Origin of the sequence: Streptomyces sp. DH10, from assembly GCF_029813805.1 — a bacterium.
Classification (GTDB): domain Bacteria; phylum Actinomycetota; class Actinomycetes; order Streptomycetales; family Streptomycetaceae; genus Streptomyces; species Streptomyces coeruleofuscus.
On record NZ_JARVKU010000027.1, the window covers coordinates 1 to 54,784 of the forward strand.

At 71.3% G+C, this 54,784-nt stretch carries 57 protein-coding genes; 28 read left to right on the plus strand and 29 right to left on the minus strand.

The annotated features are described in order from the left end of the window. Nucleotides 1–390: 390 nt before the first annotated feature. Nucleotides 391–1,041 (minus strand): DNA-3-methyladenine glycosylase, encoded by a 651-nt coding sequence (locus tag QC385_RS37600; RefSeq protein ID WP_279545891.1) that lies wholly within the window; start codon nucleotides 1,039–1,041, stop codon nucleotides 391–393. Nucleotides 1,042–1,186: 145 nt separating this feature from the next. On the opposite strand from QC385_RS37600, the gene QC385_RS37605 reads away from it, so the two are divergent. The 3 genes from QC385_RS37605 (at nucleotide 1,187) to QC385_RS37615 (ending at nucleotide 3,456) form a co-directional block, all read left to right on the plus strand. Next, nucleotides 1,187–1,969, plus strand: coding sequence for a sporulation protein (locus QC385_RS37605; protein WP_279545892.1), 783 nt, complete (start codon nucleotides 1,187–1,189; stop codon nucleotides 1,967–1,969). Nucleotides 1,970–2,199: 230 nt separating this feature from the next. After that, the gene (locus tag QC385_RS37610; protein ID WP_279545893.1) at nucleotides 2,200–2,739 is read left to right on the plus strand and encodes a YbhB/YbcL family Raf kinase inhibitor-like protein; all 540 of its coding nucleotides are present in this window, start codon (nucleotides 2,200–2,202) and stop codon (nucleotides 2,737–2,739) included. Nucleotides 2,740–2,949: 210 nt separating this feature from the next. Next, nucleotides 2,950–3,456 (plus strand): HNH endonuclease, encoded by a 507-nt coding sequence (locus QC385_RS37615; protein WP_279545894.1) that lies wholly within the window; start codon nucleotides 2,950–2,952, stop codon nucleotides 3,454–3,456. Between the two features lie 70 nt (nucleotides 3,457–3,526). Here the strand turns inward: QC385_RS37615 and QC385_RS37620 are convergent, their stop codons facing one another. The 3 genes from QC385_RS37620 to QC385_RS37630 form a co-directional block, all read right to left on the minus strand. Then, entirely contained in the window at nucleotides 3,527–4,486 is a 960-nt protein-coding gene (locus tag QC385_RS37620; RefSeq protein WP_086604733.1) for an SPFH domain-containing protein, read from the minus strand. A gap of 132 nt (nucleotides 4,487–4,618) precedes the next feature. After that, the gene (locus QC385_RS37625; RefSeq protein WP_086847490.1) at nucleotides 4,619–5,050 is read right to left on the minus strand and encodes an NfeD family protein; all 432 of its coding nucleotides are present in this window, start codon (nucleotides 5,048–5,050) and stop codon (nucleotides 4,619–4,621) included. Nucleotides 5,051–5,145: 95 nt separating this feature from the next. Then, a complete protein-coding gene (locus QC385_RS37630) occupies nucleotides 5,146–5,943 on the minus strand; it encodes an ABC transporter ATP-binding protein (protein ID WP_086847492.1) in 798 nt (265 codons plus the stop codon). Between the two features lie 161 nt (nucleotides 5,944–6,104). Here QC385_RS37630 and QC385_RS37635 point away from each other — a divergent pair, with 161 nt between their 5' ends. Continuing rightward, the gene (locus tag QC385_RS37635) at nucleotides 6,105–6,890 is read left to right on the plus strand and encodes a hypothetical protein (RefSeq protein ID WP_279545895.1); all 786 of its coding nucleotides are present in this window, start codon (nucleotides 6,105–6,107) and stop codon (nucleotides 6,888–6,890) included. Between the two features lie 242 nt (nucleotides 6,891–7,132). On the opposite strand, the gene QC385_RS37640 is transcribed toward QC385_RS37635, so the two are convergent. From QC385_RS37640 to QC385_RS37650, 3 genes are all read right to left on the minus strand, one after another. Beyond that, a complete protein-coding gene (locus tag QC385_RS37640) occupies nucleotides 7,133–7,375 on the minus strand; it encodes a chaplin (protein ID WP_086847493.1) in 243 nt (80 codons plus the stop codon). A 156-nt stretch (nucleotides 7,376–7,531) separates the two neighbouring features. Next, the gene (locus tag QC385_RS37645) at nucleotides 7,532–8,173 is read right to left on the minus strand and encodes a response regulator transcription factor (RefSeq protein ID WP_279545896.1); all 642 of its coding nucleotides are present in this window, start codon (nucleotides 8,171–8,173) and stop codon (nucleotides 7,532–7,534) included. Further along, nucleotides 8,166–9,311, minus strand: a complete 1,146-nt coding sequence (locus QC385_RS37650) for a GAF domain-containing sensor histidine kinase (protein ID WP_279545897.1) — start codon at nucleotides 9,309–9,311, stop codon at nucleotides 8,166–8,168. Before QC385_RS37650 ends, QC385_RS37645 begins: the two co-directional genes overlap by 8 nt. Before the next feature lie 236 nt (nucleotides 9,312–9,547). Between QC385_RS37650 and QC385_RS37655 the strand changes: the two genes are divergently transcribed. From QC385_RS37655 to QC385_RS37665, 3 genes are all read left to right on the plus strand, one after another. Next, nucleotides 9,548–10,246 (plus strand): SDR family NAD(P)-dependent oxidoreductase, encoded by a 699-nt coding sequence (locus QC385_RS37655; protein WP_279545898.1) that lies wholly within the window; start codon nucleotides 9,548–9,550, stop codon nucleotides 10,244–10,246. Then, the gene (locus QC385_RS37660) at nucleotides 10,243–11,286 is read left to right on the plus strand and encodes an S-adenosylmethionine:tRNA ribosyltransferase-isomerase (protein WP_279545899.1); all 1,044 of its coding nucleotides are present in this window, start codon (nucleotides 10,243–10,245) and stop codon (nucleotides 11,284–11,286) included. The genes QC385_RS37655 and QC385_RS37660 overlap by 4 nt, the downstream gene beginning before the upstream one ends. Nucleotides 11,287–11,629: 343 nt before the next feature. Next, nucleotides 11,630–12,352, plus strand: coding sequence for a transglycosylase SLT domain-containing protein (locus QC385_RS37665; protein ID WP_279545900.1), 723 nt, complete (start codon nucleotides 11,630–11,632; stop codon nucleotides 12,350–12,352). A gap of 91 nt (nucleotides 12,353–12,443) precedes the next feature. Here QC385_RS37665 and QC385_RS37670 read toward each other — a convergent pair whose 3' ends face one another. After that, nucleotides 12,444–14,999: an ABC transporter ATP-binding protein/permease gene (locus tag QC385_RS37670; protein ID WP_279545901.1), complete on the minus strand. Its 2,556-nt coding sequence runs from the start codon at nucleotides 14,997–14,999 to the stop codon at nucleotides 12,444–12,446. Nucleotides 15,000–15,241: 242 nt separating this feature from the next. Between QC385_RS37670 and QC385_RS37675 the strand changes: the two genes are divergently transcribed. Both QC385_RS37675 and serB read left to right on the plus strand, forming a co-directional pair. Further along, the gene (locus tag QC385_RS37675) at nucleotides 15,242–17,452 is read left to right on the plus strand and encodes a streptophobe family protein (RefSeq protein ID WP_279545902.1); all 2,211 of its coding nucleotides are present in this window, start codon (nucleotides 15,242–15,244) and stop codon (nucleotides 17,450–17,452) included. Nucleotides 17,453–17,580: 128 nt separating this feature from the next. Further along, nucleotides 17,581–18,795: a phosphoserine phosphatase SerB gene (serB, locus tag QC385_RS37680; protein WP_279545903.1), complete on the plus strand. Its 1,215-nt coding sequence runs from the start codon at nucleotides 17,581–17,583 to the stop codon at nucleotides 18,793–18,795. Between the two features lie 148 nt (nucleotides 18,796–18,943). Here serB and QC385_RS37685 read toward each other — a convergent pair whose 3' ends face one another. The 4 genes from QC385_RS37685 to QC385_RS37700 all read right to left on the minus strand — a co-directional run bounded on the left by QC385_RS37685 (nucleotide 18,944) and on the right by QC385_RS37700 (nucleotide 21,679). Continuing rightward, on the minus strand, nucleotides 18,944–19,462 hold the full coding sequence (locus tag QC385_RS37685; RefSeq protein ID WP_279545904.1) for a SixA phosphatase family protein: 519 nt from the start codon (nucleotides 19,460–19,462) through the stop codon (nucleotides 18,944–18,946). A 65-nt stretch (nucleotides 19,463–19,527) separates the two neighbouring features. After that, nucleotides 19,528–19,734 carry a hypothetical protein gene (locus tag QC385_RS37690; RefSeq protein ID WP_279545905.1) on the minus strand — a complete coding sequence of 69 codons (207 nt, stop codon included), beginning with the start codon at nucleotides 19,732–19,734 and terminating at the stop codon, nucleotides 19,528–19,530. A gap of 167 nt (nucleotides 19,735–19,901) precedes the next feature. Continuing rightward, nucleotides 19,902–20,018: an SGM_5486 family transporter-associated protein gene (locus QC385_RS37695; RefSeq protein WP_086012488.1), complete on the minus strand. Its 117-nt coding sequence runs from the start codon at nucleotides 20,016–20,018 to the stop codon at nucleotides 19,902–19,904. A gap of 68 nt (nucleotides 20,019–20,086) precedes the next feature. Then, on the minus strand, nucleotides 20,087–21,679 hold the full coding sequence (locus tag QC385_RS37700) for an MFS transporter (protein ID WP_443033092.1): 1,593 nt from the start codon (nucleotides 21,677–21,679) through the stop codon (nucleotides 20,087–20,089). Between the two features lie 199 nt (nucleotides 21,680–21,878). Between QC385_RS37700 and QC385_RS37705 the strand changes: the two genes are divergently transcribed. After that, nucleotides 21,879–22,571, plus strand: a complete 693-nt coding sequence (locus QC385_RS37705) for a FadR/GntR family transcriptional regulator (protein WP_279545909.1) — start codon at nucleotides 21,879–21,881, stop codon at nucleotides 22,569–22,571. Here QC385_RS37705 and QC385_RS37710 read toward each other — a convergent pair. The 3 genes from QC385_RS37710 to fabG form a co-directional block, all read right to left on the minus strand. Next, nucleotides 22,549–22,899 (minus strand): hypothetical protein, encoded by a 351-nt coding sequence (locus QC385_RS37710; RefSeq protein WP_279545910.1) that lies wholly within the window; start codon nucleotides 22,897–22,899, stop codon nucleotides 22,549–22,551. The genes QC385_RS37705 and QC385_RS37710 overlap by 23 nt on opposite strands. A gap of 199 nt (nucleotides 22,900–23,098) precedes the next feature. Then, nucleotides 23,099–23,866 (minus strand): enoyl-ACP reductase FabI, encoded by a 768-nt coding sequence (gene fabI, locus QC385_RS37715; RefSeq protein ID WP_086854510.1) that lies wholly within the window; start codon nucleotides 23,864–23,866, stop codon nucleotides 23,099–23,101. A 5-nt stretch (nucleotides 23,867–23,871) separates the two neighbouring features. Continuing rightward, nucleotides 23,872–24,576: a 3-oxoacyl-[acyl-carrier-protein] reductase gene (fabG, locus tag QC385_RS37720; RefSeq protein WP_279545911.1), complete on the minus strand. Its 705-nt coding sequence runs from the start codon at nucleotides 24,574–24,576 to the stop codon at nucleotides 23,872–23,874. A 272-nt stretch (nucleotides 24,577–24,848) separates the two neighbouring features. Between fabG and QC385_RS37725 the strand changes: the two genes are divergently transcribed. The 3 genes from QC385_RS37725 (at nucleotide 24,849) to tyrS (ending at nucleotide 29,198) form a co-directional block, all read left to right on the plus strand. After that, nucleotides 24,849–26,372 (plus strand): TldD/PmbA family protein, encoded by a 1,524-nt coding sequence (locus QC385_RS37725; protein ID WP_279545913.1) that lies wholly within the window; start codon nucleotides 24,849–24,851, stop codon nucleotides 26,370–26,372. 106 nt (nucleotides 26,373–26,478) lie between these two features. Then, nucleotides 26,479–27,873: a metallopeptidase TldD-related protein gene (locus QC385_RS37730; protein WP_279545914.1), complete on the plus strand. Its 1,395-nt coding sequence runs from the start codon at nucleotides 26,479–26,481 to the stop codon at nucleotides 27,871–27,873. 56 nt (nucleotides 27,874–27,929) lie between these two features. Next, complete coding sequence (gene tyrS / locus QC385_RS37735; RefSeq protein WP_279545915.1) at nucleotides 27,930–29,198, plus strand: tyrosine--tRNA ligase; 1,269 nt, start codon at nucleotides 27,930–27,932, stop codon at nucleotides 29,196–29,198. A 61-nt stretch (nucleotides 29,199–29,259) separates the two neighbouring features. Here tyrS and QC385_RS37740 read toward each other — a convergent pair whose 3' ends face one another. Beyond that, nucleotides 29,260–29,535, minus strand: coding sequence for a GlsB/YeaQ/YmgE family stress response membrane protein (locus tag QC385_RS37740; protein WP_279545916.1), 276 nt, complete (start codon nucleotides 29,533–29,535; stop codon nucleotides 29,260–29,262). A gap of 242 nt (nucleotides 29,536–29,777) precedes the next feature. On the opposite strand from QC385_RS37740, the gene QC385_RS37745 reads away from it, so the two are divergent. Further along, the gene (locus QC385_RS37745) at nucleotides 29,778–30,173 is read left to right on the plus strand and encodes a DUF3099 domain-containing protein (RefSeq protein WP_279545917.1); all 396 of its coding nucleotides are present in this window, start codon (nucleotides 29,778–29,780) and stop codon (nucleotides 30,171–30,173) included. Nucleotides 30,174–30,389: 216 nt separating this feature from the next. After that, the gene (locus QC385_RS37750; RefSeq protein ID WP_193506345.1) at nucleotides 30,390–30,608 is read left to right on the plus strand and encodes a hypothetical protein; all 219 of its coding nucleotides are present in this window, start codon (nucleotides 30,390–30,392) and stop codon (nucleotides 30,606–30,608) included. Here the strand turns inward: QC385_RS37750 and moaA are convergent, their stop codons facing one another. The 3 genes from moaA to QC385_RS37765 form a co-directional block, all read right to left on the minus strand. Then, nucleotides 30,609–31,598 (minus strand): GTP 3',8-cyclase MoaA, encoded by a 990-nt coding sequence (moaA, locus tag QC385_RS37755; RefSeq protein ID WP_279545918.1) that lies wholly within the window; start codon nucleotides 31,596–31,598, stop codon nucleotides 30,609–30,611. Between the two features lie 171 nt (nucleotides 31,599–31,769). Further along, a complete protein-coding gene (locus QC385_RS37760; protein WP_193506346.1) occupies nucleotides 31,770–33,395 on the minus strand; it encodes a solute symporter family protein in 1,626 nt (541 codons plus the stop codon). Further along, nucleotides 33,392–33,748 carry a DUF485 domain-containing protein gene (locus QC385_RS37765; protein WP_150480066.1) on the minus strand — a complete coding sequence of 119 codons (357 nt, stop codon included), beginning with the start codon at nucleotides 33,746–33,748 and terminating at the stop codon, nucleotides 33,392–33,394. Before QC385_RS37765 ends, QC385_RS37760 begins: the two co-directional genes overlap by 4 nt. A 256-nt stretch (nucleotides 33,749–34,004) precedes the next feature. On the opposite strand from QC385_RS37765, the gene QC385_RS37770 reads away from it, so the two are divergent. The 4 genes from QC385_RS37770 to QC385_RS37785 all read left to right on the plus strand — a co-directional run bounded on the left by QC385_RS37770 (nucleotide 34,005) and on the right by QC385_RS37785 (nucleotide 38,748). Beyond that, entirely contained in the window at nucleotides 34,005–35,534 is a 1,530-nt protein-coding gene (locus QC385_RS37770) for a S8 family peptidase (RefSeq protein ID WP_279545919.1), read from the plus strand. Nucleotides 35,535–35,593: 59 nt separating this feature from the next. Continuing rightward, nucleotides 35,594–37,114, plus strand: coding sequence for a S8 family peptidase (locus QC385_RS37775; RefSeq protein WP_279545920.1), 1,521 nt, complete (start codon nucleotides 35,594–35,596; stop codon nucleotides 37,112–37,114). Between the two features lie 161 nt (nucleotides 37,115–37,275). Continuing rightward, nucleotides 37,276–37,722 carry a hypothetical protein gene (locus QC385_RS37780; RefSeq protein WP_279545921.1) on the plus strand — a complete coding sequence of 149 codons (447 nt, stop codon included), beginning with the start codon at nucleotides 37,276–37,278 and terminating at the stop codon, nucleotides 37,720–37,722. Between the two features lie 51 nt (nucleotides 37,723–37,773). Then, the gene (locus QC385_RS37785) at nucleotides 37,774–38,748 is read left to right on the plus strand and encodes a CopD family protein (RefSeq protein WP_279545922.1); all 975 of its coding nucleotides are present in this window, start codon (nucleotides 37,774–37,776) and stop codon (nucleotides 38,746–38,748) included. Nucleotides 38,749–38,769: 21 nt separating this feature from the next. On the opposite strand, the gene QC385_RS37790 is transcribed toward QC385_RS37785, so the two are convergent. Next, nucleotides 38,770–39,450: a lysoplasmalogenase gene (locus QC385_RS37790; protein ID WP_279545923.1), complete on the minus strand. Its 681-nt coding sequence runs from the start codon at nucleotides 39,448–39,450 to the stop codon at nucleotides 38,770–38,772. Beyond that, nucleotides 39,447–40,331: a sterol desaturase family protein gene (locus tag QC385_RS37795; protein WP_279545924.1), complete on the minus strand. Its 885-nt coding sequence runs from the start codon at nucleotides 40,329–40,331 to the stop codon at nucleotides 39,447–39,449. The genes QC385_RS37790 and QC385_RS37795 overlap by 4 nt, the downstream gene beginning before the upstream one ends. A 252-nt stretch (nucleotides 40,332–40,583) precedes the next feature. Here QC385_RS37795 and QC385_RS37800 point away from each other — a divergent pair, with 252 nt between their 5' ends. From QC385_RS37800 to QC385_RS37810, 3 genes are all read left to right on the plus strand, one after another. Further along, nucleotides 40,584–41,585: a DEDDh family exonuclease gene (locus tag QC385_RS37800; RefSeq protein ID WP_279545925.1), complete on the plus strand. Its 1,002-nt coding sequence runs from the start codon at nucleotides 40,584–40,586 to the stop codon at nucleotides 41,583–41,585. A gap of 163 nt (nucleotides 41,586–41,748) precedes the next feature. After that, nucleotides 41,749–41,982 (plus strand): hypothetical protein, encoded by a 234-nt coding sequence (locus QC385_RS37805; RefSeq protein ID WP_279545926.1) that lies wholly within the window; start codon nucleotides 41,749–41,751, stop codon nucleotides 41,980–41,982. 49 nt (nucleotides 41,983–42,031) lie between these two features. Then, complete coding sequence (locus QC385_RS37810; RefSeq protein WP_279545927.1) at nucleotides 42,032–42,829, plus strand: SURF1 family cytochrome oxidase biogenesis protein; 798 nt, start codon at nucleotides 42,032–42,034, stop codon at nucleotides 42,827–42,829. A gap of 129 nt (nucleotides 42,830–42,958) precedes the next feature. Here QC385_RS37810 and QC385_RS37815 read toward each other — a convergent pair whose 3' ends face one another. Both QC385_RS37815 and QC385_RS37820 read right to left on the minus strand, forming a co-directional pair. Next, nucleotides 42,959–45,097, minus strand: a complete 2,139-nt coding sequence (locus tag QC385_RS37815; protein ID WP_279545928.1) for a carbon starvation CstA family protein — start codon at nucleotides 45,095–45,097, stop codon at nucleotides 42,959–42,961. 44 nt (nucleotides 45,098–45,141) lie between these two features. After that, nucleotides 45,142–45,354 carry a DUF3311 domain-containing protein gene (locus QC385_RS37820; protein ID WP_279545929.1) on the minus strand — a complete coding sequence of 71 codons (213 nt, stop codon included), beginning with the start codon at nucleotides 45,352–45,354 and terminating at the stop codon, nucleotides 45,142–45,144. A gap of 168 nt (nucleotides 45,355–45,522) precedes the next feature. Here QC385_RS37820 and QC385_RS37825 point away from each other — a divergent pair, with 168 nt between their 5' ends. Genes QC385_RS37825 through QC385_RS37845 form a run of 5 tightly spaced genes read left to right on the plus strand, consistent with a single transcriptional unit; the run spans nucleotide 45,523 to nucleotide 50,556 of the window. Next, complete coding sequence (locus tag QC385_RS37825; RefSeq protein WP_279545930.1) at nucleotides 45,523–47,070, plus strand: sodium:solute symporter family protein; 1,548 nt, start codon at nucleotides 45,523–45,525, stop codon at nucleotides 47,068–47,070. Next, on the plus strand, nucleotides 47,067–47,639 hold the full coding sequence (locus QC385_RS37830) for a SigE family RNA polymerase sigma factor (protein WP_443033088.1): 573 nt from the start codon (nucleotides 47,067–47,069) through the stop codon (nucleotides 47,637–47,639). Before QC385_RS37825 ends, QC385_RS37830 begins: the two co-directional genes overlap by 4 nt. Next, complete coding sequence (locus QC385_RS37835; protein WP_279545931.1) at nucleotides 47,636–47,968, plus strand: hypothetical protein; 333 nt, start codon at nucleotides 47,636–47,638, stop codon at nucleotides 47,966–47,968. The genes QC385_RS37830 and QC385_RS37835 overlap by 4 nt, the downstream gene beginning before the upstream one ends. Nucleotides 47,969–48,001: 33 nt before the next feature. Further along, the gene (locus QC385_RS37840; protein ID WP_279545932.1) at nucleotides 48,002–49,795 is read left to right on the plus strand and encodes a glycoside hydrolase family 15 protein; all 1,794 of its coding nucleotides are present in this window, start codon (nucleotides 48,002–48,004) and stop codon (nucleotides 49,793–49,795) included. Between the two features lie 5 nt (nucleotides 49,796–49,800). Continuing rightward, nucleotides 49,801–50,556, plus strand: a complete 756-nt coding sequence (locus QC385_RS37845; protein ID WP_279545933.1) for an SDR family oxidoreductase — start codon at nucleotides 49,801–49,803, stop codon at nucleotides 50,554–50,556. Between the two features lie 22 nt (nucleotides 50,557–50,578). Here QC385_RS37845 and amaP read toward each other — a convergent pair whose 3' ends face one another. The 5 genes from amaP to QC385_RS37870 are packed head-to-tail and all read right to left on the minus strand — an operon-like array spanning nucleotide 50,579 to nucleotide 52,940. Beyond that, the gene (gene amaP, locus QC385_RS37850) at nucleotides 50,579–51,157 is read right to left on the minus strand and encodes an alkaline shock response membrane anchor protein AmaP (RefSeq protein WP_443033089.1); all 579 of its coding nucleotides are present in this window, start codon (nucleotides 51,155–51,157) and stop codon (nucleotides 50,579–50,581) included. A 5-nt stretch (nucleotides 51,158–51,162) separates the two neighbouring features. Next, complete coding sequence (locus QC385_RS37855) at nucleotides 51,163–51,858, minus strand: DUF6286 domain-containing protein (protein WP_279545935.1); 696 nt, start codon at nucleotides 51,856–51,858, stop codon at nucleotides 51,163–51,165. Then, nucleotides 51,855–52,238: a hypothetical protein gene (locus QC385_RS37860; protein ID WP_279545936.1), complete on the minus strand. Its 384-nt coding sequence runs from the start codon at nucleotides 52,236–52,238 to the stop codon at nucleotides 51,855–51,857. The genes QC385_RS37855 and QC385_RS37860 overlap by 4 nt, the downstream gene beginning before the upstream one ends. Next, nucleotides 52,235–52,417 (minus strand): hypothetical protein, encoded by a 183-nt coding sequence (locus QC385_RS37865; RefSeq protein ID WP_086852176.1) that lies wholly within the window; start codon nucleotides 52,415–52,417, stop codon nucleotides 52,235–52,237. Before QC385_RS37865 ends, QC385_RS37860 begins: the two co-directional genes overlap by 4 nt. Nucleotides 52,418–52,466: 49 nt before the next feature. Then, entirely contained in the window at nucleotides 52,467–52,940 is a 474-nt protein-coding gene (locus QC385_RS37870; RefSeq protein WP_279545937.1) for an Asp23/Gls24 family envelope stress response protein, read from the minus strand. Between the two features lie 87 nt (nucleotides 52,941–53,027). Here QC385_RS37870 and QC385_RS37875 point away from each other — a divergent pair, with 87 nt between their 5' ends. Further along, complete coding sequence (locus QC385_RS37875; RefSeq protein WP_279545938.1) at nucleotides 53,028–53,744, plus strand: nucleopolyhedrovirus P10 family protein; 717 nt, start codon at nucleotides 53,028–53,030, stop codon at nucleotides 53,742–53,744. Between the two features lie 224 nt (nucleotides 53,745–53,968). Here the strand turns inward: QC385_RS37875 and QC385_RS37880 are convergent, their stop codons facing one another. After that, the gene (locus tag QC385_RS37880; RefSeq protein ID WP_279545939.1) at nucleotides 53,969–54,772 is read right to left on the minus strand and encodes an enoyl-CoA hydratase/isomerase family protein; all 804 of its coding nucleotides are present in this window, start codon (nucleotides 54,770–54,772) and stop codon (nucleotides 53,969–53,971) included. Nucleotides 54,773–54,784 lie beyond the last annotated feature (12 nt).

Below are 54,784 nucleotides of genomic sequence, written 5' to 3' on the forward strand. Positions count from 1 at the left end.
TCTGGCGTTGACTTTTGGCACGCTGTTGAGTTCTCAAGGAACGGTCGCTTCCTTTGTACTCACCCTCTCGGGCTTTCCTCCGGGCGCTTCCCTTCGGTCTTGCGTTTCCGACTCTATCAGATCTTTTTTCTCGATCCGATTCCCTGTCGGCGGGATTTGCCGGGCGGCCTTGGCTTTCGCTCGTCGGCCTTTCGACATTCACTACGTTAACCGATTCGCCGTCCAACTCATAATCGAGTCCGTCGGCGCCGAATTCAGGCATGCGGGCACGCCGAATTCGCCCCTGCTGAGGGGAGTCGCTAGGTAGTGGGTTGGCCGCTTCCGGCTGCTGGCGAATGCCGTACCCGGGTCAAGCGGCTCGGGCTACATTACGCGTCCTGCGGGGACGCGTCAACTTCGGCGGCGCCTCGGGACATGGGCCCGATAGGGGCTCACCGTCGGGTCGTTGGCGACCCAGAAGCGCCAGGGGTGGATGTCGCCGTTGCCCCCCTCGCCCGCGACTCCGGTGCGTGGGCCGTTGCGTACCTGGTCGCGGGGTACGGGCGTGCCCGTGAGCATCCTCAGGGGTGTGGCGTCGGAGGTGCAGGCGTCCGTGCCGTCCAGGGACCGGTCCACGTTCAGGGCCGTGGCCAGACGGGCCGGGCCTTTGGCCAGTTCCTTGTCGTTGCGGGCCGAGAGTCGACGGGTGCGGGCCAGCTCGGCGCCCTCGACGATCTCGCCGGCGCGGAGCAGGACCGCGCTCGCCTTGCCCTCGGGGCCGCACACCAGGTTCATGCAGAACCACATGCCGTACGTGAAGTAGACGTAGACGTGCCCGGGGGGACCGAACATCACGCCGTTGCGGGCCGTGCGGCCGCGATAGGCGTGGGAGCCGGGGTCGTCGGCACCGTCGTAGGCCTCGACCTCCGTCAGGCGGAGGGCGATCGGACCGTCCGGGGTGGTGCGTACCAGGATGCGGCCGAGGAGGTCGGGGGCGACATCGAGGACGGGTCGGTCGAAGAACTCCCTGGACAGGGGCGTACGGTCGGGGGTCGCGATCATGCCCTCCGAGGGTACTGGAGACGCGTGGTGCGGTGGGGTGGCCTCAGGGCGCCGGCCTTGCCAGGGTGAGGACATGGAACCGGCCACGGCCGGATCGCGTTTGTATGGATCAAGGATCCACCCGTAGTGGGCGAGAGGGAGAGACATGGCGTTCAAGAAGCTGCTCGCGAGCCTGGGGGCCGGCGGGGCTTCCGTCGAGACGGTGCTGCACGAGGTCAACGTCGTGCCGGGCGGTGTCGTCCAGGGTGAGGTGCGGATTCAGGGCGGGTCCGTGAACCAGCAGATCGAGGGGCTCTCGGTCGGGCTCCAGGCCAAGGTCGAGGTGGAGAGCGGCGACCAGGAGTACAAGCAGGACATCGAGTTCACGAAGTCCCGGCTGGGCGGGGCGTTCGAGCTCCAGGCGAACGCGGTGCACGCGGTGCAGTTCGGGCTGGAGATTCCGTGGGAGACGCCGATCACGACGATCGACGGGCAGGAGCTGCGCTCGATGCACATCGGGGTCTCCACGGAGCTGGAGATCGCGCGGGCGGTGGACTCCGGTGACCTGGACCCGATCAACGTGCACCCGCTGCCGGCGCAGAAGGCGATCCTGGACGCGTTCATCCAGCTGGGCTTCCGGTTCAAGAACGCGGACATGGAGCGCGGTGTCATCCGGGGCACGCGGCAGAAGCTGCCGTTCTACCAGGAGATCGAGTTCTACCCGCCGCAGCAGTACCGGGGGCTGAACCAGGTCGAGCTGAGCTTCGTGGCCGACGCGCAGGCCATGGACGTGGTGCTCGAGATGGACAAGAGGCCGGGGCTCTTCAGCGAGGGCAGCGACACCTTCCGCTCGTTCCAGGTGGGGCTCAACGACTATCAGGGGACCGACTGGGCGGCGTACCTCAACCAGTGGCTCTCCGAGGTCGGCAGCAAGCGCAACTGGTTCTAGGAGAGGGCCTAGGGCGTGTCCGCAAAGTCCCGCCTGCCTCGCGGCGTCCGGCACGCCCTCTCGCCGCACCGGCCGAACACCCACGTACAACCAGTACGCGGGCGTCCGCCCGGCACGCCGAGAGCACGCACCGGACGCCGCGAGGCCCGCCCTCCGGGCGGACGACGGGACTTTACGGACACGCCCTAGGCTCGGTATCGACTGCAAGAACCGATCCAGGAGGTACCGAGGTGACCGAGCTCAAGCGGCGGCCGCTCCCCCACGACTTCCATCCGCCCGTGCCGTCGTTCACGGTGACGAGCGAGGACGTCCAGGAGGGGGCGACGCTCAAGGACGCTCAGGTCCACGCGGCCGGCAACACCTCGCCGCAGCTGCGGTGGGAGGGCTTCCCGCCCGAGACCAAGAGCTTCGCCGTGACCTGCTACGACCCCGATGCCCCGACGGGGAGCGGGTTCTGGCACTGGGTGCTGTTCGACATCCCGGCGTCGGTGACGGAGCTGCCGGCGGGTGCGGGCAGCGGCAAGTTCGAGGGTCTGCCCGAGGGTGCGATCCACGCTCGGAACGACTACGGCGGCAAGGAGTTCGGCGGTGCCGCGCCCCCGCCCGGGGACGGGCCGCACCGGTACGTGTTCACGGTGTATGCCGTGGACCAGGAGAAGCTGGGTCCCGACGCGGAGGCTTCGCCGGCCGCCGTGGGCTTCAACCTGCGGTTCCACACGATCGGGCGGGCCCAGCTGATCGGTGAGTACGAGGTGCCCGCCGAAAGCTGAGTGAGCCGCCTCGCGATCCCGGCGTTCACGGAACGTTTGCCCGCTCCTGGTCTTGGAATTGATCAGGAGCGGGCATTTTTGTTGCCGGGGGTCGCGGGGGTCACCCCCCGTGGGAGCAGCAGATATTGCGTTGTCCATCTCGGCGTGCCCGGCCAGAGTTGATCCCAGCCCGCCAGGGGGTGGGCCGGTGCACACGGGAGGTGGGCTGGTATGCGGGACACACTGGTACTCAACGCGAGCTTCGAGCCGCTGTCGACGGTGACGCTTAACCGAGCCGTCGTTCTGGTGCTTCAGGACAAGGCCGTCGTCGAGCAGGCCCACCCCGAACTGCGGATGCGGGGAGCCGCGGTCGACATACCGGCGCCCCGTGTGATCAGGCTCTGCCAGTACGTACGGGTGCCCTTCCGAAGACAAGCGCCGTGGTCGAGGCGGGGTGTGCTGGTCCGGGACCGGCACCGGTGCGCGTACTGCGGGAGGCGGGCGACGACCGTCGACCACGTGGTGCCGCGGTCGCAGGGCGGTCAGGACACCTGGCTGAACACGGTGGCCTCGTGCGCGCAGGACAACCACCGCAAGGCGAACCGGACTCCGGAGGAGGCGGGGATGCCGCTGCTGCGGCAGCCGTTCGAGCCGACTCCGGCGGACGCGATGCTGCTGGCGCTGGGGCAGGACGACTTCAACGCGCTGCCGGAGTGGCTGGCCCAGCCTGCGGCCTAGCCCGGCACGGCATGTATGAAGGGGCCCGCTTCCCAGAGGAAGCGGGCCCCTTCATACATGCCGTGCCGGGTCAGTCGAGGGACGGCTTCTCGCGGCGTTCCTGGGCGGGGACGCCGCCTCCGGACGCGCCTGAGTTGCCGCCGGAACCGCCGCCCAGGCCGCCGAAGTTGCCCATGGCGCCGGACAGGCCCTTGAGGGCGTCGCCGATTTCGCTGGGGACGATCCAGAGCTTGTTGGCGTCGCCTTCGGCGATCTTGGGGAGCATCTGGAGGTACTGGTAGGAGAGCAGCTTCTGGTCCGGGTCGCCGGCGTGGATGGCCTCGAAGACCGTACGGACGGCCTGGGCCTCGCCCTCGGCGCGCAGGGCGGCCGCCTTGGCCTCACCTTCGGCGCGCAGGATCTGGGACTGCTTCTCACCTTCGGCGCGCAGGATCTCGGACTGCCGGACACCTTCGGCCTGGAGGATGGCGGCGCGCTTGTCGCGGTCGGCGCGCATCTGCTTCTCCATCGAGTCCTGGATGGAGGTCGGCGGCTCGATCGCCTTGAGTTCGACGCGGTTGACGCGGATGCCCCACTTGCCGGTGGCCTCGTCGAGGACACCGCGCAGGGCCGCGTTGATCTCCTCGCGGGAGGTCAAGGTCCGCTCCAGGTCCATGCCACCGATGATGTTGCGGAGCGTGGTGACCGTGAGCTGCTCGATCGCCTGGATGTAGCTGGCGACTTCGTACGTCGCGGCGCGGGCGTCGGTCACCTGGTAGTAGATGACGGTGTCGATGTTGACGACCAGGTTGTCCTGGGTGATCACCGGCTGCGGCGGGAAGGGGACGACCTGTTCGCGCAGGTCGATCCGGTTGCGGATGGTGTCGATGAACGGAACGACGATGTTGAGGCCGGCGTTCAGCGTCCGCGTGTAGCGGCCGAAGCGCTCGACGATGGCCGCGCTGGCCTGTGGGATGACTTGGATCGTCTTGATCAGGGCGATGAAGACCAACACCACCAGAATGATCAGGACGATGATGACCGGTTCCATCGTCGTTCCCCGTATCCCTTCTCCGCTTCGGCGCCTTCGGCAGATCTTATGGTTGTCGAAGATCTTGCTGGTCGAGTCTGTCAGACCGTCGCGTAGCTGGCGAGGAGTTCACTCCAGTTACGTCCTGCGAGGTCACATGACGATCGCGGTGGCCCCTTCGATGTCCACGACGTCCACTTCCTGGCCCACTTCGTAGGCGCGGTCGGTGTCGAGGGCGCGGGCCGACCAGACCTCTCCGGCCAGTTTGATCCGGCCGCCGGAGGCGTCGACACGTTCCAGGACGACGGCTTGTCTGCCCTTCAACGCGTCCACGCCGGTGGCGAGTTGGGGTCGCTGGGCGCGATGCCGGTTCGCGATGGGCCGGACGACGGCGATGCCCGCGGTCGAGATGACGGCGAAGACGACGACCTGGGCGACGGCTCCGCCGCCGAAGACGCCGCTGACCACCGCGGCGCCGATGGCGCCCACCGCGAGCATGCCGAGTTCGGGCATCGCGGTGACCACGAGCGCGATGCCGAGCGCTGTCGCGCCGATCAGCCACCACAGCCATGCGTCGATTTCCACATGGTCATGGTAGGTCCGACGGCCCTGTCGCCGACAGGGCGCCCGGCGTGTGAAATGCCGTTCTCGCTTTGGGATTTGCGGGGCGAGGGGCCGGGTCAGGACAGCGGGAGGCCCTGTGCCGTCCAGCGCTCGCCCGCCTGTTCGACGACGAGCGGGAGGCCGAAGCAGAGGGAGAGGTTGCGGGAAGTGAGTTCGAGCTCCAGCGGACCGGCGGCCAGCACCTTGCCCTGGCGGATCATGAGGACGTGCGTGAAGCCCGGGGGGATCTCCTCGACGTGGTGGGTGACCATGAGCATCGAGGGGGCGATCGGGTCGCGGGCGAGACGTCCGAGGCGGCGGACGAGGTCCTCGCGGCCTCCGAGGTCGAGGCCGGCGGCGGGCTCGTCGAGGAGCAGCAGTTCGGGGTCGGTCATCAGTGCGCGGGCGATGAGGGTGCGCTTGCGCTCGCCCTCGGAGAGCGTGCCGAACTTGCGCTCCAGGTACTCGCTCATGCCGAGGCGGTCGAGGAAGGCGCGGGCGCGCTTCTCGTCGATCTCCTCGTAGTCCTCGTGCCAGGTGGCGGTCATGCCGTACGCGGCGGTCAGCACCGTCTCCAGGACCGTCTGGCGCTTGGGGAGCTTGTCGGCCATGGCGATGCCTGCCATGCCGATGCGCGGGCGCAGCTCGAAGACGTCGGTGCCGGGCTTGCCGAGGGTCTCGCCGAGGATGGCGGCGGTGCCCGAGCTGGGGAAGAGGTAGGTGGAAGCGAGGTTGAGGAGGGTGGTCTTGCCGGCGCCGTTCGGGCCCAGGATGACCCAGCGCTCGCCCTCCTTGACCGACCAGGAGACCTGGTCCACCAGAGCCCGGCCCTCGCGGACCACAGATACGTCCTGAAGCTCCAGAACATCGCTCATGAGCGCGTTGTCTCCCCTTGCAGTGTGGCCGGTCTCGGCTGTCGCGTACGCCTGTGGCTCGGTCCGCCGCGCCGGTGGGCGCAGCCCTCCATGAAATCTACGCCACCGGTCGGCCCGGACATTCCCTCGGTCCGGTCCTTGAAGGGTCCTAGGGTGGGAGCATGCTCACGGAACCGCGCGCTGGACGTCTCGCAGCTTGGGGAAATGCCCTTTTGGCCGGACTTGTCTCTCCGGACGACGCCGTGCTCGCCATCGTCGGTGAGGACGCGGTACATCGGGTGGAGGGGCTGCCGGGTGAGTCGGGCCAGGTCGGGCTGACGCTCGCACTGGGGCGGCTGCGGGCCCTCGGGGTGACCGGGCTGCGGGTGGCGCTGCCCGCGCCGGGGCATCCGCTGGGGCTGAGCGGGCCGCCGGAGTTCAACGCGCGGGCACTGGAGGCCGAGGAGGCCGTGGTCTGTTACGGGGCGGCCTTGGGGTTGGTGCCGGACGTGTACGAGGCCGGACCCGTGGGGGTGCAGGTCGAGGTCGTGTGGCATGTGCTGCCCGTACGGGAGGCGCCGCCGGCGGATGTGCCGTCACTGGGTGAGGCGGAGCGGGAACTCGCGGAGGCCCTCCGGGAGGCGACCGAGGCGCTGACGCGGCTGGATGTGGCCGGATCGGGGCCGGTGGCGGAGGCGGCGGTCGACGCGTATCGGGCTCGGGCCGAGCGGGGGCGGGAGGTGCTGGCGCCGGGGTATCCGCCACGGGCGGTGCGGGTGCTGGAGTTGGCGCAGCGGGTGGGGACGCTCCTCGCTGTGGCGACGGAGAGCGGGGCCGGGGGTGCGGTGAGCGCGTCGGAGATCTCAGCGCGGCGGGAGGCGTTGCGGGCGGTGGAGCGGACGGCTCGGCGGGCGCAGGTCGCGGCGTACAACTCCGTTGTGGAGGAGCGGGAGCGGGGGGTCCGGTGACCGGGGGCTGTACTGGTGCTCGGCGTTGGTGCTGAGCGGGGTGCGGTGCGGTGACTGTCGGTCGTGATGGTGCTCGGCGTCTGTGCTGGGGCTGGAGGGGGGCGCAACCCGGCGCTGTGGGGTGCCGCCTGCGCCCACCCGTGCCGCCCCAGCGGCACGACTGCCCGCAGCTGAGCGGACCGGCCTCCCGGGGAAACCCGGGAGGCCGGTGTCACCTCCGGCTCGGAGACGGAGGTGGGACGTCAGTGGTTGACGGCGAGGTTGCCGAAGGCGGGGTTCAGGACGCCCACGACGTTCACGCTGTTGCCGGACACGTTGACCGGGACGTGCACCGGGGCCTGGACGACGTTGCCCGAGCCGACGCCCGGGGAGCCCACGGCCTGGCCGTCGGCGTGCGCGCTGGTGGCGGAGGCGATGCCCGCGCCCGCGGCCAGCAGGCCACCGGTCACCATCGTCACGGCAGCGGCCTTCTTCAGGTTCTTCACTTCTGAGCCCTCCTTGCGATCACCGCGGCAGGCGCCGCAGCACGCACTGGAGAACGGCGGAGATCCACCGAGGTTGCGCCATGTGAGGGACGTTCCCACGACAGTATGAATCTCAGCTCGGAATGGAACCCTCCGTGTTGCCGTGGGATGTGTGTGTCAGCCGGTCACGTCATGGCGAACGGCCCACAGAGCGGCCTGCGTCCGGTCGGACAGGTCGAGTTTCATGAGGATGTTCGAGACGTGGGTCTTGACGGTCTTCTCGGAGAGGACGAGGGCTCGGGCGATCTCCCGGTTGGAACGGCCGTCCGCTATCAGGCCGAGCACCTCGCGCTCCCGGTCGGTGAGCGAACCGGCCCTGCCCGGGACGGAGTTGGCCTCTTCCTGGGACAGCAGGGCGTCGGCGACCTCCGGCTGGAGGAGGATGTGCCCGGCGTGGACGGAGCGGATGGCTCCGGCGAGGGCGTCGGGGTCGACGTCCTTGTAGACGTAGCCGGCGGCGCCCGCGCGCAGGGCCGGGACCACCGTGCGCTGCTCGGTGAAGCTGGTGACGATCAGCACGCGCGCGGGGTTGCCCAGTTCGCGGAGTCTGCGCAGGGCGTCGACGCCGTCCATGCCCGGCATCTTGACGTCCATGAGGATGACGTCGGGTCGCAACTCCTCCGCACGGTCGACTCCTTCGGCGCCGTCCGCCGCCTCGCCGACGACCTCGATGTCGTCCTGTACCTCCAGGAACGTGCGCAGGCCCCGGCGGACGACCTGGTGGTCGTCGACGAGCAGCACCTTGATTGCGTCAGCCACCGGGGACCTCCATCTCGATCGTGGTGCCCTTGCCGGGCGCCGATTCCACGGTCAGCGTGCCGCCCGCCCCGCTCGCCCGGTCCCGCATCGAGACCAGGCCCAGATGGCGCCCCGCGCGGCGGACCGCCATCGGGTCAAATCCGCTGCCGTCGTCCGTGACCCGCAGGACCGCTCCGCCGCCGTGCCGGTCCAGGGTCACGTCGACGTGGTCGGCGCCGGAGTGGCGCAGGGCGTTGTGCAGGGCCTCCTGGGCGACCCGCAGGACGGCCTCCTCCTGGGAGGCGGGCAGGGCCTTCACCCCGCGGGCGGTGAAGGTGACGCGGGCGGAGTGGGCGCGGTCGAGGACCTGGACCTGCGTCCGGAGGGTGGCGACGAGGCCGTCCTCGTCGAGGGCGGCGGGGCGCAACTCGACGACGGCGGAGCGCAGTTCGTCGGTGGCCTCGGCGGCGAGGGCCGCCACCTGCTGGAGCTCGCCTTTGGCGCGGGAGGGGTCCCGGTCCACCAGGCGGGCCGCGGCCTGGGCGGTCAGGCGGAGGGAGAAGAGCTTCTGGCTGACCGCGTCGTGCAGTTCGTGGGCGAGGCGGGAGCGCTCCTCGGCGATGGTGAGTTCACGGCTGCGTTCGTAGAGGCGGGCGTTGGTGAGGGCGATCGCCGCGTGCTGGGCGAGGATGCCGAGCAGGTCCTCGTCGTCCTGTGTGAAGCCGCAACTCCCCTCGGGCTTCGGACAGTTCTTGTTGGCGAGGAAGAGTGCGCCGATGACCTCGTCGCCGTCGCGGATGGGCAGGCCCAGGAAGTCGACCAGGTCGGGGTGGGCGCTCGGCCAGCCCTCGAAGCGGGGGTCCTTGCGGACGTCGGCGAGGCGCTCGGCCCTGGCCTCGTGGAGCATCGCGGCGAGGATGCCGTGCTGGCGCGGGAGCGGGCCGATGGCCTTCCACTGCTCCTCGCTGACGCCGTCGACCACGAACTGGGCGAAGCCGCCGTGGTCGTCCGGGACGCCGAGCGCGGCGTACTGCGCGTCGAGCAGCTCGCGGGCCGAGGCGACGATCGTCTTGAGGACGTCGCGCACCTCGAGATGCCTGCTCATGGCCAGCAACGCGGAACTCACCGCGGCGAGGCCGGACCGGGGACCGTGACTCATGTCCTCACGGTACCGGCGGGCTGTGACAGCGCGGATCGGACCGCCGGCGGCGGGCGCCCGGTCCGGTGGGCCTAGGTCGCAGGGCCGAGGACGCCGGCAGGGGTGGCGTACGGCCGGGGGTGCCGGGCCGGGGGCGTAGGGCGAAGGGACCCGGCGGTCTGCGGCCCGCGTCCGAGGCGGTCCGGGTGGCCGCGTTCCTACGTTGAGTGCACACGATCACGACGAGGGAGCGGGTCATGCCGGTTGCGATCATCACCGGGGCGTCTAAGGGCCTGGGCCGGGCGCTCGCCGAGGCTCTGGCCGAGCGGGGCTGGGACCTGGTGCTCGACGCCCGGGGCGCCGAGGCACTGGGGAACGCGGCAGAGGCCGTCTCCGCGCACGGCACGCGCGTGGCCGCCCTGCCGGGGGACGTCACGGACGCCGCGCACCGTGCGGCGCTGGTGTCGGCGGCGTGGCGGCTCGGCGGCGTCGACCTGCTGGCGCACAACGCGAGCGCGCTGGGCGCCGAGCCGCTGGTGCGGCTGGAGGACCTGCCCCTGGAGGGGCTGCGGCGGGCGCTGGAGGTGAATCTGGTGGCGGCGCTGGGCCTGGTCCAGGAGGCGCTGCCGCTGCTGCGGGCCTCGCGGGCGGGCACCGTCATGACGGTCAGTTCGGACGCGGCCGCCGAGGCGTACGAGACCTGGGGCGGCTACGGGGCGTCCAAGGCGGCGCTGGACCATCTGATGGCGGTGCTCGCCGTGGAGGAGCCGGGGCTGCGGGTCTGGGCGGTGGATCCCGGGGACATGGCCACGGACCTGTATGCGGCGGCCGTACCGGACGATCATGATCCGCGTCCGGCGCCGGCGACTGTGGTGCCGGGGTTCCTGCGGCTGCTGGACGAGCGGCCGGTGAGCGGGCGGTACGGGGCTCCGGCTCTGCTGGACGGGATCCGATGACGCTGGCCGTGCGGGTGCCGGAGGAGCTGTCGGCCCGGGTGCCGGTGGAGCAGCGCGGGCCGGGGCTGGACCGGGACGCCGTGCGGATGCTGGTGTCGCGGGGTGCGGAGGTGGCGCATCACACGTTCAGGGAACTGCCGCGGCTGTTGCGCGCCGGGGATCTGCTCGTGGTCAACACCTCGGCCACGCTGGCGGCGGCAGTGGACGGGTGGATCGGGCACGCGCGCGTGGTGGTGCACTTCTCCACCCCAGGGGATGACGGCCGCTGGGCGGTGGAGCTGCGGGAGCCCGACGGGCGGGGGACCACGCGCGCGCGTGCGGGAGGGCCCGCGGGTACGGAGGTGCGCCTGCCGGGAGGTGGAGGGCTGGTTCTGGAGGAGCCGCTGAGCGGGCGGAGTGGGCGGCTGTGGTGGGCACGGCACGCCGGGCCCGGCGTGCCGGGGCTGCTGCGGGAGCACGGACGGCCCATTCGCTACTCCTACACGGAGCGCGACCAGCCGTTGTCCGTCTACCAGACGGTGTTCGCGCTGCCGTCCGCGGACGGGGCGGGCAGTGCGGAGATGCCGAGTGCGGCGCGGCCCTTCACGGGACGGGTGGTGGCGGAGCTGGTGAGCCGCGGCGTGCGGTTCGCTCCGGTCACGCTGCACACGGGGGTGGCGTCGGCGGAGGCGCACGAGCCGCCGTATGCGGAGCGCTTCGCGGTGCCCGGGACGTCGGCAGGGCTGATCAACTCCACGAGGGCCGGTGGAGGCCGGGTCGTGGCGGTCGGGACGACGGCGGTGCGGGCCGTGGAGTCGGCGGTGGGCGCCGACGGGGCCGTACGCGCGCGTGCGGGATGGACGGAACTCGTCGTCACGCCGGAGCGCGGGGTGCGTGTGGTGGACGGGCTGCTGACCGGGCTGCACGAGCCGGAGGCCTCGCATCTGCTGATGCTGGAGGCGGTCGCGGGGCGGGTGGCCATCGAGCGTGGCTACCAGGCCGCGCTCCAGGGCCGGTACCTGTGGCACGAGTTCGGGGACGTGCACCTCGTCCTGCCGTGAAAAACCCCTCACACAGAGCATCGCTCGTGCAACGGGTCGTGAGAACGCATGCCGCCCGGTGTGAGCCCGCGCATAGGACCCACGTCACGTACGAAAGGGCGTAGGAGACAAAGCCGTACCTTTTGAGCGGCGCATACATTCCAATCTGCCCCGATTTGCCCTTCCCTGATCCACTATCGGGCTTCGTACGTCACACCTTTGCCACGCCATTTTGCGGCCGCTAAGAATTGCTGACGTCGCTCAGCGCCGTGGGTTCACCTCCGCGGCGTTCGTGTCGGAAACACACCGAGTCCAACGCCGGACGCCGAGCGACTCCCGCGCTATTCGAAGAGGTCCCACCACCATGCCCAAGAACATCTTCAGCCGTGGCCGCAGTCGTACCCTCACCCGTCACCACAAGATCGCCATGGCGGGTGTCGCCACCCTCGGCGCCGCCGCCATCGGTTTCTCCGCGGTGCCGAGCGGTGCGTCGACCACGACCGAGGCCGCTCAGCCGGCTGCGGTGGCGTTCAGCACCGAGCAGATCAAGGACGTCAAGGCCAGCGTCACCGACCAGATGGCCGGTGCCACGGTGAAGGCGGAGCAGATCGCGGCGAAGAAGAAGGCCGACGCCGCGGCCGCCGCCAAGAAGAAGGCCGCCGCCGAGGCCGCGAAGAAGAAGGCCGAAGCCGCGCGCGAGGCCAAGGAGGCCGCCAGCCGGGACGCCAAGCGCGCCCAGGTCAAGAAGGCCGCCGCCAAGAGCTACCCGAACAACCTCGACGGCTGGATCCGCGAGTCGCTCGACATCCTGAAGAAGCACAACATCCCGGCGTCCTACGACGGCATCCACCGCAACATCATCCGGGAGTCCTCGGGTAACCCGAAGGCGATCAACAACTGGGACATCAACGCCATCAACGGCGTCCCGTCGAAGGGCCTGCTCCAGGTCATCCCGCCGACCTTCAAGGCGTACCACGTCCCCGGCACCTCCTGGGACATCTACAACCCGGTCGCCAACATCACCGCCGCCTGCAACTACGCGGCCGACAAGTACGGCTCGATGGACAACGTCTTCGGCGCGTACTGAGGCTGGCGCGGACCTCTGCTCGCTGGACCGAACGCCGAAGGGCGGCACTCCCCTGACGGAGTGCCGCCCTTCGGGCGCGGTGCGGCGGTGACTACTTGCGCATGACCTCGGGCTCGTGGCGGCGCAGGAAGCGGGCCACGAAGAAGCCGCAGATCACGCCGAGGGCGAGGAGCGCGCCCATGTCCATGGCCCAGACCCCGACGGTGTGCTCCCACAGCGGGTCGTTGTCGCCGGCCGTCTCCGGCGGGCTGATCTTGTTGAAGTCCAGCGTGGCTCCGGAGGCGGCGACCGCCCAGCGCGACGGCATCAGGAACGAGAACTGGTTGACGCCGATCGAGCCGTGCAGCGCGAACAGACAGCCCGTGAAGACGACCTGGATGATCGCGAACATCACAAGCAGCGGCATGGTCTTCTCTGCGGTCTTGACCAGCGACGAGATGATCAGGCCGAACATCATCGAGGTGAAGCCCAGCGCCATGATCGGGATGGAGAGCTCGACGAGGGTCGCGCTGCCGAGGACCAGGCCCTCCTCGGGGATCTCCCGGCTGGAGAAGCCGATGACGCCGACCAGCAGGCCCTGGAGGACGGTGATCATGCCGAGCACGAACACCTTCGACATCAGGTACGCCGAGCGCGACAGGCCGGTCGCGCGCTCCCGCTCGTAGATGACCCGTTCCTTGATCAGCTCACGGACCGAGTTCGCCGCGCCCGCGAAGCAGGCGCCGACGGCCAGGATCAGCAGGACCGTGGTGGCGGTGCCGTTCGGGATGATCCGGCCGGTCTGCGGGTTGGGCGGGTTGGGCAGCAGGCCCCGGTCCGCGTCGATGAGCAGGCTCACCGCGCCGAGCACGGCCGGCAGGATCACCATCAGGGCGAGGAAGCCCTTGTCGGACACGATCACCGAGACGTAGCGCCGCACGAGCGTGACGAACTGGGACATCCAGCCCTGCGGCTTCGGCGGCTTCATCGCCTGCATCGGCGCGACCTGTACGGACTGCGGCGCAACGGCGTCGATGTCCGCGGCGTACATCTGGTAATGCTGCGAGCCCTTCCAGCGGCCCGCCCAGTCGTAGTCGCGGTAGTTCTCGAAGGCGGAGAAGACATCGGCCCAGGTGTCGTAGCCGAAGAAGTTCAGCGCCTCCTCGGGCGGGCCGAAGTAGGCGACCGAGCCGCCGGGCGCCATCACCAGCAGCTTGTCGCAGATCGCCAGCTCCGCCACGGAGTGGGTGACGACGAGGACCGTACGGCCGTCGTCCGCCAGGCCGCGCAGCAGCTGCATGACGTCGCGGTCCATGCCCGGGTCGAGGCCGGAGGTCGGCTCGTCCAGGAAGATCAGCGACGGCTTGGTGAGCAGCTCCAGGGCCACGGAGACGCGCTTGCGCTGGCCACCGGAGAGGGAGGTGACCTTCTTCTCCTTGTGGATGTCCAGCTTCAGCTCGCGCAAGACCTCGTCGATACGGGCGTCGCGCTCGGCGGCCGTGGTGTCGGCCGGGAAGCGGAGCTTGGCCGCGTACTTGAGGGCCTTCTTGACGGTCAGCTCCTTGTGCAGGATGTCGTCCTGCGGGACCAGACCGATGCGCTGGCGCAGCTCGGCGAACTGCTTGTAGAGGTTGCGGTTGTCGTAGAGGACCTCGCCCTGGTCGGCCGGGCGGTAGCCGGTGAGCGCCTTGAGCAGGGTGGACTTGCCGGATCCGGACGGGCCGATGACCGCGATCAGCGACTTCTCCGGGACGCCGAAGGAGACGTCCTTGAGGATCTGCTTGCCGCCGTCGACCGTGACGGTCAGGTGGCGGGCGGAGAAGGACACCTCACCGGTGTCGACGAACTCCTCGAGCCGGTCGCCGACGATCCGGAACGTCGAGTGGCCTACGCCGACGACATCCGCCGGGCCGAGCAGCTGCGTGCCGCCCTTGGGGATCGGCTGGCCGTTGACGTACGTGCCGTTGTGCGAGCCCAGGTCGCGGATCTCCATGCGGCCGTCGGGCGTCGAGTGGAACTCGGCGTGGTGCCGGGAGACCTGGAGGTCCGAGACGACCAGCTCGTTCTCCAGAGCACGGCCGATGCGCATCACGCGGCCGAGGGAGAACTGGTGGAACGTGGTCGGGCTGCGGTCGCCGTAGACCGGCGGCGCCCCCGCGACGCCGCCGGGGCCCTGCTGCTGCGGCGGGATGTGCGCCGCGGGCTGCTGCTGCGGTTGCTGCCAGCCGGCCTGGGCCTGCTGCTGCGGGGCCTGTGGCTGCTGGTGGGGCGCCTGCTGGGCGGGTGCCTGCTGGGCCCAGCCGGGGTTCGCGGCTTGCGCTGCGTACGGCTGCTGCTGCTGCTGGGGCTGGGCCTGCGGCGTCGCGACGCCGGCGGCGCCGTCCGACAGGTTCAGGCGCGGGCCGTCGGTCGCGTTGCCCAGGTGCACCGCCGTTCCGGGGCCGAGCTCCATCTGATGGATCCGCTGCCCCCGCACGAACGTGCCGTTGGTGCTGCCATGGTCCTCGATGACCCAACTGCGGCCGTTGAAGCTGACCGTGGCGTGACGCCAGGAGACCCTGGCGTCGTCGAAGATGACGTCCCCCTGCGGATCACGTCCGAGGGTGTATGCCCTGGACGGATCGAGCGTCCAGGTACGTCCGTTTGATTCCAGTACGAGTTCCGGCACTCCATGCCCCACTGAGTTGTCCCCCGAGTTACCCCCGACATGGGGAGTCTAGGGATGTCGAACATCGGGTGGAACTATTTCAGTAGCGGCCGCCTGACCGAAAGTCGGGCCTTGTGAAGACCGCGTTCGGACGCATCGGCCGTTTCCGTTGACGGGGTTGAAAACGGGCCGGAGAGTGGTATTTCGACGCGAGGGGGACATGCGCGGTGTTCCCCGCCGCGCAGCGGATCGGGGGGTCTGCCATGGGTGCCGGTACAGGTGTCGGGACGGCGAGGGACGGCACGCGCGTGCCGTGGGCGGACGTGCTGATGTCCGCCGTCGCCGCCGTGAGCTGGGCGTTGATCGGGATGGCGGGTACGGCGGCGCTGGGTCTGCGGCTGCTGGAGGCGGACGCGGCGGGCTCGTTGGGGCCGATGACCGCGGCGGTGGTGGCCCTTGGGACGGGTGGTTCGGTCACGCCGTCCGGTGACGTGTCGGCGTTCGGTATCACGGGCGCGGAGGCGGAGACGGCCATCGAGATCACGCCACTGGGGGTGAGCCTGGTCGGGGCGTTGCTGCTGTCGTACTTCTTCCTGAGGTCCTTGCGCGCGGCGGGAGTTGTGGTATCGCCGGCCGAACTCCTCGCGCGCGCGGGTGCGGTGGTCGCGCTGTTCGTGGCGATGCTGGGCGGGCTCGCCTGGGCGGGTCACGACGTCATCACGATCGACGGCGGCGCGCTGGGTGTGGACGACCTGACGGGCGGGGGCGGTGGAGGTGGCGACGGCCTGGAGATTCCCGGGCTGGGGGACATCGGCGGGCTGCTGCCGGACCGGCTCAGCGACCTGGTCGACGCGCAGGCGGCGGTCGGTTTCACGGTCGATACCGCGCCCACACTGCTCGGTGGGCTCGGCTGGTCGGCCGGGATCCTCCTCATCTCCCTGCTGGCCTCGCGCCGCACGCCGCTGCCACGGGGCTGGGAGGCCGTGCACCGGGTCGTACGGCCCGCCGTTTCCGCGGTGGTGACCGTGCTGCTGGTGGCGGTGGCGGCGGGGCTCGCGGCGGCGGCGTACGCGGCGACCGGCGACGACCATCCCCGCCGCATCGCCGGCGCGGCAGTGCTCGGGGCGCCCAACGGGGTGTGGCTGGGCGTCCCGATCGGCCTGCTCGTGCCGTGGGACGGCCGGGCCACAGGTGAACTGACCCGCCTCCTGCCCGACCCGCTGGACGACCTGCTCGCGGTCCGCTCCGACCAGCCGGTGACGCTCGGGCGGCTGGCCGAGCTGGACGGGCGGGTGTGGCTGCTGGGGGTGGCGGCGGCGTTGATGATGCTGCTGGCGGGGGTGCTGACGGCGGTGCGGACGCCGGTGGGGGGCGGGTCAGGAGGGCCTCGGGAGGTACGGGGTTCGGGTGCCCTCGGTTTCGCGGGGCGGTGTGCGCTGGGACTGGGGGTCGCGACCGCGTTGTCGCTGCCGCTGCTCGTCCGGCTGACGGACGTGTCCGTGACGGCCTCCCTGTCCGTGCTCGGCTTCGACGCGTTCGGCGCGGGCATCGAGCTGCACGGTCACCTCGGCATGGCCCTGCTGCTGGGCGCGGTGTGGGGTGCGGGGGCCGGGGCGGCGGGGGCGTTGCTCGCGTGGGCGAGCGGGGCCGCCGGACGGTGGGCGACGGCTTTCGCTCGGGGGGAGGGGATGGCGGGCGGCGGTGTGACCGGGGCCGGTGCGCCCGAGTCCGGCGGGGCGGGAAGCCCGTCGGGGGCCGGGCACGGGCGGTGGGCCGGGTACGGGCAGGGGGCCGGGCACGGGCGGTGGGCCGGGTACGGGCAGGGGGCCGGGCCGGCTGCGGCAGGGGGCGGTGTGGGGCAGGCGGGGTACCAGGCGGGTACCGGGCAGACCGGGCCGTGGGCCGATACAGCCGCTACAGGGCAGTCCGGACCCGACGCCGGTGCCGGGCAGGGGGGAGCGGGAGCCGGTACGGGGCAGGCCGGACGTGACGCCGACGCCGGGCGGTCCGGCGTCCGGGGCGGGTCCGGCGCCGGCCGGGCATCGCCGTACGGGGACGAGGCCGGGCCGTACGTGCCGGGAGCGCCGTACCGGCCGCCGAACCCGGCGACCAATCCGTACCTCCGGGTACCGGAGGAGCTGCGAGAGCCGGAGGACGCGCGGCCGGTCGGCGAGGAAGGGCCGCCGCCCGACGGGACACCGGAGCCCGGTCGGCAGGCCGGTCAGGGCCGGCAGCGAGGCGAGAGCCGGCGCCCGCCGCATGAGGCCCGCCCGGACGGGGTCCCGGCCGCGCGCCAGGACGATGACGTGTACGGCGCGCCCACGGTGGCCCGGCCGGTGGGACCGCCTCCGCGCGGGCCCCGGCAGCCGCCCAGGCCCAAGGGCGGCGACCGGCCGCCGGCCCGGCCTGACGACGGGCCGCCGCCTCCGCCACCTCCTCCCCCGCCGCCGCGGAAACCGCGTGGCGGCCAGTGATCGGGAGCGGCAGGGATGCCGCACCGGAAGGCAAGGTCCGCGCCACCCACACGACACCCACTGTTCGCTGTCCGCCAGGCGGACCTCACGGGCGGTACGACCTGCTCGCCGGATACGGTGGAACCACCATGAGCGCTTCGCAGACCTCGTCTTCCGACGTCCCCACCCTCCTTGTCAAGATCTTCGGCAAGGACAGCCCGGGCATCACGGCCGGCCTCTTCGACACCCTCGCCGCCTACTGCGTCGACGTCGTCGACATCGAGCAGGTCGTCACCCGTGGCCGAATGGTGCTGTGCGCGCTCGTGACCGAGCCGCCCAAGGGGCTCGAGGGCGATCTGCGGGCGACCGTCCACAGCTGGGCCGAATCGATGAAGATGCAGGCGGAGATCATCTCCGGCCTCGGCGACAACCGGCCGCGCGGGCTGGGCCGCTCCCTGGTCACCGTGCTCGGGCATCCGCTCACCGCCGAGGCGACGGCTGCGATCGCCGCGCGGATCACGAAGACCGGCGGCAACATCGACCGTATCTTCCGGCTCGCCAAGTACCCCGTGACCGCGGTCGAGTTCGCCGTGTCCGGCGTGGAGACCGAGCCGCTGCGCACCGCTCTGGCGCCCGACGCGGCGAAGCTGGGCATCGACGTCGCGGTCGTCGCCGCCGGTCTGTACCGGCGCGCGCAGCGTCTGGTCGTCATGGACGTCGACTCGACGCTCATCCAGGACGAGGTCATCGAGCTGTTCGCCGCGCACGCCGGCTGTGAGGACCAGGTCGCCGAGGTGACGGCGGCCGCGATGCGCGGCGAGCTGGACTTCGAGCAGTCCCTGCACGCGCGCGTGGCGCTGCTGGAGGGGCTGGACGCCTCGGTCGTGGACAAGGTGCGCAGCGAGGTGCGGCTGACGCCGGGCGCCCGCACCCTGATCCGTACGCTGAAGCGGCTCGGCTACCAAGTCGGCGTCGTCTCCGGCGGTTTCACCCAGGTCACCGACGATCTGAAGGAACGGCTCGGGCTGGACTTCGCCCAGGCCAACACGCTGGAGATCGTCGACGGGAAGCTGACGGGCAAGGTCACGGGCGAGATCGTCGACCGTGCCGGCAAGGCCCGGTTGCTGCGCCGGTTCGCCGCCGAGGCGGGTGTGCCGCTGTCGCAGACCGTGGCGATCGGTGACGGCGCCAATGACCTGGACATGCTGAACGCGGCCGGTCTGGGCGTCGCCTTCAACGCCAAGCCGGTGGTGCGCCAGGCCGCGCACACCGCGGTGAACTTCCCCTTCCTCGACACCGTGCTGTACCTGCTGGGCATCACGCGCGAAGAGGTCGAGGCAGCGGACACCGTCGACACGGTCTGAAGCGGCACACACACCGTCTGAACGGCAGCACGGTCAGGACGACAGCACGGCCTGGACCAGCGGCACAGTCGGGCTCCGGCTCCACGGGCCGAACCGCCGGCAGAGCCCGGCACCGCGCCGGTGCCGGGCCCCGGTCACCCGGAGTCGGTCACTCGGTCGGCGCCCAGTAGTCCAGCAGCGTGCCCACGCCCGGCTCCACGCTCTTCCACGAGCCGCTGAAGGACAGGATGGCGAAGGCGGCGGCCGGGAAGCCGCGGCGGCTCATCCGGTCGCGCGCGTCGCCCTCGGCCGTGCCCGCCAGGACGTCGGCGAGGCCCTGGATGCCCGGGTTGTGGCCGACCACGAGGATGTTCTGCGCGTCGTCGGGGGTCTCGTTGAGCACGGCGATCAGTTCGCCCGGCGAGGCCTCGTAGATCCGCTCTTCATAGATGGTTTTCGGCCGCTGCGGGAACTCCTGGACGGCGAGCTTCCAGGTCTCCCGGGTCCGGACCGCGGTGGAGCAGAGGGCCAGGTCGAAGGGGATGCCGGTGTCGGCCAGCCTGCGCCCGGCCTCCGCCGCTTCCTTTCTGCCCCGGTCGGCGAGCGGACGCTCGTGATCGCTCACCTGTGGCCAGTCGGCTTTCGCATGGCGGAAGAGGACAATCCTGCGGGGTTCTGCGACGCTCATAAGATCCAGCTTCGCACGAAACAGGCCACGGGGCGCAGGGAGTTGACCACCGTCTTCTGCCGTGCTCAGCGGGATATCAGCTGCTGGAGCCGCTCGAAGAGGTGAGTGATCAAGGGGTCACCGGTGGCCGCCTGGGCGTCGGACGGGTTCAGGATCAGCACGAGCAGCGCGCCGAAGGCGAGCGTGGGCAGGGCCAGGGCCCACCAAGGGAGCCGGCTGTCGGCGCCCACCCGGGTCGCCGGATGGGGCCGGGTGTGCACAGGAGCCGACATGGGTGCCTCCGCTCTCCGAATGGTCCGTGGCCCGCGTCTCGCGGTCACACCTCGAAGTTACGGAATCTCCGGCCGTCGACCCATCCGGTGATCCACCCACTTGACCCTGACCCTCGCCCCCTAGGGGACAGGGGGGCTAACCCCACCATGAGCCGGGCGAGGGCCGGTCATGGCGAGGCGATGGTCGCGATGACGCCGATGATGATGAAGATCGCGAAGAAGGCGCCGAAGACGAGCAGCATCTTCTTCTGACCGTGCTGGGGATTCGGGTCGAGCACTGGCATGGGACAAGTCTCGCACCCGCCCCGGACACCTGACGCCCGGGGTGCCCCCAAGCCCCCCGAGGAGGGGCTCAGCGGCCCGCCTCGTCCTCCACCGTACGGTCCCGGCCCGCCAGGAATCCGACCGCCATCTGCGGGATCATCAGGGCGCTCATCAGCGCGATCGGCAGGCCCCAGCCGCCACTGTGCTGGTAGAGGACGCCCACCAGGAGCGGCCCCGGGATGGAGATCAGATAGCCGGTGCTCTGCGCGAACGCCGACAGCTGGGCCACGCCCGGGCCGCTCCTGGCCCGCATGCCGACCATGGTGAGCGCGAGCGGGAAAGCGCAGTTGGCGACGCCGAGCAGCACGGCCCAGGCCCAGGCGCCGGCGGCCGGCGCGAGGTACAGCCCGGCGTAGCCGGCGAGGCCGCAGACGCCCAGGGCGAGCACGATCGGGCCCTGGTGCGGCAGCCGCGTGGCCAGGCGCGGTATGACGAAGGCCAGGGGCACGCCCATCACCATGGTGACCGCCAGCAGCAGCCCCGCGGTGCCCGCGGGCACACCGGCGTCCCGGAAGATCTGCGCCATCCAGCCCATGGTGATGTAGGCGGCGGTGGCCTGGAGCCCGAAGAAGACGGCCAGCGCCCAGGCGGTACGGCTCCGGGTGATCCGCAGCGGCGGCGCCTCCCCGGCGGCGGATCCGGCGGGAACCGAGCTCGGCGCCTGCCGGTCCCGCGTCTCCCGGTCCCGCGCTGGTCGGTTCCGCGCCGACCGGTCCCACGCCGACCGCTCGCCGTCGGCCTCCGGGCTCACGGACTGGTCCCCCGGTTCGGCCTTCGGGCCCCCCGCCCGGTCTCCCAGCTCCGTCTTGGGGCCCACGGCCAGGTCTCCCGGTTCCGTCTCCGGGTCCGCAGCCAGGTCTCCCAGCCCCGTCTCCGGGCCCACGGTCCGATCTCCCAGCCCGGTGCCCGTGGCCCGGCTCCGCTCCCCCGGCCCCGTCTCCGGCCCCCCGGCCCGCTCCTCCGGCCCGGTCTCCGGCCTGCCGACCCGCTTCCCCGGCCCAGCCTCGACCCCGACCCGCTTCCCCGGCCCGGTCTCGCCCCCGGTCCGGTCCCCCGGCCCGGGCGCCGCCGTACCCGCCCCGCGCCCCCGTGCGAACGGCAGCCACGGCAGGACCGCCGCCACGGCCAGCCCCGCCCACAGGCCGAGGCCCGACTGCCAGCTGCCGCCCAGGGCGTCGGTCAGGGGCACCGTGACCGCGGCCGCGAGGGCCGTGCCCAGGGCGAGCGCCATGGAGTACAGGCCGGTCATGGAGCCGACGCGGTCGGGGAACCAGTGCTTGACGATGACCGGCATCAGGACGTTGCTGACCGCGATGCCCATTAGCGCGAGGGCGCTGGCGGCCAGGAAGCCGGCCGTGCCGCCGGCGTACGGCCGGATCGCCAGGCCGGTGGCGATGGCGGCCATGCCGGCGCACACCACGGCGCCCGCTCCGAAGCGGCGGGCGAGCCGCGGGGCCATGACGCCAAAGACGGCGAAGCACAGCGGCGGCACGGAGGTGAGCAGCCCGGCCACGCTGCCGCTCATGCCGAGCCCGTCGCGGACCTCTTCCAGGAGGGCGCCGAGGCTGGTGATGGCCGGGCGGAGGTTCAGCGCGGACAGCACGATGCCGAGGACGAGCAACCGCGTCGTCCACGCGCGCGTGGACTTACCGCCGGGTTCCCGGGCCTCGTGCGCGGCCGAGCTGCGTACGGTCGGGAGCGTCTTCGTCCGGGTTTCCTCGCTAGGCATGAGACCCATCATAGAATCATGGGATGATTGACTGTCCAGTCCGTCCGGTCCCCGGCTGCCCTCCGGCGCCCCGGTCGTGCGAAGGTGTGCCATGCCCCTGAGCCATCCCCGACGTTCGGCGCTCTCCGAGCAGGTCATCGCCGCCCTGCGGGCCCAGATCACTTCCGGCGAGTGGCCGGTCGGCTCCCGCATCCCGACCGAGCCCGAACTGGTCGAGCAGCTGGGAGTCGCCCGCAACACCGTCCGCGAGGCCGTCCGCGCCCTCGCGCACAACGGCCTGCTGGACATCCGCCAGGGCTCCGGCACGTACGTCGTGGCGACGAGTGAGCTGGCGGGGGTGATGCAGCGGCGGTTCGCCGGTGCCGACCCCCGGCACATCGCCGAGCTGCGGTCCACGCTGGAGTCGTCCGCCGCCAGGCTGGCCGCGGAGCGGCGTACGGAGAAGGACCTCAAGCAGCTGGACGCGCTGCTGCTGCGGCGTGAGGATGCCTGGGAGTCGGGTGACGCGGAGGCGTTCGTGACCGCGGACGCGACCTTCCACCTGGCCGTGGTGGCCGCCTCCCACAACGACGTGATGACCGCCATGTACGCGGACCTGGGCGAGGTGCTGCGGGACTGGCTGCGCGAGGACGTCGGCGAGGAGCTGACGCCGGAGGCGTACATGGAGCACGGACGGCTGCTCGACGCGATCCGCGCGGGGGACGCGGCGCAGGCGGCCGCCGAGGCCGCCCGCTACCCGTTCCTGTGCCGCCTGGGCGGGGTCAGCTCGCCCGCCGGTGACTGATCCACACCTCGCCGACTTCCTTCCAGCAGCGTCCGGTCAGCCGCACGGTCTGCGCGGGCCCGGCCTCCACCGGGGAGCTGTCGGTGTCGATGTCCCACCAGCGGGCGCATTCGACGTGCAGGCTCACCCGGTCGGTCTCCGGGTAGGGGTTGTGGCAGTAGGCGGTCACCCGCGAGCCGGTGACGCGGGTCCGGCACGCGGCGCCGAACGGCTCCGCCGACTCCTGCTCGGCGGCGGGCACGCGCGCGTGGGGCACCGCCTCGTACGCCAGGGTCATCACGAGAGCGACGGCGAGGGACAGTGAGGCCGTTCGGCGGGACAAGCGCACAAGGGGACCTCCTCGGCCGTGCTGGGGAGGGGCTCGCGTGGTGAACGCGTACTCCAGGGTGCCCAGTTGTGAGCCTCTCCCGCCCGGCCGGATGAGCCGAACGGGTGACGCCCCGCTCCCCGCGCGCTGCGGGAAACGGGGCGCCTACGGCGTACGGGAGACCAGGCTCCGCACGGGAGACCAGGCTCCGTACGAGAGATCAGGCTCCGATGGCGTGCAGACCGCCGTCGACGTGGATGATCTCGCCGGTGGTCTTCGGGAACCAGTCGCTCAGCAGCGCGACGACGCCGCGGCCGGCCGGCTCGGGGTCCTTCAGGTCCCACTCCAGCGGGGAGCGCGAGTCCCACACGGACGCCAGCTCGCTGAAGCCCGGGATGGACTTGGCGGCCATGGAGCCGAGCGGGCCGGCCGAGACCAGGTTGCAGCGGATGTTCTGCTTGCCCAGGTCGCGGGCCATGTAGCGGCTGGTGGCCTCCAGGGCCGCCTTTGCCGGGCCCATCCAGTCGTACTGCGGCCAGGCGAACTGCGCGTCGAACGTCAGACCGACGACCGAGCCGCCGTTCTGCATCAGCGGCAGGCAGGCCATGGTCAGCGACTTCAGGGAGTACGCCGAGACGTGCATGGCCGTGGCGACCGACTCGAACGGCGTGTTCAGGAAGTTGCCGCCGAGGGCGTCCTGCGGGGCGAAGCCGATGGAGTGCACGACACCGTCGAGGCCGCCGAGCTCCTCGCCGACGATGTCGGCCAGGCGCCCGAGGTGCTCGTCGTTGGTCACGTCGAGCTCGATGACCTTGACGGGCTTGGGGAGCTTCTTGGCGATGCGCTCGGTCAGCGTGGGCCGCGGGAACGCCGTGAGGATGACCTCGGCGCCCTGCTCCTGGGCCAGCTTGGCGGTGTGGAAGGCGATGGAGGCCTCCGTCAGCACACCGGTGATCAGGACGCGCTTGCCCTCGAGAATTCCGCTCATGGTGATCAGTGACCCATTCCCAGTCCGCCGTCAACGGGGATGACGGCTCCAGTGATGTACGAGGCGTCGTCCGAGGCGAGGAACCGCACCGTCGCGGCGATCTCCTCCGGCTGCGCGTACCGGCCGAGCGGGACCTGCTTCACGATGCCGGCGCGCTGCTCCTCGGAGAGCACCGCGGTCATGTCGGTCTCGACGAAGCCGGGCGCGACGACGTTGAAGGTGATGTTGCGCGAGCCCAGCTCACGGGCGAGGGAGCGCGCGAAGCCGACGAGGCCGGCCTTGGAGGCGGCGTAGTTGGCCTGCCCCGCGGAGCCGAGCAGCCCGACGACCGACGAGATCAGGACGACGCGGCCCTTCTTCGCGCGCAGCATGCCGCGGTTGGCGCGCTTGACCACACGGAAGGTGCCGGTGAGGTTGGTGTCGAGGACCGAGGTGAAATCCTCCTCGGACATGCGCATCAGGAGCTGGTCCTTGGTGACGCCGGCGTTGGCGACGAGGACCTCGACGGGGCCGTGGGTCTCCTCGATCTCCTTGTAGGCCTGCTCCACCTGCTCGGCGTCGGTGATGTCGCACTTGACGGCCAGGAATCCGGCCGGCGGCTCACCCGAGCGGTACGTGATGGCGACCTTGTCGCCGGCATCGGCGAAAGCACGGGCGATGGCGAGGCCGATGCCCCGGTTGCCTCCGGTGACGAGAACCGAGCGGCTCAACGGATCACCCTTTCGGTAGCGGTCTGATACCCCGCCCGGGCGCCTGGACGACAGGCGGCGATGACAGGCGGCTTCCTCGAAAACCTATCGGTCCGGACACGCCCGCGGACAATCGGGCACCGACAGTGGCGTACGGGACTCACTGTCGGGTCCCTACAGAAAGCCACCCACTCGGGTCGGCAAACTCGTGGCCCGCGCGCGGGATGAGGCGACATGATCGGAGCAGTCACGACGTACGGCAACCACGGTCACCTCGACAGAAAGAGACGGCGGTGCCTCATACCATCGACGAGGCCTTCACGGCCCTCCCCCTACGCGCCCTCGCCGACGCGGCCCTCGCACGCGCGCGTGCGCTGGGCGCCGAGCACGCGGACTTCCGGTTCGAGCGGGTGCGCAACGCCTCCTGGAGGTTCCGGGACGCCAAGCCCGCCGGGTCCTCGGACACCACCGACCTCGGGTACGCGGTTCGCGTCGTGCACGGCGGTACGTGGGGTTTCGCGTCCGGTGTCGACCTCAGCCTGGACGCCGCCGCCAGGGTCGCCGGGCAGGCGGTGGCCATGGCCAAGCTGTCCGCCCAGGTGATCAAGGCGGCCGGATCGGACGAGCGGGTGGAGCTGGCCGATGAGCCGGTGCACGCCGAGAAGACGTGGGTCTCGTCGTACGAGATCGATCCGTTCACCGTGCCCGACGAGGAGAAGGCCGGGCTGATCGCGGAGTGGAGCGCGCGGCTGCTGGCGGCCGACGGGGTCGACCATGTGGACGCCTCGCTGCTCACCGTCCACGAGAACAAGTTCTACGCCGACACCGCCGGGACCGTGACCACACAGCAACGGGTGCGGCTGCATCCGGTGTTCAACGCCGTGTCGGTGGACGAGTCGAGCGGCGAGTTCGACTCGATGCGCACCCTCGCGCCGCCGGTGGGACGCGGCTGGGAGTACCTGCGGGGCACCGGCTGGGACTGGGAGAGCGAGCTGGAGCAGATCCCCGAACTGCTCGCCGAGAAGATGCGCGCGCCGAGCGTCGAGGCGGGCCTGTACGACCTGGTCGTCGACCCGTCCAACCTGTGGCTGACCATCCACGAGTCCATCGGGCACGCCACCGAGCTGGACCGGGCGCTCGGCTACGAGGCCGCCTACGCGGGCACCTCGTTCGCCACCTTCGACCAGCTGAACAAGCTGCGGTACGGCTCGGAGCTGATGAACGTCACCGGCGACCGCACCGCCGAGCACGGGCTCGCCACCATCGGCTACGACGACGAGGGCGTGGAGGGCCAGTCCTGGGACCTGGTGAAGGACGGCACGCTCGTCGGCTACCAGCTGGACCGGCGGATCGCGAGGCTGACCGGCTTCGAGCGGTCCAACGGCTGCGCCTACGCCGACTCCCCCGGGCACGTGCCGGTGCAGCGCATGGCCAACGTGTCGTTGCGGCCGGACCCGGCCGGGATGTCCACCGAGGACCTGATCGGGGGCGTGGAGCGGGGCATCTACGTCGTCGGCGACCGGTCCTGGTCGATCGACATGCAGAGGTACAACTTCCAGTTCACCGGGCAGCGTTTCCACCGGATCGAGAACGGGCGGCTGGCCGGGCAGCTGCGGGACGTGGCCTACCAGGCGACGACGACCGACTTCTGGGGCTCGATGGCCGCCGTCGGCGGTCCGCAGACCTACGTCCTGGGCGGCGCCTTCAACTGCGGCAAGGCCCAGCCGGGCCAGGTCGCGGCCGTGTCGCACGGCTGCCCGTCGGCCCTCTTCAAGGGCGTCAACATCCTCAACACGACCCAGGAGGCCGGTCGATGAACGTGAGCTGCGGGATCGGCTGGGGGTCCGGGGGCCCGCGGCGGCAGCCGCTGATGTCACCGTCCCCGGGAAAGCACAGTCTCAACACCACCCAGGAGGCGGGTCGATGAGCGCGCGCACGAGCAAGCCGCACGAGGTCGTCGAGCGCGCCCTCGAACTGTCCCGGGCCGACGGCTGTGTCGTCATCGCCGACGAGCAGTCCACGGCCAACCTGCGCTGGGCGGGCAACGCGCTGACCACGAACGGTGTCACGCGCGGACGCACGCTCACCGTCATCGCGACGGTCGACGGCAAGGAGGGCACGGCCTCGGGTGTCGTGTCACGGTCCGCCGTGACGGCCGACGAACTGGAGCCGCTGGTGCGGGCCGCCGAGGCCGCCGCGCGCGGCGCCGGGCCGGCCGAGGACGCGCAGCCGCTGGTCACCGGGGTCGCGCAGGCGCCGGAGTTCACGGAGTCGCCCGTCGAGACCTCCTCCGCCGTGTTCGCCGACTTCGCTCCGGCGCTCGGTGAGGCCTTCGCACGCGCGCGTGCGGGCGGCCGGGAGCTGTACGGCTTCGCCAACCACGAACTGGTGTCGACGTACGTGGGGACGTCCACGGGGCTGCGGCTGCGGCACGACCAGCCGAACGGGACGCTGGAACTGAACGCCAAGTCGCCGGACCGGACCCGGTCCGCCTGGGCCGGTCGCTCCACCCGGGACTTCAAGGACGTCGACCCGGCGGCGCTGGACGCGGAGCTGGCGGTGCGCCTCGGGTGGGCCGAGCGGCGCGTGGAGCTGCCCGCGGGCCGGTACGAGACGCTGCTGCCGCCGTCCGCCGTCGCGGACCTGCTGATCTACCAGATGTGGTCGGCGTCGGGCCGGGACGCGGTGGAGGGCCGCACGGTGTTCTCCAAGCCGGGCGGCGGTACGCGGGTCGGAGAGAAGCTGACCGACCTGCCGCTGACGCTGCGCAGCGACCCGAACGAGCCCGGCCTGGAGTCGGCGCCCTTCGTGATCGCGCACTCCTCCGGGGGCGACCAGTCGGTGTTCGACAACGGGCTGCCGCTCGCGCCCACCGAGTGGATGAGCCGGGGCGAGCTGCGGCACCTGACGACCAGCCGCCACAGCGCCGGCCTGACCGGGCTGCCCGTGGCGCCGGGCATCGACAACATCGTCCTGGACGGGGGCGAGGACCGCTCCCTGGAAGAGATGGTCGCGAACACCGAGCGCGGGCTGCTGCTGACGTGCCTGTGGTACATCCGGGAGGTCGACCCGGCGACGCTGCTGCTCACCGGTCTGACCCGGGACGGCGTCTACCTGGTCGAGAACGGCGAGGTGACCGGCGAGGTGAACAACTTCCGCTTCAACGAGTCGCCGGTCGGTGTCCTCGGCCGGGCCACGGAGGCCGGGCGGACCGAGAAGACGCTGCCCAGGGAGTGGAGCGACTGGTTCACCAGGGCCGCGATGCCCGCGTTGCGCGTCCCGGATTTCAATATGAGCTCTGTCAGTCAGGGCGTATAACCTCGTAGTCGGCTGTCACCCGACTGCCCGAAGATCATCGAGGAGACGCGAGAACCGTGACGGACATCGTCGACGAGCTGAAGTGGCGCGGGCTGTTCGCCCTGTCCACTGACGAGGACGCTTTGCGCAAGGCGCTCGCGGACGGTCCCGTCACGTTCTATTGCGGCTTCGACCCGACGGCGCCATCGCTGCACGTGGGGCACCTGGTGCAGGTGCTGACCGTGCGCCGGCTCCAGCAGGCCGGTCACCGGCCGCTGGCTCTGGTCGGCGGCGCCACGGGCCTGATCGGCGACCCGCGTCCGACCGCGGAGCGCACGCTGAACGACCCGGAGACGGTCGCCGGCTGGGTCGGCAAGCTGCGCTCCCAGATCGAGCCCTTCCTGGACTTCGAGGGCGAGAACGCGGCCGTCATGGTCAACAACCTCGACTGGACGGAGAACCTCTCCGCGATCGAGTTCCTGCGGGACATCGGCAAGCACTTCCGCGTCAACAAGATGCTGACCAAGGACTCCGTGGCCCGGCGCCTGGAGTCCTCCGAGGGCATCAGCTACACGGAGTTCAGCTACCAGATCCTCCAGGGCATGGACTTCCTCCAGCTGTACCGGAGGTACGGCTGCACGCTCCAGCAGGGCGGCAGCGACCAGTGGGGCAACCTCACGGCGGGCCTGGACCTGATCCACCGGCTGGAGCCGGACGCCACGGCGCACGCCATGGCGACGCCGCTGATGACCAAGGCGGACGGCACCAAGTTCGGCAAGACCGAGAGCGGCGCCGTCTGGCTCGACCCGGAGATGACGACGCCGTACGCGTTCTACCAGTTCTGGCTGAACGTGGACGACCGGGACGTCTCCAAGTACATGCGCATCCTGTCCTTCCGCTCCCGTGAGGAGCTCGAGGAGCTGGAGAAGCAGACCGAGGAGCGTCCGCAGGCCCGTGCCGCGCAGCGTGCGCTGGCCGAGGAGCTGACCACGCTGGTGCACGGCGCCGACCAGACGGCCGCCGTGATCGCCGCGTCCAAGGCCCTCTTCGGGCAGGGCGAGCTGGCGGAGCTCGACGACAGGACGCTGGCCGCGGCCCTGTCGGAGGTGCCGCACATCCAGGTCGCCGAGCTCGGCCCGGTCGTCGACCTGTTCGCCGAGGTCGGCCTGGTGGCCAGCAAGTCGGCCGCGCGGCGTACGGTCAAGGAGGGCGGCGCCTACGTGAACAACGTCAAGGTCGCCGGCGAGGACGCGGTCCCCGCCAAGGAGGACCTGCTGCACGGCCGCTGGCTGGTGCTGCGCCGGGGCAAGAAGAACCTGGCGGCGGTGGAGGTCACCGGCGCCTGAGTGCGCGGACGAAGGGGGCGGTCGCCGGTTACGGAGACCGCCCCCTTCGCCGTGTGCCCCGTTATGCCCTTCGTCTGCTTCCCCTGGCCGCCGTCCAGGCCCGGTCGCCGAGACCGACGAGGATGACCGCCATCACCAGCTGGAAGACGTGCCGCCACCAGTCGATGCCCGATGTGGCGTCGACACCGGCCGCCCGGGCGATGGCGTTGCCGGCGATAGCGCCGATCATGCCCAGGATGACGGTCAGCCACAGGGGGACGTGCTGCTTGCCCGGAATGATCGCCTTGGCGAGCAGACCGAGTACCAGTCCCACGATGATCGCCCACAACCAGCCCATCGCTGCCTCCTCGTACGGCTCGACGTGAGCACTACGCCCAGTGTCGGCCCAGGTGCCCTACGCCGCATGCCGAGGGTGGCCGTACGCGGCACGGACCAGTCCGTTCGCCGGGCCGGACCGGCCCCGGTCTCGTAGCCGACGCAGGCGCGGCGTAACGTGGAAGCTGTCCCGGCCAGGTTCCCCGGCCGGCCGAGGACGGCTACGGGGCGGGGAGATCCGATACGGGCGGATGGTGGAATGCGATGCGGAAGCAGCATGGCGACGGACATGCCCAGGTGTTCCGGATCACCGGCGCCCGGGCCGGACTCCAGGAGGACGTCCGCGGGCGGCAGCGCCGGTACGTGATCTCGATGACGGTCCGTACGATCTCCGTGATCCTCGCGGCCACGCTGTGGAACGTCGAACGGCACGTAGCCGTCGTGGCGTTGGTGCTCGGGCTGGTGCTGCCGTACATCGCGGTGGTGGTCGCGAACGCCGGGCGTGAAAACGCGCCGTCTCTGCCGTCGACGTTCGTGGTGCCGCCGGCGCGGCCGATGATCGCGCCGCCCGGGACGCAGGACTCTCCCGCGGAATCCGTCGCGGAAGACGCCGTGTCCGGGACGGTGCCGGGCGCGCGGACCGAGTCGCAGGAGCGGTAGCGGCGCTCGGGGGCGATCACAAACGGAAGTCATCTTCCCGCCAAGCTCAAGAAAAGCTCAGATCAATCATGCTGTTCAGGTGCCGGGCCCGGGGTTACCCGTGACATACTTCGTACGCGCTCCGCATCCCCCGTCGGAGCGACGGACCGACGCCGGGCAGCTCCCCCCGTGGCTGCTCGGCGTCGCCTTTTCTGTGTGCAGTGGTGAGACGAAGCCGTGAGTGACGAGACGCCCATCTGTTCCGCGAAGGGCTGCCGTGCGGATGCCGTGTGGGTGCTGGCGTGGAACAACCCGAAGATCCATACGCCGGAGCGGCGCAAGACGTGGCTCGCGTGCGAGGAGCATCGCGAGCACCTGTCGCAGTTCCTCGGGGTGCGCGGGTTCTTGAAGGACGTGGTGCTGCTGAAGGAATGGGAGTCCTCGCAGAACCCCTAGCTAGCCGCCGATGGCCGACATGGGCCGGTCCGGCTGCACGAAGGCCGGGTCGTCCAGGCCCGCTCCCGCCTTCTTGCCCCACATGGCCAGGCGCCAGATCCGGGCGATCTCCTCGTCCGGGGCGTCCGAGCGCAGGGCGGCGCGCAGGTCGGTCTCCTCCTGGGCGAACAGACACGTGCGTATCTGTCCGTCGGCCGTGAGGCGGGTGCGGTCGCAGGCCGCGCAGAAGGGGCGGGTGACGGAGGCGATCACGCCGACGACATGCGGCCCGCCGTCGACGAGCCAGCGCTCCGCCGGCGCCGAGCCGCGTGCCTCGTCGCCCTCTGCGGTCAGCTCGAAGCGCGTGCGCAGGGACGTCAGGATGTCGCCCGCCGTGATCATGCCGTCGCGCTTCCAGCCGTGCTGGGCGTCCAGGGGCATCTGCTCGATGAAGCGCAGCTCGTAGTCGTGCTCCATGGCCCAGGCGAGGAGGTCGGGGGCCTCGTCGTCGTTGAGGCCCGGCATCAGGACCGAGTTGACCTTGACCGGCGTGAGGCCCGCGTCGCGCGCGGCGTGCAGGCCCTCGATGACGTCCTTGTGGCGGTCGCGGCGGGTGAGGGTCTTGAAGACGTCCGGGCGGAGCGTGTCGAGGGAGACGTTGACCCGGTCCAGGCCCGCCGCCTTCAGGGCGGCCGCCGTGCGCTTGAGGCCGATGCCGTTCGTCGTGAGGGACATCTGGGGGCGCGGCTCGAGGGCCGCGACGCGCTCCACTATGCCGACCAGGCCCGGGCGCAGCAGGGGCTCGCCACCGGTGAAGCGGACCTCCTCGATGCCGAGGGAGGTGACCGCGATGTCGATCAGGCGGACGATCTCGTCGTCCGTGAGCAGGTCCGGCTTGGCCAGCCACTGCAAGCCCTCCTCGGGCATGCAGTACGTGCAGCGCAGATTGCACCGGTCGGTCAGCGAGACCCTCAGGTCGGTGGCCACTCGGCCGTAGGTGTCGATGAGCACGTGGGCCCCCTCCCTCGACGCGGATCGTGCCCGGAGCCATGTTTCCCCGGCACCTGCGAGCCTACGTGACACCACTGACATCACCACAGGCCCGATCCCACGACGCGGGACGCGGCCGCGCCGCAGGGACCTGGAGGTTCCTACGACGCGGCCGCGCGAGGGGGTTCGTGCTCAGTGGGCGCCGGTGCCGGTCAGGGACCGGACCTCCAGCTCGGCGAACTTCTTGGCGTCCGGCTCTTCCTTGGACAGGACCGTGCCGAGCCAGCCCATGAGGAAGCCGAACGGGATGGAGATGATGCCCGGGTTCTTCAGCGGGAACCAGGCGAAGTCGACCTCGGGGAACATCGCCTTGGGGTCGCCGGAGACGACGGGCGAGAACAGCACCAGGCCGACGGCGACGATCAGACCGCCGTAGATCGACCACAGGGCGCCCTGGGTGGTGAACCGCTTCCAGAACAGGCTGTAGAGGATCGTCGGCAGGTTGGCGGAGGCCGCGACCGCGAAGGCGAGCGCGACCAGGCCGGCCACGTTCAGGTCGCGGGCGAGGGCGCCCAGGCCGATGGAGACGACGCCGATGAAGACGGTCGCCCAGCGGGCCGCGCGGACCTCCTCGGCGCCGGAGGCCTTCCCCTTGCGGATGACGTTGGCGTAGATGTCGTGGGCGAAGGAGGACGACGAGGCGAGGGTGAGACCGGCGACGACGGCGAGGATCGTCGCGAAGGCCACCGCCGAGATCGTGGCGAGCAGGATCGCGCCCCAGGTCGAGTCGACGCCGCCGAGGTGCAGGGCGAGCAGGGGTGCCGCCGTGTTGCCGGACGGGTTGGACGCGATGATCTCTTCCTGCGAGATGAGCGCGGCGGCGCCGAAGCCGAGCGCGATCGTCATCAGGTAGAAGCCGCCGATGATGCCGATGGCCCAGTTCACGGACTTACGGGCGGCCTTGGCGTCCGGCACCGTGTAGAAGCGGATCAGGATGTGCGGCAGGCCGGCGGTGCCGAGCACCAGGGCGATGCCGAGGGAGATGAAGTCCAGCTTGGACGTGCCGGTCGCGCCGTACTGGAGGCCGGGCTCCAGGAAGGCGGCGCCCTTGCCGCTCTTCTCGGCGGCCGTGCCGAGCAGGTCGGAGATGTTGAAGTTGAACTTCAGCAGCACCAGGAAGGTGATCAGGATGGTGCCGCCGATGAGCAGCACGGCCTTGATCATCTGGACCCAGGTGGTGCCCTTCATGCCGCCGATGGAGACGTAGACGATCATCAGGATGCCGACGAGGGCGACGATGAGGATCTTGCCGGCGTCGGAGGTGATGCCGAGCAGCAGCGAGACGAGGACGCCCGCGCCGGCCATCTGGGCCAGCAGGTAGAAGATCGACACGACGATCGTGGACGTACCGGCCGCGGTGCGCACCGGGCGCTGGCGCATGCGGTACGCGAGCACGTCGCCCATTGTGTAGCGGCCGGAGTTGCGCAGCGGCTCGGCCACCAGGAGCAGGGCGACCAGCCAGGCGACCAGGAAGCCGATGGAGTAGAGGAAGCCGTCGTAGCCGAAGATGGCGATCGCGCCCGCGATGCCGAGGAACGACGCGGCCGACATGTAGTCGCCGGAGACGGCGAGGCCGTTCTGGAAGGCGCTGAACTGGCGTCCGCCCGCGTAGAAGTCGGCGGCGTCCTTGGTCTGGCGGCCCGCCCAGATGGTGATGCCGAGGGTGGCGAGGACGAACAGCGCGAACAGGGTGATGATCAGCGGGCGGTGCTGGCTGGCCTCGTTCGCGGCGAGAAGGGTCTGCTGTGCGGGGCTCATGCGCCGCCCTCCATCCGGGACTTGATGGCCTCGGCCTTGGGGTCGAGGTTCGCGGCGGCGTGCTTCGAGTACCACCAGGCGATGAGGAACGTGGTGAGGAACTGGGCGACGCCGAAGACGAGGGCGACGTTGATGTTGCCGAACAGCTTGGTGCCCATGAAGCCGCCCGCGTAGTTCGACAGCAGGACGTACAGCAGGTACCAGGCGATGAAGGCGATGGTCAGCGGGAAGGCGAAGGAGCGGTAGGAGCGGCGCAGTTCACCGAACTCCGCGCTCTCCTGCACCTCGGTGAACTCCTCGGGTGAGGGGAGTTTGTGTTGCTCTTTCGAGGGGGGCGGTGCGTCGGTGGCCACGGAGCGTCTCCTCGCGATGACGGAAGCGGTTTTGATCAGGGACGGAGGCGAGTGTCCTCGCGCTCCTTGTCCAACGTCACGGCGGCACGAGAGAACCGGTTCAACTGCCCGGCGTTCTTTCCGAAGTCGTTTCGGCAAAACGTTGCTGGCCAGCGAGAGCGCGGGATAGCTTCACCCTGCACCACCTCGTCATGTACCTGCCCGAGCACCACCTGTGCCTCGGGCCGGTTTCGTTTCCGGAGGATGTGGAGACCCCATGTCTCACTTGCGTTCCAGACGCCGGCTCGCCCTCGCCGTGCCCGTCGTACTGTCACTGACGGCCTCGCTGGGCTTCCTGCCCGCTGCCGCGTCGGCGGCCCCGCGCGCCGAGTCGGCCGCGCGGACGGCGGACGCGCCGAAGCTGGCGTACGTCGTCAACACCAAGGCCGACCGTCGCACGATCGCGTCGGTGGAGAAGGCGATCGGCGCGGCCGGCGGCACGGTCGTGGCCACGTACGGGCGAATCGGCGTGATCGTCGCCCACTCCTCGAACCCCGACTTCGCCAAGACCGTCCGCACGGTGCGCGGGGTCCAGTCGGCGGGTGCGACGCGGACGGCGCCGCTGGCCGCCGCGGGCACCAAGGAAGAGGGCGCGGTCGAGTACCTGACGGCCGCCCAGGCCGAGCGCACCGAGGCCGCCTCGGCGAAGACGCCCGAGAGCGAGCCCCTCGAGGCCGACCAGTGGGATCTGCGCACGATCGGCGCCGACAAGGCCGCGAAGATCAACCCGGGCAGCCGCAAGGTGACCGTCGCCGTGATCGACACCGGCGTGGACGACACCCACCCCGACATCGCCCCGAACTTCTCCGCCTCCCAGTCCGCGAACTGCGCCGGCGGCAAGCCCGACACCAGCGAGGGCGCCTGGCGGCCGTACACCCCGGAGGACTACCACGGCACGCACGTGGCCGGTGAGATCGCCGCCGCGCGCAACGGAATCGGCGTGGCGGGCGTCGCACCCGGTGTGAAGGTCTCCAGCATCAACGTGACCGACCGGGCGAGCGGCCTCTTCTACCCGGAGAGCGTCGTCTGCGCGTTCGTGTTCGCCGCGGACCACGGCGTCGAGATCACGAACAACAGCTACTACGTCGACCCGTGGCTGTACAACTGCATGGACGACCCGGACCAGCGGGCAATCGTCGACGCGGTCAACAGGGCGCAGCTGTACGCGCAGAAGAAGGGCACGCTCAACGTCGCCGCGGCGGGCAACTCCAACCACGACCTGGACGCGGACGCGATCGCCGACGCCTCAAGCCCGAACGACACCACGCCCGTCGAGCGCACCATCGACCCGCACGAGTGCTTCGACATACCGACCCAGCTGCCGGGTGTCGTCACGGTGAGCTCGACGGGCGTCGACAACGAGAAGTCGTACTTCTCGACGTACGGCAAGGGCGTCGTCGACGTCGCGGCGCCGGGTGGTGACCGGCGCTACCAGATACCGGACACGCCCTCGAAGGACGGCCGCATCCTGTCGACCATGCCGAACGGCGCGTGGGGCTTCCTCCAGGGCACCTCGATGGCCTCCCCGCACGCCTCCGGTGTGGCCGCACTGCTGAAGTCCAAGCACCCCTGGGCCTCCCCGGCGCAGCTCCAGGCCCTGCTGAAGGCGCAGGCCGACCGGACCGCCTGCCCCGAGTCGTACGACCAGGACGGTGACGGCACGCAGGACGCGGTGTGCGAGGGCGGCAAGCGCGTCAATGGCTTCTACGGGTACGGCATCGTCAACGCGCTGCGCGCGGTCAAGTGACGCGCGCTTCCCAGGCCTCCCGCACAGCCCGCTCGTACCGCGAACGAACTGGAGACACCATGACAGCGCCGCACGCGCGCTACCGCCGCGCCGTCGCGATCCCGGCCGGGATGGCCGTGGCAACGGCCCTCGCGTTCCTGCCGAACACCACGGCCGCGGCCGCCGACGAGGCACCCGCGGCGGTCTCGGCCGACGCGACCCCGCTCAGCTACGTCGTCAACGTCAAGCCGGGCCACGGCACTTCGGCGTACGTGAAGAAGGCCGTCGGCAAGGCCGGCGGCACGATCGTGACGTCGTACGACCAGATCGGCGTCATCGTCGTCCACTCCTCGAACCCCGACTTCGCCAAGACGATCCGCAAGGTGCGCGGAGTGCAGTCGGCCGGCGCCACCCGCACCGCGCCGCTGCCCACGGCCGTGACGGCCGACCTGGGCACGCCGAAGGCGCTGAGCGCGGCCGAGGTCGCCAGGGCGGAGGCCCCCGCCGGGCAGGACCCGCTGGAGCCCCAGCAGTGGGACCTGCCCGCCATCAAGGCGGACAAGGCGCACGAGAAGTCGCTGGGCAGCTCGAAGGTCACGGTCGCCGTGATCGACACCGGTGTGGACGACACCCACCCCGACATCGCGCCCAACTTCGACCGCGGCGCGTCGGTCAACTGTGTGTCGGGCAAGCCGGACACGGCCGACGGGGCCTGGCGGCCGGGCGCATCGGAGAGCCCGCACGGCACGCACGTGGCGGGTGAGATCGCGGCCGCGAAGAACGGCGTCGGCATGACCGGCGTCGCGCCCGGGGTCAAGGTCTCCGGCATCAAGGTGTCCAACCCGGACGGCTTCTTCTACACGGAGGCCGTCGTCTGCGGCTTCGTGTGGGCGGCCGAGCACGGCGTCGACGTGACGAACAACAGCTATTACACCGACCCGTGGTACTTCAACTGCAAGAACGACCCGGACCAGAAGGCGCTGCTGGACGCGGTCACGCGGGCGTCGCGGTACGCGGAGAAGAAGGGCGCGGTCAACGTCGCGGCGGCCGGCAACGAGAACTACGACCTCGCGGCCGACGAGATCACCGACCCGTCGTCCCCGAACGACACCACGCCGGGCGAGCGGGTCGTCGACCCGTCCGAGTGCCTCGACATCCCGACCCAGCTGCCGGGTGTCGTCACGGTCGCCTCGACGGGTGCGAAGGGCATCAAGTCGTCCTTCTCCAACTACGGCCTCGGCGTCGCCGACATAGCCGCCCCGGGCGGCGACTCGACCGCCTACCAGAAGCCGGAGCCGCCGGCCACGAGCGGTCTGATCCTGGGCACGCTGCCGGGCGGCAAGTGGGGTTACATGGCCGGTACGTCGATGGCCTCCCCGCACGTCGCGGGCGTCGCCGCGCTCATCAAGTCGACGCACCCGTACGCCTCTCCGGCCCTGGTGAAGGCCCTGCTGTACGCGCAGGCCGACGCCAAGGCCTGCACGGACCCGTACGACATCAACGCCGACGGCAAGATCGACGCGGTGTGCGAGGGTTCGAAGAACCGCAACGGCTTCTACGGGTGGGGCATCGCGGACGCGCTGGACGCGGTGACCAAGTAGAGCTCGTGTGGAGGTAGTCCGGGCCGGGCGGGGACACCCGCCCGGCCCGCTTCCTGTCTGGGGCAGGATTCCTTGTCATGGACGTGTACGTGGATTGCTCGACCTGGACATCTCGACCGGTCCGGCCGAGATGGGAATTGGCCCTGCGGTTCGCCGGGAGCGTGGTGTGGTTTCCGGTGGTGTGTGTGCTGTGGACGGCGGTGGTGGCCACGTTTCTCGTCGTCGGCATGTTCGCCGAGGTGATCACGGCGTTCAGCAACACCCTCGAACGCGGCTATCTCCGCGCCATGGAGGTGACGGTGAACCGGGTCGCGCGCCTGGCCTCCTGGTGCGTGTCCTGGCCGGAGCTGCGGCATGAGGGAGATGCCGAGTACTACAAGGCGCGCGTGGACAAGGTGGTCGCGAAGCGGACCGCCCGGGCCTCGGCTCCGGTCGAGCCGAACAAGCCGCGGCCACCGGCGGAGTGCGCGATACCGCTGCGGGCCTACCGCGGCGTAGGCGGCTGGTACGTCGCCGAGGTCGCGCTCGCGCAGGGTTGGGAGTTGCGGCCGACGGACGTGCGCAAGGAAGTCCGGTTGTGGTGGTCGGCCGCGTCGAAGGTCGCCTGAGTCCGTTCTCGCGGATTTGCCAGCCATGTGAAGGCTGGTGAAGATCTCGGGGTGACCTTGACAAGACCCGTGGCCGTCCTGGTGCTGGTGGCACTGGCCGCGCTGATCCCGCTGCTGGGCCCGTCCACCGCGCTGCACGGCTCCGGGGAGGCCTCCGTGCCCGGCGCCGGCGGCATAGCCCTGCTGCGCACCGTGCTGTTCGCGGCCCTGTGCGTACCGATCGGCGAGCTGTCCGTGAACCGGCTGGCGCGTTCCGTGCCGGGCACGGAGAGGGCCGCCGGCCATCTGGTCGTGCCCCGCAGCTGGTCACCGCCCGCGGCCGCCGCCGGGTTCGTCGCCGCCCTCGGGCTCGCCTCGGTCGTGGCCACGGGCAACCTCGTCCCTGACGACCTGTCGGACATCGACGCGGGCGGGCTCTACGCGTCCCGGGACGGCAAGCTCGCCCTGCTGGAGGTCAACGCGTTCCTCGTGGCGGGGCTGTGTGCCGTGTCACGCCGGCCGGTCACACAGCTGTGGCCGCTGGCCGCCGTGGTCGTCGCCGAAGCCCTGCGCGCGCACCCCGCGACCGAGCACGCCCCGCTGACCGGCTCCGGGCTGACCCTCGTCCATCTGACCTGTGCGGCGCTGTGGGTGGGCGGTCTGCTGCACGCGCTGCGGACCCTGCGGCTGTGGCACGGCCGGTACGGCACGGAGGCGGGTGCCGCCCTCCTGGGTCTCTACGCGCGCGTGGCCGCCGTTCTGCTCGTCGCCATCACCGCGACGGGCGTGTGGAGTTCACTGCGCCGGATGCCGCCGGAGACGGCCCTGGAGCAGCTGACGGCGACGGCGTACGGGCGCGCCCTGCTCGCCAAGGTCCTGCTCGTTGCCGCCGTCGCCGCCCTCGCCCTGTGGGCACGGCAGCGGCTGCGCAGGGCGGCCGATCCGCTGACCGCCTGTGCGCCGGCGTGGGCGGAGGTGGTCGCGCTGGGCCTGGTGGTCGCCGCGTCCGGACTGCTGACGGCCCTTCCGGTGCCCATCCGCTGGTGAGGCCCCACCCGTTGATGAGCCTCAGGCGGTGCGCATCTCTCCGTACGTCGCGGCCGGCGCCCTGCGCGCGTTCAGCGCCTCGACCGTGCCGCCGGCGAGGAGGGCCTGTGCGGCGATGTACGTGAGCATGATCCAGAAGTCCGGCACGGGCGGCTGCGGCCAGTCGGCGACGCCGGTCGCGATGAGCGTGTCGGAGAGCAGGAAGAGCGCACCGCCGAGTCCGGTGAAGAGGCCGAGCCGGATGGCGGCTCCGTACGCCATGGCCGTGAGCAGGAGGCTGTATCCGGCGACGGGCAGCCGCAGGTCCCCGGGCAGGTCCGGCCACAGCAGCGCGACGGTCGTGACCAGGGCGGTGGCGTAGCCCAGGGCGAGCAGGCCCGCACGCGCGCGTGGGACCGCGTACCGGCTGCCGTGCGCCCGGAAGAGGACGAGGTAGCAGACGTGTCCCGCCGCGAAGCAGCCCATGCCGGCGAGGAAGGCCGGCTCGGCGTCGGACAGCAGCAGCACGTCACCGCCCCAGCCGAACAGCAGGGCGGCCACGAGCGGCCGGGGTGCCCGGCGCAGGACGGCCCAGAGCGCCAGGAGCGGCATCAGCAGCGGCTTGGCGACGGTGTGCCCGGCGTCGAAGCCGGCCGCGAGGGAGCCGAGGTCGACGGCGACGGCGAGAGCGAAGGCGCCGAGGAGGAGTCGGGAGGGGCTCACGCCGACGTGCTCTCGGCAGGCGTGCCGGCGGCGGACACCGGTGCCGCGGCCGGCGCGGGCCCCCACCCCGGCCCCCGGAACACCCGGCCCGCGCGCTCGCGCCAGTCGCGCGCCGCCTTCAAATCCTTCGCGATGGACACGTACTCGTGCGTCGCCACCTTGAGCGGGTTGTACGTGTCGATGTTCTTGGTCAGTCCGTACACGGGCCGCACGGTCTCGGCGACGAAGGACCCGAACAGCCGGTCCCAGACGATGAGGATGCCGCCGAAGTTGCGGTCCAGGTAGCCGCCTTGGGAGGCGTGGTGGACACGGTGGTGCGACGGGGTGTTGAAGACGAACTCGAACCACCGGGGCATCTTGTCGATCCGCTCGGTGTGGATCCAGAACTGGTAGACGAGGTTCGCGGAGGAGCAGAAGGCGAGCGCGGCCGGGTGCACTCCGGCGGCGATGAGGGGGACGTAGAACGGCCACACGGTCAGGGACGTCCAGGGCTGACGCAGCGCGGTGGTGAAGTTGAACTTCCGGCTGGAGTGGTGGACCACGTGGCAGGCCCACAGGATGCGGATGACGTGGTGGCCGCGGTGGGACCAGTAGTAGAAGAAGTCCTGCGCGAGCAGCATCAGCGGGACGGTCCACCACAGCACGGGCACGCGCAGGGGCGTGAGTTCGTAGAGGACCGTGTAGAGGGCGACGATCGGGATCTTCCAGAGGAAGTCGAAGGCGAGGCTGCCGAGCCCCATGCCGATGCTCGTCGCGGCGTCCTTCGCCTCGTAGCCCGCCGCGTCCTCGTCGGGGTGGAGACGGTAGCTCACCATCTCGACCACGGTGAGCAGCACAAAGGCGGGTATCGACCACAGCACGACATCGGGCAGGTTCGGCATGCCTGAACCGTAGGACCGCCGCTCTGCCCCGGCTAGACGTTGTTACCGACAAGTATTACCGACGGTACGCGCTTGCTTCTTGGTGATCTCCGCCAATTCGGCGAGGCCGTCCGGCCGGGCGGCTGAGGGTCGATCAGACGTACGCCCCGCGAACGGACAGAACGGACAAGACGGCTGACGGAGCATCGGAAGAGCGAAGGTTGCGCACCTGACGGACGGCGGTGTCAGTCCCGGCCCGTATCCTCAGGAACCATGCTGGAAGACCTGACGACCGCGGCGTTCTCTCCCACGTCGTGGCCGGCCGCGTATCCCAAGGGGTACGCGGTCGTTGACGTGGAGACCACGGGCCTGGCCCGGGACGACCGCATCATCTCGGCGGCCGTCTACCGGCTGGACGCGCGCGGCGAGGTCGAGGACCACTGGTACACGATGGTCAACCCCGAGCGTGACCCCGGCCCCGTGTGGATCCACGGACTGACGAGCGAGGCGCTCGAGGGCGCCCCCCTCTTCCCGGACATCGCCGAGGAGTTCACGGCCCGGCTCCAGGGGCGGGTGCTCGTCGCGCACAACGCCGTCTTCGACTGGCAGATGATCGCCCGGGAGTACGCGCGCGCGAAGTGCGAGGCGCCCGTGCGGCAGCGGCTGTGCACCATCGCGCTCTCCAAGGAGCTCGGGCTTCCGCTGCCCAACCACAAGCTGGAGTCCCTCGCCGCGCACTTCGGCGTGGTCCAGCGGCGGGCGCACCACGCGCTGGACGACGCGCGCGTGCTGGCGGAGGCGTTCCGGCCCAGCCTCAGGACCGCGGCGGCGAACGGCGTACGGCTGCCGCTGCACGAGTGCCGGCCGCTGACGGAGTGGTCGGACCGCCCTGCCACGCCCCGCATCGGACAGCAGGCGGGCCCGCGAAGCTACGGCGGCTACCCTCAGACCAGTTGGCGCCCCTCCCGGAAGCGCCCCGCCTGCCCCTACCCCAACCCGGGGCGCTACGAGGCGGGCGGGCGGCTCAAGCAGGGCATGCGGGTCGCCTTTTCGGGTGACACCTCGACCGAGCGCGAGCTGCTGGAGGACCGGGCGACCGAGGCCGGGCTGCACGTGGCCACCAGCCTGTCGCGGCTGACCAGCCTGCTCGTCACGAACGACCCGGACTCGGGCACGTCCAAGGTGGTCAAGGCCCGGCAGTTCGGCACACCGATCGTGGACGAGGCGGCGTTCGGGCAACTGCTCGGGGATGTGGAGCCGGCGTCGGAGGGGTGACCGTACGCGGAGCGGTGCCGCCAGGGACCGTACGGGAAGCGGTGTCGCCGGGGCGACCGGAGGCGCAGCGGTGTCGCGGGTCGACCGTACGGACGGGTGATTGGCGGGCGACTCGCCCGGAGGCCGCTCGCCCGGGCCGGGGCGACGGCTCACTGTGTGGCGCATGGCGACCTGTGAGGTATGTGGCAATCAGTACGGAATGACCTTCGAGGTGCACGCGCAGGGGGCGGTGCACGTCTTCGACTGCTTCGCCTGCGCGATCCACCGCATGGCCCCCATTTGCGAGCACTGCCGGGTACAGATCATCGGCCAGGGCGTCGACGTCGACGGCCAGTGGTACTGCGGTGCCCACTGCGCCCGCGCGGAGGGAAAGGTGGGAATTGTCGACAAGGTCTGAACCCGTACCCGGCTGAAAACACCCCGCGACCGAGTTGTACGGTCGTGGGGTGTACCGCTTCCTGATGTCCCGGCAGTGGGTGATCCTCACACTGATCGCCCTGCTTCTCATCCCCACGATGATCAGGCTGGGCATCTGGCAGATGCATCGCTACGAGGAGCGCACCGCACGGAACCAGCTGGTCACCGACGCGCTGGCGGCCGAGCCGGTGCCCGTGGAGAAGCTGACCGCGCCCGGGCACACCGTCACCAGCGCCGAGCGGTACCGGACCGTGACCGCGAAGGGCCGTTTCGACGCGGAGGACGAGGTCGTCGTCCGCCGCCGCACCAACTCCGACGACGAGGTCGGCTACCACGTCCTGACCCCGTTCGTCCTCGACGACGGCAAGGTTCTGCTGGTCAACCGGGGCTGGATCCCCTCGGACGGCCCGAGCCAGACCACGTTCCCGAAGGTCCCCGCACCGCCGAGCGGCGAGGTGACCGTCGAGGGGCGGCTGATGCCGAGTGAGACGACCGCGGCGAGCGGGATCAAGAACCTCAAGGGCCTGCCGGACCGGCAGATCATGCTGATCAACAGCGAGCAGGAGGCCCGGCGCCTGGACGCGCGGGTGCTCGGCGGTTACATCGCACAGACGGCCCCCGAGCCCAAGGGCGACACCCCCGAGCTGCTCGGCGACCCCGGCAAGGAGGACGCGGCGCTGAACTACGCGTACGCCGTCCAGTGGTGGCTGTTCTCCGCCGCCGTCCCGGTCGGCTGGGTGGTCCTGGCCCGCCGCGAGGCCCGGGACCGGGCGCAGGCGGCGGCCCGGGAAGCCAAGGCGAGTGAGGCGGAGCCGGCGGCGGTGTGACCCCCGCCGGCCTCCCCCGGCCGCGTCAGCAGCAGCGTCCCTGCCGGCACTCCTCCCGGTGCGACCGGTTCAGCACCTCGGCCAGTTCCCGCACGTACCAGCGCACCGCCCGTGCCCAGCGCACCGCCCTCACGTCCGGGCTCCCGCCAGCGGCTCGTCCGGCACGTCGAGTCGGGACTCCACGTACGGCGCCTCGGTGACCGGAGCCGAACCCGGGGCCCGTACCGCCCGCACGCAGACCACCGCGGCGTTGCCGATCACGACGGCGACCAGCAGCAGGAACAGGGCGATCAGCACACCGTCGACCGTGGAGTTGGTGACCACGGTGTGCATGTCGTCGAGGTTCTTGGCGGGCGGCAGGACCTGACCGGCGTCGAGGGCGTCGGCGTACCGCGCGCGCTGGGCGAAGAAGCCGATCTTCGGGTCGGCGGAGAAGATCTTCTGCCAGCCCGCGGTGAAGGTGATCGCGACGACCCAGGCGAGCGGGACGCCCGTGACCCACGCCCAGCGCAGCCGTCCGGACTTGATCAGGATCGTGGTGCAGACGGCGAGGGCGATCGCGGCGAGGAGCTGGTTCGCGATGCCGAAGAGCGGGAAGAGCTGGTTGATCCCACCGAGCGGGTCGGTGGCGCCGGTGTGGAGGAAGTAGCCCCAGGCCGCCACGACGAGGGCGCTGCACACCCAGATGCCCGGCTTCCAGTTGACCCGGCCGGCCGGCTTCCACACGTTGCCGAGCATGTCCTGGAGCATGAAACGGCCGACGCGGGTGCCCGCGTCCACCGTGGTCAGGATGAACAGGGCCTCGAACATGATGGCGAAGTGGTACCAGAAGGCCTTCATCCCGGCGCCCCCGAAGACCCCGGAGAAGATCTCCGACATGCCGACGGCCAGGGTCGGGGCCCCTCCGGAGCGGGCGATCAGCGTCTGCTCCTCCACGGCCTTGGCGGCCTGGGTGAGCTGGTCGGGGGTGATGGTGAAGCCGAGGCCGGCGACGGCGTGGGAGGCCGACTCGGCGGTCGTGCCGAGCAGGGCCGCCGGGGCGTTCATGGCGTAGTAGAGGCCCGGTTCCAGGGTCGCCGCGGCGATCAGCGCCATGATCGCGACGAACGACTCCATCAGCATGGCGCCGTAGCCGATCATCCGGACCTGGGACTCCTTCCGGATCAGCTTCGGTGTGGTCCCGGAGGAGACCAGCGCGTGGAAGCCGGAGAGCGCGCCGCAGGCGATGGTGATGAAGAGGAAGGGGAACAGCGCCCCGGCGAAGACGGGCCCGGCACCCGACGAGGCGAATTCGCTCACCGCGTCCGTGCGCAGGACCGGCGCCGCGACGACCACGCCGACCGCGAGCAGGGCGATGGTGCCGATCTTCATGAAGGTGGACAGGTAGTCGCGCGGCGCGAGGAGCATCCACACCGGCAGGACGGAGGCGACGAAGCCGTAGCCGACGAGGCAGAACACCAGGGTCGTGGGACTGAGCGTGAAGGCGGAGGCCAGCGAGGACTCCTGGATCCAGCTGCCGCCGACGATGGCGAGCAGCAGCAGGACCACGCCGATCAGGCTGGTCTCGACGACCCGGCCCGGGCGGATGACGTGCAGCCAGAAACCCATGAACAGGGCGATGGGGATGGTCATCGCGACGGAGAAGGTGCCCCAGGGGCTGTGGGCGAGGGCGTTGACGACGACCAGCGCCAGCACCCCCAGCAGGATGATCATGATGGCGAACACGGCGATCAGGGCGGCGGCCCCGCCGGCCCGGCCGATCTCGTCGCGGGCCATCTGCCCGAGCGACGTGCCGTCCCGTCGCATCGACAGGAACAGCACGACCATGTCCTGCACCGCGCCCGCGAAAATCACCCCCGCCACGATCCACAGGGTCCCCGGCAGGTAGCCCATCTGGGCCGCGAGCACCGGTCCCACCAGTGGTCCGGCGCCGGCGATGGCGGCGAAGTGGTGCCCGAGCAGCACCCGGCGGTCGGTGGGGTGGTAGTCGACACCGTCCTCCAGGCGTTCGGCGGGGGTGGCCCGGCGGTCGTCCGGCTCCAGGACCCGGCGGGCGATGAACCGGGAGTAGAAGCGGTAGGCGATGGCGTACGACCCGAGTGCGGCGATCACCAGCCAGACCGCGGAGATCCGCTCGCCACGCGCCAGGGCGAGGACGCCCCAGGCGACCGCGCCGAGGAGGGAGACGGCCGTCCAGAGCAGAATCGGGCGCGTTCTGGGCTTTTCCGGCACTTCTGGTCCGGATTCGGGCAGGGCTGATACGGGCATGGCGGCTCCTCACCTCGACGGGTGTGCACAACAGGGAGTGCGGATCAGCGGTGTCGGTCCGTCAGCGCGTACGCGGCGAGCAGGCACAGGCCGCAGCCCGGTACCCACGCGAGCTGGTACCAGTAGAAGAACGGCGTCCCGGCGAGCTGCGGACCGGCACCGGCGTACAGCGGGACCCACAGCAACCCGGCCGCGGGTGCGAGCAGCAGCAGGGCGACGGCGACGCGCCGTAGCCGGGGGTGCCCGGTGCGTGCCATGACCTGTGCTCCTCTCCCGCTCGCTGTCGGTCTGTGCAAGAGTTGCGCACTCGCCGGAAGTGGTTGACAGGGCGTTCGAGAAAGATTTCCCGCCGGTTTCCTGTCCTCCGGACGGGCCGTCCGCGCAACTCTCGCGCGAGGGCACAGGCACACCAAGGACGGTGACCCATGGCTGACGGCGCCATGACCGCGACGTTCCTCGCCGTGATCGGCGGGGCGTCGCTGCTCGCCGTCACCGCGCGGCGGCTGCGCCCGGTCGACCGGCTGCCCTCCCTGGAGGGCTGGGCCCTGGCCGACCGCTCCCTCGGCCCCGGCTGGACCTGGCTGCTGCTGGGCGGCACGATCTTCACCGCGTACACCTTCACCGCCGTGCCCGGACTGGCCTACGGCAACGGCGCGCCCGCCTTCTTCGCCGTGCCGTACACGGTGATCGTCTGCCCGCTCGCCTTCGTGCTGCTGAGCCGGCTGTGGTGCGTGGCCCGGCGGCACGGTTACATCACCGCCGCCGACTTCGTGCGCGGCCGGTACGGGTCGCCGCCTCTGGCCCTGGTGGTGGCGCTGACCGGGATCCTCGCCACGATGCCGTACCTGGCGCTGCAACTGCTGGGCATCAGGGCGGTCCTGACGGCCGGGGGCGTGTACCCGCGCGGCGCTGCCGGGGACCTGGTGCTGGTCGGGCTGTTCGCGGGGCTCGCGGTGGCGACGTACCGGCACGGGCTGCGGGCGCCGACGGTCATCTCGGCGCTGAAGGCGGTGGCGGTGTTCGTCTCGCTCACCGCGGTGACCTGGCTGGTCCTCGCCCGGCTGGGCGGACCGGGCCCGGTCTTCGAGGGCGCGGCGCAGCGGCTGGGCGGCCCGGCGCTGCTGCTGTCCCCCGCGCAGCAGCCGGCCTACGCCTCGCTCGCGCTCGGCTCCGCCCTCGCCCTGCTGATGTACCCGCACGTGCTCACCGCCGGTTTCGCCGCCGACGGGCCCCGCACCCTGCGCAAGGTCTCGGTGGCGCTGCCCGCCTGGACCGGGCTGCTCGCGCTGTTCGGGTTTCTCGGTATCGCCGCCCTCGCCGCAGGGGTGCGGGCGCCGCGCGGCGGTGCCGAGGCCGCCGTGCCGATGCTGGTCGACCGGCTGATGCCGGCGCCGCTGGCCGGCCTGGTGTTCGCCGCGATCACCGTGGGGGCGCTCGTCCCGGCGGCGGTGATGTCGATCGCCGCGGCCACGAGTTTCGTCCGCAACGTGTACGTCGAGTACGTCCATCCGACGGCCACGCCGAAGCGACAGGTGCGCATCGCCAAGGCGGTGTCGCTCACCGCGAAGGTGGGGGCCGTGGCGTTCGTGTTCGGGCTGCGCGACCAGGACGCCGTCAACCTCCAGCTGCTCGGCGGCGTGTGGATCCTGCAGATCTTCCCGGCCGTCGCCGTCGGGCTGTTCACCGGGTGGCTGCACCCGCGGGCGCTGTTCGCCGGGTGGGCCGTGGGCATGGCGTCGGGGACGTACCTGGTGGTGCGCGAGGGGTTCTCCCCGATCGTGCCGCTCGGCACCGGCGCCCGGCCGCTGGAGATCTACGCCGGGCTCGCCGCCCTGCTGCTCAACCTGGCCGTCGCGGTGGCCGGCACCGCGGTGCTGACCCGCCTCGGCGTCCCGCGCGGCGCCGACGCGACCGACCTGCCGTCCCGCCTGACCGTCCGGCGACGCCCGGAGACCGGAGCGAACAACCCGTGAGACGCAGACAGAACCCCACGCTGCCACCGGCACCGGCACCGGCCGAGCCCCTCGCACCCCCGGCCGGCGACTCCGCGGACCCGGAGCGGGAGGCCGGTGTCGCCCACCTCTTCGAGCTGCACTACTCCTCGATGCTGCGCCTCGCCGTCCTGCTCGGCGCCGACGATCCGGAGAACGTGGTGGCCGAGGCGTACTACCAGATCTACCGCAAGTGGCGGCGGCTGCGGGACGCGGCCGCGGCGGAGGCGTATCTGCGCTCCACCGTCTGCAATCTGACGCGGATGCGGATCCGGCACCTTCAAGTCGCCCGCAGACACGAGGAGAACCCGCCGGACGACACGGTCGCCTCCGCCGAGCACGCCGCCCTGCTGCGGGACGACCAGCGCGTGCTGATCGACGCGCTCCAGCAACTGCCGCCCCGGCAGCGCGAGGCGCTGGTGCTGCGGCACTGGCTCGGTCTCAAGGAGAGTGAGATAGCCGCCGCGATGGGCATATCCGGCGGTTCGGTCAAGACGCACACGGCACGCGGCATCGCCGCCCTGACCCAGGCGATGGAGGCCCGGCGATGACACATCGAGACAAGACTCCGTCGCGTGACACCGGTCCGGACCGGGCCGGTCACGGCCGCACCGAGGAGGAGCTCACCGAGGCGCTCCGGGTCCTGGCGGGAGGGGTGCTTCCCGACCCCGACGCGTACCGCACGGCACGCGGTGAGTGGCTGCGGCGCGAGCGCCGGCGGCGCCTGGTGCTCGCCGTGCTCATCACCGTCGTCTTCACGCTGGCCACCCTGATCGGCCTGTGGGTGCTCAACCAGGCCCCGTCGGACCCGGGGGTGATCTTCTCGGGCACGGGCGCCCCGGTCGCCGAAGGCACGTCACTCCCCCGGCCCTCGCCCTGATTGCCGCGCCGACTTGCCGGGAACCCGCACTCCGTGGACCCGAGCATCGAGGATTACGCGCTCATCGGCGATGAACAGACCGCCGCCCTGGTCGGCACCGACGGATCCGTGGACTGGCTCTGCCTGCCCCGCTTCGACTCGGCCGCCTGCTTCGCCAAGCTGCTCGGCGACGAGGACAACGGCTTCTGGCGCATCGCCCCCGTGGGGGCGGACCGGTGCACCCGGCGCGCCTACCGCCGCGACACCCTCGTCCTGGACACCGAGTGGGAGACCGGGCAGGGGGCGGTCCGCGTCACCGACCTGATGCCGCAGCGCGACCAGGCCCCCGACCTCGTGCGCGTCGTCGAGGGCCTGGACGGTGAGGTGACGCTCCACAGCGTCCTCAAGCTGCGCTTCGACTACGGTTCGATCATCCCCTGGGTACGCCGGGCCGACGGCCACCGCGTCGCCGTCGCCGGACCCGACTCGACCTGGCTGCGCAGCGAGCCGGAGGTGCGCAGCTGGGGCGAGGACTTCGGAACCCACGCGGAGTTCACGGTCCGCAAGGGCGAGAAGGTCGCGTTCGTCCTCACCTGGCACCCCTCCCACGAGGAACGCCCGCCGCTCGTCGACCCGTACGAGTCGCTGCGCCACAGCGTCGAGGACTGGCGGGCGTGGGCGGCGCGCTGCCGCTACGACGGACCGTACCGGGACGCCGTCGTCCGCTCCCTGATCACCCTCAAAGCGCTCACCTACGCCCCGACCGGCGGCATCGTCGCCGCCGCGACCACCTCCCTGCCCGAGGAGCCGGGCGGGGTGCGCAACTGGGACTACCGCTACTGCTGGCTGCGCGACTCCACCCTCACCCTGGGCGCGCTGCTGGCCGCGGGCTACCAGGAGGAGGCCGAGGCCTGGCGGAACTGGCTGCTGCGCGCGGTCGCGGGCGACCCGGCGGACCTCCAGATCATGTACGGCCTGGCGGGCGAGCGACGGCTGCCCGAGTTCGAGCTGCCGTGGCTGTCCGGCTTCGCCGGGTCCGCCCCCGTACGCATCGGGAACGACGCCGTGAAACAGCTCCAGCTGGACGTCTACGGCGAGGTCATGGACTCCCTGTCGCTGGCCCGCATCTCGGGCCTGTCCGCCCAGCCGGACGTGTGGGCGCTTCAGACGGCCCTGATGGACTTCCTGCGGACCCACTGGCAGCAGCCGGACGAGGGGCTGTGGGAGGTGCGCGGCGGCCGGCGCCAGTTCGTGCACTCGAAGGTGATGGTGTGGGTCGCCGCCGACCGTGCCGTACGCACCCTGGAGCGCCATCCGGAGCTGGACGGCGACCTGGACGGCTGGCGCGCGCTGCGCGACGAGGTGCACCGCGAGGTGTGCGACAAGGGCTACGACCCCGAGCGCAACACGTTCACGCAGTCCTACGGCTCGCGCGAGCTGGACGCCGCGCTGCTGCTCATCCCGCGCGTCGGCTTCCTGCCGCCCGACGATCCACGGGTGATAGGCACCATCGACGCGGTACGCAAGGAGCTGGACCACGGCGGCCTCCTGCACCGCTACAGCCCCACCGACTCGGACCAGGCGGAGATCGACGGACTGCCCGGCTCCGAGGGCACCTTCCTGGTGTGCTCGTTCTGGCTCGCGGACGCCCTGCACATGACGGGCCGTACCCAGGAGGCCCGGGAGCTGTTCGAGCGGCTGGTGGGACTCGCCAACGACGTCGGCCTGCTCTCCGAGGAGTTCGACCCCGTGACCGGCCGGCAGCTCGGCAACTTCCCCCAGGCGTTCAGCCACATCGGTCTGGTGAACACCGCCATGGCCCTGTTCGGTGAGGACGGGGCAGGATAGGGACCATGGATCTTGGACTGAAGGACCGGGTGTACGTCGTCACCGGGGCCACACGGGGCCTCGGCAACGCCACCGCGCGCGAGCTCGTCGCGGACGGGGCGAAGGTGGTCGTCTCGGGGCGGGACGAGAAGAGCGTCGCCGAGGCGGCGGCCGCGCTGGGCCCGAACGCGGTCGGGGTGGCCGTCGACAACGCCGACCCCGACGCGCCGGCCCGGCTGATCGGGGCAGCGCGGGAGCACTTCGGGCGCTTCAACGGTGTCCTCGTCAGCGTGGGCGGGCCGCCGGCCGGGTTCGTCTCGGACAACACGGACGAGCAGTGGCAGGCGGCGTTCGAGTCGGTGTTCCTCGGCGCGGTGCGGCTGGCCCGCGCGGCGTCGGCCGAGTTGGAGGCGGGGGGTGTCATCGGGTTCGTGCTGTCGGGGTCGGTGTACGAGCCGATTCCGGGGCTGACGATCTCCAACGGGCTGCGGCCGGGGCTGGCCGGGTTCGCCAAGTCGCTGTCCGACGAACTGGGGCCCCGGGGGATCCGGGTGGTCGGCGTGCTTCCCGGGCGCATCGACACGGATCGCGTGCGCGAGCTGGACGCGTTGTCGGCGGACCCCGAGGCGACCCGGGCGGCATCGGAGTCGCGCATTCCGTTGCGGCGGTACGGGGCGCCGGAGGAGTTCGGGCGGGTGGCGGCGTTCCTGCTGTCTCCGGCGGCTTCCTATCTGACCGGGGTCATGGTGCCGGTGGACGGCGGGGCGCGGCACGGGTTCTGAGCGCCGGGTAGGCCAGGGGCCGTCAGCTCACTCTCCCCGCACGGTGCTTGACGCCCCGCAGCCGTACTTCCGCCGGCAGTGACGCGAGGCCCGCCGAAGTCCGGGCGTGGGTCAGGGCGCCGGTCGTCAGGTCGTGCAGGGCGGTGCCCGGGTCCACGTCCGGTTCCAGTGCGAGCCGTACGTGGGCCGCGGGGGCGCTGCGGCGGCCCTTCAGGCGGGCGTGGGCCCGGTCGACGCCGTCGACCCGGGACGCCTCCTCGGTGAGGACGTTCTCCAGGGACCGGCCGCGCAGCAGGGCGCCCTCGCCGTCGCCGGTGTCCACGAGGACCTCGGCCAGGCGCCGTCGGCGCAGTACCGCGACCAGCCACCACAGGGCGAGCAGCATGGCGACGGCGAGTACGGCGATGACGGCCGGCCACCACCAGCCGTCATCCCGCCAGCGGGTGCGTTCGGCGGTGCTCAGCAGCACGTCGTGCCGGCTGTCGTGGATCCACCACGAGGGTGCCGGAGCGCCGAGGCCGACGGCCAGTACGGAACCGCCCAGCACCAGCAGCACGAGGCCCACGAGCCCGAGGAACACGCGGTTGACGACTCTGAGCATCGCTGTCACTCCTTCCGGCCGAGCCGCCGGACGCGCACCGACAGCGCGGGCGGCCGGGAGAGTCCGAGTCCGCGGACCGCGTCGGTGAGCACGGCGTCCAAGTCGGTCCGTACGTCGTCCAGTTCACGGAAGTGCGACATGGCGCGGACGCGCGCCCGCCTCCGGCGCACCCGTACCCGCACCGACTGCACGCCGGCCACCTCCATGGCCCGGTCGCGCAACGCGGTCGCGGCGGCGTCCCGGTCCAGTCCGGCGCGTACGTCGGCGTGGGCCCGCCGCATCGGGAGCACGTGCCTGAGGCCGGGGGTGGCGGCCAGGAGCAGCAGCCAGAGCCCGAGGGCGGCGGCGACCCCGGCCCCGACGAGCACCCAGATGTCGTCGAGGGGCCGGTCGGCGAGCTGCCGGGCCAGCTCCCGGCGCCAGCTCATGACGGGCCGGTCGGCGCGCACGGACGCGATGTCGTAGAGGAACAGTCCGGCGAGTCCCAGGAGCAGCAGGGCGACGATGCCCGCCGGGACGCGGCGTGCCGACCAGAAGCGGCCTTCGCGGCCACCCTCGCCGTCGGGTACGGGCGGCGTTCCGTTCTCGTCCGCCGGCTCGGCCCGGTCGGGTCCGGTGCCGGACTGCGACGTGTCGAGGACCGGGAGGCGCTGTGTGGCGCCCTCGGGCTCGGAAGGTTCGGTGCCCCGGGGTTCGGTCATCGCGTCCTCCCCTGTACCGCGCCGGGCCCGGCGGCCAGGTGCAGCCGCTCCACCTGGACGACGACCTCCGGCACCTGCATTCCCACCAGGGCGCCCACCCGCTCGACGACTTGACGACGCACCTGGCGGCAGCGCGCGCCGACGTCGCAGGGGTAGTCGAGTTCGACGTGCACACGGACGTGCGCGACATCGCGGTGGACCACGACGGTGGCGGACGGCCGGCCGGCGTCGGGCGGCAGCGTTCCGACGGCCTCGCGGGCCGCCTGGGAAGCGACCTTCGCGACGACCCGGTCGGCGATCCGGGTCGCGCCCCGCTCGCCCGGCGGGACGACGGTCAGGGGTCTGTCGAGCTCACCGGCCCCCGCGGTCACGGCCGTCACCGCCGCCGTTCACGGGGACGGAAGAAGTCGCCGAAGTCCATGTCCCCCTCCAGGAACCGGCCGACGACGAAGCCGACGGCGCCCAGCGCCGCCACCAGCAGGAAGGCGCCGAACCCGCCGAAGTACCCGGCGAATCCCAGTGCCATGCCGGCGATCATGCCGACGACGGCCATGCTCATGCTGCGCTCCTCAGCTCCTCATTGGCTGCGATGTCCGGTGGCCGGTGTCTCACTGGATCCGGCGCTCCGGTTCCTCTTCCTCCTCGTCCGGCAGCTTCACGTCGCTCACCGCGATGTTGACCTCGACGACCTCGAGGCCCGTCATCCGCTCGACGGCGGTGATGACGTTCTCTCGTACGTCCCGGGCCACATCGGCGATCGACACGCCGTACTCGACCACGATCTCCAGGTCGAGGGCGGCCTGGACCTCGCCGACCTCGACCTTCACACCGCGCGACACCGACTTGGCGCCGCCGGGCACGCGGTCGCGCATTGCTCCGAACGTGCGGGACAGGCCGCTGCCCATGGCGTGCACGCCGTCCACATCGCGGGCGGCGAGCCCGGCGATCTTCTCCACGACGCCGTCCGCGATGGTCGTCCGCCCCCGGGAGCCGGGGTCTCCACCGCCACGCTTGGTCAGCGGGCTCCGGCGCGCCGCCGACGTCTCGGTCTCCCCGCCCCGGTTCTCGGTCATGTCAGTCATCGCCGTACGTCCTTTTCGGTTGTCGTCCTTCGACCACCGTAAGCACGGTTGCGTGGTTATGCGCCTTTGATGCGGCAGGCTGGAGGAATGACGGCCGATCGGTGGACGCAGGCAGTGAGACATCAGTTGGGCCTCGGCAGGCTCCTGCCCCTGGGTGATGCGCGGGACGGTGCGTGGATCGCCGAGCGGGCGGCCGAGGCGGTGCTGCGACGCGCGGCACGGGACGCTCCGGGCGTGCGCCTCGAAGCGCTCCGTGTCGCGCTCGCCGATCCGGCGGACACCGGGACCCCGGCCGTGCCGGCCCCGCCGAGCGCTCTGCCGCCCGGGCCGCTGCGGGTGACGGCGGAGTTCGCGGCCACGGCCTCGCAGCCGCTGCCGACGACGGCGTCCCTGCTGCGGGCGACGCTGGCGACGGCCGCGACGCAGCGGCTCGGTCTGACGGTGACGGAGGTGGATCTGCGCGTGACGGGCCTGCTGGACGAGGAGGCGGAACCACCCGGGCCCGCCGCGCCTCTCGCCGAGCCGCCGCGCGCCGCGCGGGCCGAGGGCGACGACGAGGGCCGCGTCGCCGCCGCCGCGCTCAAGGTCCCGGGCGTGCTTCACCTGACCGGCGCACTGGGCCACCCGGTGCACATCGAGGAACTCCCGGGCGGGGCCGCCCTGTCGCACCGCCACGTCCGGCTGGAAATCGCGGCGCGCGAGGACCACCGGTCCCGGGACGTGGCGCGCGAGGTCCGCACGGCGGTGCGGAGGGCACTGTCGGACCACCCGACGGTGGCGGTCCTGGTGAGCGGGATCGGCTGAGGGGTTGACACCCGACGTGGGTCGCGGGCATCGCACAGCCGTCCGTGGCTCCCCGACGCACAGGAACAGCCGACCGAGCAGCACCCGCCACGCGGCGCGGGCATCGCTCAGCCGACGAGGCTCCCCGACGCACACGAACAGCCGACCGAGCAGCACCCGCCATAGGGCGCGGGCATCGCTCAGTCGGCCGCAACTCCCCTGGTGACGCCGGGAAGCCGCCCGGCTCAGTCCCCGATGCCCGCGAGGTCACGCAGACGGCGGGCCTGGGCCTGGCGTTCCGCGCCGCGCTGGTCCTCGTAGGTGCGGTCCTGCGCGCCGCGCAGCAGTGCCTTGGTCTCGACGACCGCGTCGCGGGGCGCGGCGAGCACGGCCGACGCGAGGTCGCGGACCGTGTCGTCGAGTTGGTCGGCGGGCACGGCCACGTTGGCCAGCCCGGTGTTCACGGCCTCTTCGGCCGTGACGAAGCGCCCGGTCACGCAGATCTCCAGCGCGCGGGCGTATCCGACGAGTCCCACCAGCGGATGCGTGCCGGTCAGATCGGGCACGAGTCCGAGGCTGGTCTCGCGCATGGCGAACTGCACGTCGTCCGCGACGACGCGCAGATCGCAGGCGAGGGCGAGCTGGAAACCCGCCCCGATGGCGTGCCCCTGGACAGCGGCGACGGAGACGATGTCGCTGCGCCGCCACCAGGTGAACGCCTCCTGGTACTCGGCGATGGTCGCGTCCAGCTCGGCGTCGCTCCCGCGTGCGAGGTCGATGAACGACGGTTCCCCGTCGAAGCCCTCGGGCGTGAACGCCTGCCGGTCGAGACCGGCCGAGAAGGACTTGCCCTCGGCCCGCAGCACCACGACGCGGACGGAGCCCGGCAGCTGCCGCCCGGCCTCGGTCAGCGCCCGCCACAGAGCGGGGCTCTGCGCGTTGCGCTTGGCCGGATTGGTCAGCGTCACCGTGGCGATCGCGTCGTCGACGGTGAGCCGTACGCCGTCCTTGTCGAGTACGGGAACGAGGTCCTTGTCGGGCGAAGCCATGGGACGCCTCCG

Coding starts and splice junctions, on each gene's coding strand:
- QC385_RS37600 (WP_279545891.1), bottom strand. CDS start 1,041: ATGATCGCGACCCCCGACCGTACGCCCCTGTCCAGGGAGTTCTTCGAC.
- QC385_RS37605 (WP_279545892.1), top strand. CDS start 1,187: ATGGCGTTCAAGAAGCTGCTCGCGAGCCTGGGGGCCGGCGGGGCTTCC.
- QC385_RS37615 (WP_279545894.1), top strand. CDS start 2,950: ATGCGGGACACACTGGTACTCAACGCGAGCTTCGAGCCGCTGTCGACG.
- QC385_RS37620 (WP_086604733.1), bottom strand. CDS start 4,486: ATGGAACCGGTCATCATCGTCCTGATCATTCTGGTGGTGTTGGTCTTC.
- QC385_RS37630 (WP_086847492.1), bottom strand. CDS start 5,943: ATGAGCGATGTTCTGGAGCTTCAGGACGTATCTGTGGTCCGCGAGGGC.
- QC385_RS37635 (WP_279545895.1), top strand. CDS start 6,105: ATGCTCACGGAACCGCGCGCTGGACGTCTCGCAGCTTGGGGAAATGCC.
- QC385_RS37650 (WP_279545897.1), bottom strand. CDS start 9,311: ATGAGTCACGGTCCCCGGTCCGGCCTCGCCGCGGTGAGTTCCGCGTTG.
- QC385_RS37655 (WP_279545898.1), top strand. CDS start 9,548: ATGCCGGTTGCGATCATCACCGGGGCGTCTAAGGGCCTGGGCCGGGCG.
- QC385_RS37660 (WP_279545899.1), top strand. CDS start 10,243: ATGACGCTGGCCGTGCGGGTGCCGGAGGAGCTGTCGGCCCGGGTGCCG.
- QC385_RS37665 (WP_279545900.1), top strand. CDS start 11,630: ATGCCCAAGAACATCTTCAGCCGTGGCCGCAGTCGTACCCTCACCCGT.
- QC385_RS37675 (WP_279545902.1), top strand. CDS start 15,242: ATGGGTGCCGGTACAGGTGTCGGGACGGCGAGGGACGGCACGCGCGTG.
- serB (WP_279545903.1), top strand. CDS start 17,581: ATGAGCGCTTCGCAGACCTCGTCTTCCGACGTCCCCACCCTCCTTGTC.
- QC385_RS37685 (WP_279545904.1), bottom strand. CDS start 19,462: ATGAGCGTCGCAGAACCCCGCAGGATTGTCCTCTTCCGCCATGCGAAA.
- QC385_RS37690 (WP_279545905.1), bottom strand. CDS start 19,734: ATGTCGGCTCCTGTGCACACCCGGCCCCATCCGGCGACCCGGGTGGGC.
- QC385_RS37695 (WP_086012488.1), bottom strand. CDS start 20,018: ATGCCAGTGCTCGACCCGAATCCCCAGCACGGTCAGAAGAAGATGCTG.
- QC385_RS37705 (WP_279545909.1), top strand. CDS start 21,879: ATGCCCCTGAGCCATCCCCGACGTTCGGCGCTCTCCGAGCAGGTCATC.
- fabI (WP_086854510.1), bottom strand. CDS start 23,866: ATGAGCGGAATTCTCGAGGGCAAGCGCGTCCTGATCACCGGTGTGCTG.
- QC385_RS37730 (WP_279545914.1), top strand. CDS start 26,479: ATGAGCGCGCGCACGAGCAAGCCGCACGAGGTCGTCGAGCGCGCCCTC.
- QC385_RS37740 (WP_279545916.1), bottom strand. CDS start 29,535: ATGGGCTGGTTGTGGGCGATCATCGTGGGACTGGTACTCGGTCTGCTC.
- QC385_RS37745 (WP_279545917.1), top strand. CDS start 29,778: ATGCGGAAGCAGCATGGCGACGGACATGCCCAGGTGTTCCGGATCACC.
- QC385_RS37760 (WP_193506346.1), bottom strand. CDS start 33,395: ATGAGCCCCGCACAGCAGACCCTTCTCGCCGCGAACGAGGCCAGCCAG.
- QC385_RS37770 (WP_279545919.1), top strand. CDS start 34,005: ATGTCTCACTTGCGTTCCAGACGCCGGCTCGCCCTCGCCGTGCCCGTC.
- QC385_RS37775 (WP_279545920.1), top strand. CDS start 35,594: ATGACAGCGCCGCACGCGCGCTACCGCCGCGCCGTCGCGATCCCGGCC.
- QC385_RS37795 (WP_279545924.1), bottom strand. CDS start 40,331: ATGCCGAACCTGCCCGATGTCGTGCTGTGGTCGATACCCGCCTTTGTG.
- QC385_RS37800 (WP_279545925.1), top strand. CDS start 40,584: ATGCTGGAAGACCTGACGACCGCGGCGTTCTCTCCCACGTCGTGGCCG.
- QC385_RS37805 (WP_279545926.1), top strand. CDS start 41,749: ATGGCGACCTGTGAGGTATGTGGCAATCAGTACGGAATGACCTTCGAG.
- QC385_RS37815 (WP_279545928.1), bottom strand. CDS start 45,097: ATGCCCGTATCAGCCCTGCCCGAATCCGGACCAGAAGTGCCGGAAAAG.
- QC385_RS37820 (WP_279545929.1), bottom strand. CDS start 45,354: ATGGCACGCACCGGGCACCCCCGGCTACGGCGCGTCGCCGTCGCCCTG.
- QC385_RS37825 (WP_279545930.1), top strand. CDS start 45,523: ATGGCTGACGGCGCCATGACCGCGACGTTCCTCGCCGTGATCGGCGGG.
- QC385_RS37835 (WP_279545931.1), top strand. CDS start 47,636: ATGACACATCGAGACAAGACTCCGTCGCGTGACACCGGTCCGGACCGG.
- QC385_RS37845 (WP_279545933.1), top strand. CDS start 49,801: ATGGATCTTGGACTGAAGGACCGGGTGTACGTCGTCACCGGGGCCACA.
- amaP (WP_443033089.1), bottom strand. CDS start 51,157: ATGCTCAGAGTCGTCAACCGCGTGTTCCTCGGGCTCGTGGGCCTCGTG.
- QC385_RS37855 (WP_279545935.1), bottom strand. CDS start 51,858: ATGACCGAACCCCGGGGCACCGAACCTTCCGAGCCCGAGGGCGCCACA.
- QC385_RS37865 (WP_086852176.1), bottom strand. CDS start 52,417: ATGAGCATGGCCGTCGTCGGCATGATCGCCGGCATGGCACTGGGATTC.
- QC385_RS37870 (WP_279545937.1), bottom strand. CDS start 52,940: ATGACTGACATGACCGAGAACCGGGGCGGGGAGACCGAGACGTCGGCG.
- QC385_RS37875 (WP_279545938.1), top strand. CDS start 53,028: ATGACGGCCGATCGGTGGACGCAGGCAGTGAGACATCAGTTGGGCCTC.
- QC385_RS37880 (WP_279545939.1), bottom strand. CDS start 54,772: ATGGCTTCGCCCGACAAGGACCTCGTTCCCGTACTCGACAAGGACGGC.